Genomic DNA, 55,862 nt, shown 5'->3' with positions numbered 1-55,862 from the left:
CGCACTTAAACAACTTCATTGGCATGGTTGATTGCTCCTTGTGCAATTGCTGATAAGAAGAAGGATTCTTCTATATCTTTATTTTTGTCAGAAACTTCTTTGAGTTCCTTGATTTCAAAATCCTATCAACCTTTTTAATTAATAATAGTAAAGTTGATAACAATTAGCTGAATTAGTATTGCAATTTTAGAATAAAATCAGTTTATAATAGACAGTTCTGTCTAGATTAAAGCAGCCGCAATTCTTTTATATATAAGACTTTTAGCAACGAGAATAGACAGACTATTCTAACTATATATAACAGTGTAAATGATTTAATTGCTATTTAGACTCTAGATACTTCAGTTGGATAAATCGGCGATATTTGCTCCATTCAAAACAATAGGAAAAACGCAATTGTTTGCTTTTAAGCTTTCTAGCTGATGAGTAATTGTAACCACGAATACTGTTTGTAAATTAATTTATCGGCGCAAGTAAATTGGCCAGATGTATGATATTCTTTATTTATAGGGAATCTAATACCAAAACAAAAACTCCTTAGATTCCTTTGAAGTGAGTATCAGACCAGCCTCATCAGTTATTGGTGACGGCATAACGTTAATCGAAGTGGAGCAAAACCGTCCAAAAATCGGTTTTTCGTTTGGCGAACTGTTGCCATAGCGTAGGCTGGACTGATTTTTCTATGTATCTTCTTTGCAGCCAAAATAATGCTTGTCTTGCTGTGATGAAGTAAAAATTTCTCATGCACCTGCCGTATGTTTGGAAGTTTTTTGAATTTTTGGTGACAGGATTGGAACTAATTTTTAGCACCTTGTTGTATTTCGCATCCCACTAATATTTACTGCCATATCTGTAAGAAGCTATTTAACTTTTAACAGATAACTGCAATATTTATAATGCTGAATAGACGGCTAATCTCCACTATCTAACAGCATCAACGCAGTCACAAACTGGGTAGTAAATACTTTCAATAATTACAACCCCAATTTGATTCAATACTCTGCTTGATTACACCATAATCTTGGAGCCGAATCAATAAGTCTGCGCCATTATTGAGGTTTTTATGCGGAAAATCGCTATTTATGGAAGAGGGGGAGTTGGCAAATCCACAACGACTCAAAACGTCGTGGCTGGACTGACTGATATGAGTCGTAAAGTAATGGTTGTAGGGTGTGACTCGAAAGCAGACTCTACCCGGCTCCTCTTGGGGGGATTCCACCAGAAGATTGTACTTGATACGTTACGTAAAGAAGAAGATGATGTGAATTTAGAAGACTTCCGCCAGGAGGGATGGGGGAAGACGCTGTGTGTGGAATCGGGTGGGCCGGAACCTGGTGTGGGATGTGCAGGTAGAGGCATTCTGACATCAATTGGGTTACTGGAACAACTTGGTGCTTATGATGATGCAGTTAGACTAGATTATACATTTTATGATGGTCTGGGTGATGTGGTATGCGGTGGATTTGTCATGCCCATTCGTGAACGTAAAGCTCAAGAGGTTTACATTATCACTTCTGGGGAAATTATGGCAATGTATACCGTCAACAACATCTGCCGAAGCATTCAAAAGTATGCTCCGATAGGCGGTATACGTCTGGGAGGATTGATTTGCAACTCTCGCAAAGTCGATGAGGAAGATGATTTGATCAAAGCTCTGGCAGAGAAACTGGGGACTCAAATGATCTACTCCATACCCAGAGACAATATGGTGCAACGGGCAGAGTTCCACCGCAAGACGGTGATTGAGTATGCTCCTGAGTCTGAACAGGCACAGCACTATCACAACCTGGCAATGGCAATTGACCAAAATACAGATTTTGTTACTCCGAAATCTATGTCTAACGATCAGCTAGAGGAACTGCTAGTAAAGTTTGGGTTGTTTGACTAGAACAATGCAGTAGGGGTTATCCCTCATACAAAGTGTCTGGAGCAATTGGCAATCTCTTACTCGAAAAAGCAGAAAAAACTGCGTAAACTTCTTACCACCATTTGAGAAATCGGCGTTCTGAACCACGCCAAAATTCGTCTACCTCATTGAAGGAGGAGAACTCATTATGTTGACTGAAGAGGTTTTAGTCCAAAAATTTACTACCGTAGTCAAGGGACGCTGTGCCAAAGTCGGCGAGTTGCTCCAGTACTGCCACGTCGAACTTGTAAACTCTTACTGGGGCTGCCCTCCAAAACTTATACAACATTTTGTTGTTTTTTATCCTAATATGCTGTTTGCCTCAGTTAATGCCTACAAAAACATTTTCAGAGGCGTTGCCCAAGATTTGGGGATATCTGAGGCTGTTTGCATAAATGCCACACGCATTATTCGCGATCCCGCCTCAAGGTTGAAGGAAAAGAACCCGATCTTATGGTTGGAACTCCAGTGGGTAGCAGTACCAACTAAAAAAGGCAATTGGCATTTAGATCAGGATTTACCGCACTCGGACTAAGTTTTCTTTTGGTGACGTAAGCCAACTTAGGCATCGCTTTGGTTAGCAGATGATGAAAAGGCGATGCCTACGGCGGCAAGCTACGCTAAATCACTAAAATAGTATCCAAAAATGCAAGTATTTTAGCAGAATGTATGTTACGCTTGCAGCAAACAAGCGAAATTGTTAAAACATCAACATGTCTGACAACAAAAACGGCAAATACTAGAAAACCTTGCTATTGACCCAACAAATTTAAGTTTGTGCGCCGCGGCTTTTTCTAACGGAGAGATACAGCCTCATGAAACTGGATGTGAATCTTTGCAATAACCTGAAGTCAATAAGAACTCGCTTGGGCATGAGTCAGCAAGAATTGGCTAATATAGCTGGCGTAACTCGTCAGAGTATTGGTGGTGTGGAATTGGGACAATATGCTCCTTCTGTTGCTATGTCACTACGTTTAGCTAAGGCGCTTGGTTGCCAAGTCGAGGACTTATTCTGGTTTGAGGAAGATTTACCAGAAGTTGAGGCAATTCTTGCGGGATCAGCCCCTAAGCAAGAGCAATCACGAGTTAGTCTAGCGCGGGTTGGGGATCAATGGATAGCTTATCCCCTTGTGGGGAATGATGCTTTTCGGATCGAAATGATTCCAGCTGATGGTGAGACAGTTGCGGTAGATGGGTTCCCCGGCATTAGCAAATTGCCATTAGCGTCAAAGGTAGCTAGTAAAGAGCCTGACTCTGAGGGTGAAGCCCAGAGCGAGATCGGTACAAATAAAGTCCAGGTTCGGCTTCTGGATGATATAGATAAACTGCATAATACAGTTGTGATTGCTGGTTGTACACCTGTGCTTTCCCTGTTGGCAAGAGCAACTGAACGTTGGCATCCGCAACTGCGAGTTCATTATCGTTTTGCCCATAGCACGGCTGCATTGCGTAGTTTGTGCCGAGGTGAAGTTCACATTGCAGGAATGCACTTATACGATGCTGATACTGGGGAACATAACATTCCCTTTGTGCGGGAAGCCTTAACAGGTAAGAGTGCCGTTTTGATTACCCTTGGAGTTTGGGAAGAAGGTTTGTTAGTCCCACCAGGAAACCCGATGGGAGTTAAAACAGTTTCCGACTTAGTAGAATTTGGAGCAACTATTGTCACCCATGAAGTGGGTTCTGGCAGTCGGATGCTTTTAGAACGGAAACTCCAAGAAGAAGGAGTGCCATTACACAAAGTTAAAGGATCTGATCATATCGTTCACAGCCATCAAGATGTTGCTTTGTCTGTAGTCTCAGGAATCGCTGATGCAGGTATCAGTACAGCATCTATAGCTGCTGCCTTTGGGTTGGGATTTATCCCCCTTCATCGTGCGCGATATGACTTGGTGATTATTAAAGAATACTTGGAAGAAGAACCAGTAAAGCAGTTTCTCAGTATCTTGGGACATCAGCTAGTGCGATCGCAATTAGAGATTCTCGGCGGCTATGACACTAGCAATATTGGGGAAGTTGTAGCAAATATTTAATACTTCTTAATTCGTAATTCGTAATTCGTAATTATTACCCTACGGCTAAGAAATATGTCTTTTAGTTTTTACAACTCAAGTTAGCTGCTCTGTCTTTCAATTATTAATTAACGCGATGTGCAACTTATCCTTAGAATCCCACTTCCATTCCTCTCTCCCACTCCTAAGAGGCTTTGATTCTTGCTCCCCAACGCGCTAGTAGGGAAGGTGTAGGGGTTAGGTTGCACACTGCGTCAATTCCTCAAGCAAATCAAAATTACCCAACAAGTTAGCTGCAAAATGAATCATCACTTCACTATGAACAAACATCCCGTTCAGATTAACGATACAACCTTGCGAGATGGCGAACAAGCCGCAGGTGTAGCCTTTAACGTTGAAGAAAAAATTGCGATCGCTACTTTTCTTGATGCCATTGGTGTTCCAGAATTGGAAATTGGTGTTCCGGCAATGGGACAAGAAGAAGCAGAGTCGATCCGAGCGATCGCTAATCTGGGATTAAATGCCCAATTACTTGGCTGGAACCGTGCTAATTTGTCCGATATCCAGGCATCTATAGATTGTGGTTTGGAACGGGTGCATATTTCCGTTCCCGTCTCAGAAATTCAGATTGCCGCCAAGTTTGGGGGTAAGCAGCAGGTAATGCTGGATCGTCTGCGGGATGCGATTAATTTCGCTTGCGATCACGGTTTATCTGTATCTGTTGGCGGAGAAGATTCTTCCAGAGCCGATCCATCTTTTCTATTGGATGTGGCTTATTATGCTCAAGAGTTGGGAGCTTTCCGGTTTCGCTTTTGTGACACTGTAGGAATTCTCGACCCTCTGAACACTTACAGCAAAGTTCGCTCCCTTGTGCATCATCTATTCATTCCCATAGAAATGCACACACATAATGATTTTGGACTGGCAATGGCGAACTCGCTAGCTGGTATTGAAGCAGGGGCGCGATCAGTCAACACTACGGTAAATGGGATTGGCGAACGCGCAGGTAATGCGGCGCTGGAAGAAATGGTAATGGCACTGAAACACCTCTACGGCATTCCAACGGGTATTAATACAAAACGGCTATTGGAACTATCGCGGTTAGTTGCGAAAGCTGCCAACTGGCCGGTTCCTCCCTGGAAAGCGATCGTGGGTGAAAATACTTTTGCACACGAATCGGGCATTCATGCTCACGGTGTGTTGCAAAATCCCGGTACTTACGAACCGTTTGCGCCGGAAGATGTTGGCTGGGAACGTCGCTTGGTAGTAGGCAAACATTCCGGTCGGCATCTGATATTTAGTGTGCTGCAAGAACATGGAATCACGCTCAGTCAGCCAGAAATTCAATCAGTGCTGGATGCTGTAAAACATCAGTCAGTAAAAGTTAAGCGCAGTCTCACAGTTGAAGAACTCCTGAGTTTTGTTCCCCAAAGGTAAATGCACAACACCTATCAAAACATTACAGGGGAATAGAGAGTAGGGAGTGGGGAGTAGTGTAGTTAAATTTGTAAGCTTTCATTTGACCACAAATCAAAAGTGAACTTGGTTAAGAAAGCATCACAATTCTGTCTCAGGTTATTGCAATCATTGTACCAGCTGCTAAGATATTACCAACATAATTGGTAATATCTATGCCGAGAAAAGAGCAAGGATGGATCACTTTTCAATTGTCTCCAGAAGAACGGCAACTTCTAGAGCAGTACTGCAAGCAGTTCCAACGCACTAAGACTGATGTTTTGCGTTCCCTGTTGCGTAATCTCCAACGACAATCACTCAAACAAGAGGGAAAGCAGTTTGATTCTGAGGAGGTTGATCTTGACCTACTTTGAGCAGTGTTGAAGAATCGCTATCGATAAAGCCAGTTTTCTTGTAGCCAAACAAATTTGTAATGAGGTTGGTAATCCCTCTGAAATTGTAAAAAAGCGTTCAAGTTCAAAAGTTGACTATGACAAATCCTACAAAATTATTGCGATCGCTATTCAGTGAAATTCCTTTCAATTACGAAATTGATTGGAATGACTCTCTAAAACACCAATTCAGTAATCCTGAAAGAACCTCTCCCCCAACCCCTCTTTGAAGCGAAGAGGGGAGTTTACCTCCCAGGGCCCTTCCCTACCAGGGAAGGGCCCTGGGAGGTTAGGTTTTTGATTACTGAATCGATGCTCTAAGTGTTCCGGCGATGAAACTTCTACGGCTTGAGCAAAGCTTTTTGGTGCAGAGGTAAATCGATTGTTGATGCTCCAATACCACTTGATGTCCAGGGTAATCATGATTGGTTAATTCTACTAAAGCGTTTTTTCTACCATGCTTAATTTTGATTCCATTCGTGCCACAGCAATGCAAAAAGTCCCATACAATTGGGCTTTGATCAAAAACCTGCTTTCACCAGAAGCAAGCTTAGAACTGACTGCGAGTTTTCCCCATGAAGAGTTTCGCCTGTCGGAGGGAGAGGGATACGGATACTCTTGGGGAAAGATGCTTGCAAAGAGCGAGGATATTTCCTTGATGCTCAAATCTAGCGATAATCGCTGGCGAGAGCGGATGGCACAAGGCAGACTTACTTATGACTTGAGACACCTCAGTAAAGTCTGGCGACAGTTGATAGAAGGACTGTGGACAGATTCTTACCGCAAAGCTTTAGCTGAAATGTCTGGGTTGGAACTAAAAGACTGTGTAATGGATATTGGATTTCGCCGATATCAATTAGGACAGTTGCATCACCCTCATACAGACGAGCCGAACAAACTTTTAACTCATCTGCTATTTTTCAATCAACAATGGTCTGTAGACTGGGGAGGCTGTTTGCGAATTCTCAAAGACTCCCAACCGGAATCTGCCTTCCAAGATATTCTACCCCTTAGTGATTCCTCTGTTGCGATCGCACGTTCTGATAATTCTTGGCACATGGTTACTCCGTTGACTTGTCCTGCATCTGAGTCTCGGCTAGCTTTACGAGTTGCTTTTTTTCAGAATAGTCGCCTAACTTCAGATTTTGGAGAAACCCAGCTAGCTGCGTAGCAGTCAGCCCCTTCGGGGAAGTCAAAAGTCAAAAGTCAAAAGTCAAAATTAATAATCCCCATAAATAAATTTAGGGGCTTGTCAGCCCCTTCTCTGCGAGACGCTACGCGAACGGGGAAGTCAAAAGTCAAAAGTCAAGTATTCTTCTATAGAGGCTTAATATGAATAAAGGGCGTTGCAGAACAGCGGGATGAATTGGGGTAAACAGGGGGAAAAATTTTATCAGTTGCTAAATCATCCTGCTTTCTCTGCAACACCGAATAAATGATTCTATGATTTCACGAACATTCTGTCCGAATAGTTATAAGTTAAACTGTATAGTAACCTGTGTAAGGGTTGCTTCAAGGACGGAGGGGCAAAGGGGCTTTAGCTTCAAATGATAGAGTATCATCCTCCTTTTGTTACTTCCGTCAGAGAAAATTCCGAAGTTCATATTTCAAAAGGCTTTTATCCATCAGATATCGATGGGCTTAACGAGTGAAACTTAACCAAGCTGAAATCCTTGATTAACACTGTCTTGCTTTTCTAAATTGACAGAATAAGGATCGTATCGATTTTTGTTAGTTAATCAAACTCCTTGTTTTTCGTCGTTGAGAGTCTTTTTGAAAACGTAAAAAAGTGTTGGAGTTCAAAAGTTGACTATGACAAATCCTACAGAACTATTGCGATCGCGCTACGGTGAGATTCCCTTCAAGTACGAAATTGACTGGAACGACTCTCTACAAACGCTACTATCTCACCGTTCAGTTCGGTCTTATCTATCTGACCCTTTACCACCAGGAACCCTAGAATGGCTAGTTGCAGCGGCTCAATCTGCTGCTAGTTCAGCTAATTTGCAAACCTGGAGTGTGGTAGCGGTTGAAGATCCAGAGCGCAAAGCAGAATTATGCAAGCTGTCTAATAACCAAGCATGGGTTAACCAGGCTCCTGTATTTTTGGTTTGGTTAGCAGATTTAGGTCGTATGGCTCATATTGCTGATAGTCGCGGACTACCTCATGTGGCTCTGGATTACATAGAACTGTTGTTTAAAGCAGTAATCGATGCCTCGGTAGCAGCGCAAAATGCGACTCTAGCGGCTGAATCTATTGGTTTGGGAACGGTATATATTGGCGCAATCCGCAATAACACCCAAGAGGTGGCAACACTATTAAATTTGCCACCTTTTGTGTTTCCTATATTTGGATTGTGTGTAGGTTATCCCAATCCTGAAGTACAACCTGCTATTAAGCCGCGTTTACCCCAGTCAGCTATACTGCACCGGGAAATCTATAAATTGGCAGAGCAAGATGAAGCGATCGCTCACTACAATGATATCATGAAAGAATTCTACACTCAACAACAGATGAATGCTGCTGTTGATTGGTCGCAAAACTCAGCTGAGCGAATCGCCACTTTAGACTATTTAAAAGGGTGCAAGTATTTGCGGGAAACTCTCAACAACTTCGGCTTCAAGTTGCTATAAAAGTCTCCACCCTTCGCCTTTGGTATCTTTGCTTAGGAGAAGACTTGTTATTGCTTCATAAAGACCCAAAACCCTTACCATACCCAAAATTACACACTCCACACCCAGTCTCAAAAGATAATTTTGGTGCGTAAGTCCTAAAGAATAAATAGACCTACTAACTCGCCACCCCTAGCAATTTTCCTGCTTGAAACCTTTGTACTAATTTGGGGAATCTCAAGGCATTTAAGCAGTCAACAGGTAAACCAATTAAATGGGTATTCCAGCAGGCTTTATCTTTCAAAAAAAGGTTGACCTGTAAGAATCGCTCTTTGACTGAGAATTGCTGACCAAAAATGTAGAATTTACCCTGTGAAACTAAAGGAGCTTCAAACAATGAATATGACTGAATTGTCTACCAAAGACCTCAACAAACTACGCTCTCAAGCCAAAATAATTGTTAACCGAGTGGAGATTTTCGTAGAAACTTACTTATTAGAAACCTCTCTTGATGAGAAAGTGATAAACGAAACCTTACAAGAGATTATTAAGGCTGCGAATAACTTAACAACCGCAGTATCCAAAATTAAAACCGTAGAAACCGTACAAGGTGACTTGAACGGTTCAAAATAGTTTAATCGGGCTGAGTGGAACCCCATAGCTAAATAATGGGGATTGAATACAGTACTGAGTGCTGAGTAATCGATGCTAGATACTCAGCACTGTTTCAGTTATGGAGATCAATGAATCTAATTGTCAGGAAATACCATGCTCAAGGGGCTAATTTCAAACTTCAATAACTGGTTACAAAGAAATAAAATTGTCCGGAACCTGGAATTTTTTCAAGACTTTATTATCATTTCTCTCTGCCTTGGTCTATTCTGTGTGATGCTGATCCGACTGGGAGATATGTTCTTCTCCTTTTTGCATCCCTTGGATTTGCGGCAAGTAACATCTGATATCCTGTTCATTTTGATTTTAGTAGAGTTGTTCCGCCTGTTAATTGATCATCTACAACAACAGAGGACATCCGTGACCGCAGCAGTGGAAATTACTATTGTTTCTGCTTTAAGAGAGGTAATTTTACGCGGTGTTCTCGAAATTCCCCGTGACCAAATTTTTGGAATAGCTGTATTTCTAGTAGTGTTAACAGGAATTATGGTGGCTTTACCTTGGATATCTCGTTTTCTTGAACAGGTCAAAATTCCTCACCCTGAAACAACAGAAAAAACGCAACTGTTGGATAAAAGCTCTCTAGCTTCTGATTAATTGTAACTACAAATACTGTTTGAAAATTAGTTGGCGATCGCAAGTATTTTTAACAGATGTATGATATTCTTTATATATGGAGAATCAAAAGTACAAAATTCTTCAAAAAAATAAAGTACACTCCAAGACCAGCAATTCTCATTATGAGCTTTGGATATTATTATGTCCAAAGCCTATTTAGTCAAATGTATCAGATTCCAAGCGATATTGCGGAGATTTAATATCCTTGTGTTTATATTTCATACATTGTTTTACTTCACAGATGGAAAGTAGTAACTCGTTCATCAGCATTTACCAACGAGTAAAACCTTTTTCAATAACTTGCTATTCTATATTCATTCCAGCGAGCTTTTGCGTATCAGAATCAAGCTACTCTGTGAAAGAATTCTCCTTATAAGAATTGCTGTTGTTATTTAGAAGGATTTTAAGTGCAATCTAAATTGTTGTAGAAATCAAAAGATTGTGAAGTATTGATTGTTAAGCACTAAACACTAACTAACACATGAGTAGAATACCATGCTTGAGAAGCTTCTGAATAACCATAATTTACCGTATCCCGATACGATACATCCGATCGTTGTCCATTTTGTGATTGCGATGGTGTTGTTTGCCTTCTTGTGTGATGTCATTGGATACTTTACTAGTAATTACCGTCTTTTCGAGGTGAGTTGGTGGAATATGTTTTTCGCTACAATCTCCATCTTTGTCGCCGTTATTTTTGGTCAATTTGAAGCAGGTTTGGCAGAACCTTATAACGCAGCTGAACGAGTACTTAATTTACATATGATTCTTGGTTGGGCACTTGCAGGAATTCTGGCAGCCATTACAGCTTGGCGTTACGTGATTCATTGCCGCACTCCAGAAAAGATATCAGTTTATTACCTAGCAGCAAGTCTACTTTTGACTGTTTTGGTAGGCGTACAAGTATATTTTGGAGATGAATTGGTTTGGGTATATGGGCTGCACACTGTACCAGTTGTTGAAGCCATAAAGGAGGGCTTACTGTAATGAACCCTGAAGTTATTGAGCAATTAAAAACTCAGATGGGAGCAAATGGGTTGCCCTACACTATACCCATTCACCCAAATTTAGTTCATCTCACTCTAGCTTTGTTCATCCTTGGCATTACCTTTGATTTTATTGGTGTGTTCTTTCCCCTACAACAACCAATCTTCAAGTTTTTAGCAGTTCCTGCCACTCGTTCCAGCTTTTTTGATGCCGGCTGGTACAATATGCTAGGTTCGGCACTCATCACAATTTTTACGGTAGCAGCAGGTTTTTATGAAATCATGTTGGCAGAACCACTCACTGGGGTAAAGAGTGCCTGGGGATTTGAAGCTATGGAAACAATGCTTTGGCATGGTATGGGTGGTGTTTTTCTACTAGCGCTAATTCTTGGGATGGCTATTTGGAGAGGATTTCAGCGCTATATTTGGCGTCAGGATGACAGTCAACAAGTGCAGTGGACTTATTTAGTTTCTGGACTGTTCATCATGTTCATCATGTTCATCCACGGTACGCTAGGAGCGCAGTTAGCTACTGAGTTTGGAGTTCACAATACTGCTGATATGTTGTTGCGCTTGGGCAAAAACCCCAACTTACTGCTGAGGTAATCAATGAAAATCCGAAATATTTTGATATTGAGTGCGATCGCGATCGCCTTAACTGCTGTTAGTCTTTGGATAGGGCAGTCGACGTATTCTTGGATGCCTCCTCAAGCCGCAGCAGAATCGCAGCTCGTCGATAAGTTGTTTAGTTTTTTAATCACGCTGGGAGCATTTATCTTCCTTGGAGTCACAGGAACACTCATCTACTCGGCGATTTTCCATCGAGCAGAACAGTATGATACCAGCGATGGCCCCCCGATTGAAGGAAATATCCCACTAGAAATTGTCTGGACTGCAATTCCTGTATTGTTAGTGTTTTGGATTGCCACTTACAGCTACCAAATCTACGAGCAAATGGGGATTCAAGGGCCTATGGAAGCTATGCATATGCATATTCCAGTCTTGATGAAATCGGCATCTGCTGCACCAATAAATGAGGACACGGAGAGACGGGGACGCGGGGACGTGGGGAATCTTAATGTCCTGCCATTTGAAGACATTGAAGTTAATGCCAAACAGTGGGCTTGGGTTTTCCGCTATCCAAAAACAGGAATTACCAGCACCGAACTACATTTACCCGTCAATCATCGCATTCGTCTAGCTATGCAGTCCGAGGATGTTCTCCACGGCTTTTATATTCCTGCTTTCCGAGTCAAGCAAGACATTATTCCCAACCGCAACATTGACTTTGAATTCACTCCCATCCGTATTGGCAAATATCAATTGACCGATTCCGAATTTAGCGGTACTTACTTTGCAACCATGCGGGCAAATGTTGTTGTCGAGTCCCCTGAGGATTATAAGAAGTGGCTTGCAGAAGCAGCAAATCGCAAACCATGCACTGCAAATAATCAAGCAGCTTCCGAATATGCCCAAGAATCAAAAGAATTAATCAAAGGCTGGGTTACAGTAGCACCCGCACAAGCCCCCGTAGTCAACTACAGCAATTAATCATTAGTCATTAGTCATTGGTCATTGGTCATTGGTTTTGGACAAATGACAAATGACAAAGGACAAATGACAAATGACAAATGACAAAGGACAAATGACAAATGACAAATATTTCCGTTGAAGACATTACAGGTGACGCACCTCAACAGGAACCGAGAGCAGACTGGAGGCAATACTTTAGCTTCAGCACAGACCACAAAGTTATCGGTATTCAGTATATTGTTACCGCTTTCATCCTCTTTTTAGTAGGCGGTCTATTTGCAATGATCATTCGTGGGGAATTGATTACCCCAGAATCAGACCTAGTTGACCGTAGTGTTTATAATGCAATGTTCACCATGCACGGCACTGTGATGCTATTTGGATGGACATTCCCCATACTTACAGGTTTTGCTAACTATCTTGTACCTCTGATGATTGGGGCGCGAGATATGGCGTTTCCCAGACTCAATGCTGTCGCCTTCTGGATGATACCGATCGCTGCTATCCTACTGATGGCCAGCTTCTTTGTACCCGGTGGGCCAGCGCAAGCCGGTTGGTGGTCATATCCTCCCGTTAGCTTGCAAAACCCGACAGGCAACTTAATCAATGGTGAAGTAATCTGGCTTCTAGCAGTGGCAATATCAGGTGTTTCCTCAATTATGGGGGCGATTAACTTTGTCACCACGATTGTCAAGATGCGCGCACCTGGGATGACAGCCTTCCGTACGCCCATCTTTGTTTGGAATGTATTTAGTGCCCAGATTATCCAACTGTTTGGACTACCTGTCTTAACAGCAGGTGCAGTCATGCTTTTACTCGATTTAACAGTTGGAACTAGCTTTTTTGACCCAGCCAAGGGAGGCGACCCAGTTCTATTTCAGCACTTTTTCTGGTTCTACTCCCACCCTGCTGTTTACGTAATCATTCTGCCGGTCTTTGGAGTCTTTTCAGAGATATTCCCTGTTTTTGCTCGTAAACCTTTGTTTGGCTATAAGATTGTCGCTATTTCATCACTCCTGATCGCTGGAGTTAGCGGTATAGTCTGGGTACACCATCTTTACGTTAGTGGTACTCCAGGCTGGATGCGGCTGTTTTTCATGCTCACAACAATGTTCGTTTCTGTCCCCACTGGCATTAAGGTGTTTGCCTGGACTGCAACGATTTGGGGTGGCAAGCTACGATTTGATACACCAATGCTGTTTGCGTTTGGCGCATTAATATTGTTTGTATTTGCAGGTATCACTGGCATCACCCTTTCCTCTGTTCCCATTGATGTCCATGTCAACAACACTTATTATGTGGTGGGTCACTTCCACTATGTTCTATATGGCACGGTAACAATGGGGATGTTTGCTGCTATTTACTTCTGGTTCCCCAAGATGACTGGACGTATGTATTACGAAGGCTTGGGCAAGTTGCACTTCTGGCTGGCGTTCATTGGCACTAACCTCAACTTCTTCCCAATGCACCCATTAGGATTGCAAGGAATGTTGCGTCGAGTTTCTTCTTATGCCCCAGAGTATGAATTTTGGAATATTATCGCCAGTATCGGCGGATTTTTACTAGGTGTATCCACTTTGCCCTTCATTCTGAATATTATTGGTTCTTGGATACATGACAAGCAAGCACCGAAGAATCCTTGGCGAGCAATTGGACTTGAGTGGTTAGTTTCTTCACCACCTCCTGTCGAGAACTTTGAGGAAATTCCAGTTGTTGTGGGTGAACCCTACGGCTACGGGAAATCTGAACCATTAGTGGCCGAGCATTAGAGAGCAGGTCAAATGTTTGATTTTTAAACGCATAGGCGCTTCGCCTTCCCGTAGGGTAGGTACGCAGAGGTTCACGCAGAGGGACGCAGAGAGTTTGAGATGAGGCGCGATCGCAATTTTGCTTTGTTTCTTTTCTCTGTGCCTCTGCGTGAGATAAATATATAGGAGTTTCAAGCAATGGACAGTTCCATCATTTCAGAAGAATCACACGAGCATACCCATGATGAAGAAGGCAGCAAGATGTTCGGCTTCATTGTGTTCTTGCTTTCAGAGACTTTCATTTTTCTTGGTTTTTTTACGGCATATATTGTCTATAAAACAGCAAATCCTGACTGGCTACCGGCTGGTGTTTCTGGACTGGAAGTCAGAGATCCGGCAATTAATACGGTAATTCTTGTTTCTAGTAGCTTTGTCATCTATTTGGCAGAACGCGCCCTTGCACGCCACGACTTGTTGAAATTTCGCCAGTTTCTAATGCTTTCGATCGCAATGGGAAGTTACTTTTTAGTCGGACAAGCGATCGAGTGGAGCCATCTTTCTTTTGGCTTTACCACAGGTGTTTTTGGTGGAATGTTCTACTTACTGACAGGCTTCCACGGTTTACACGTTCTTACTGGCATTTTGTTGCAAATACTTGTTTTTGGTCGCTCTTTCATTCCTGATAACTACGACACAGGTCATTTTGGTGTCAATGCCACTTCTATATTTTGGCACTTTGTTGATGTCATCTGGATTGTTTTGTTTGTCCTGATTTATATCTGGCAATAACCAAAAATAATTCGTAATTCGTAGTGACGCTCTCTACGAGACGCTAAAAGCGTAGCTTGCAACTCTTACAGAGTACGCGGACTCGCTAACGTAATTCGTAATTAATTCATTCAGGTTTGAGTTCAAGCTGGCTGTTATGCCGCGTTTTTACCGTTCCGATCAAACCTACAAAATCTCGTCAATTACGACTGAACCGCTTTCATAGAAGTCTACGCTGAGGTGATAATCCTCAATCAGTGCAGTCCCAATCAGTGGACGACGAGCCATCGCCAGCACCACAACCTCACGCTCCATTCCATGCCAAATTATTGTTGCAAGGTGAAGCCGTGTCATGACATTGGAATCATCAGCGAGATTAGCTCTGATGCGAGTAACATATGGTAAATCGAGAGCAGCAACAATATCAGGGGGCAAGGTTAAAGTCCCTTCAAAACCAGTATCGACAACGCACTCTATTTCTACATCAGATTGCCCCAGAGGACAGAGAATAATATTGACTCTGGCTTGAAGCCCAACGACAGAACCATGTATCACGATGCAGTCCTTGTCAATGTGCCCCCGACTGCATAAACTGCGTTAAATCCAATTCTTTCTGTCCAGAGAACCGGATGATCGTGTCGCGCCTGCAAACGACGACAGGTTGTCAGCAAATCATCATCAATGTCATAATCACCCGACTCAATATCAATCGAAATAATTTTTCCGATGTTTTCTGCGGTTTCCACTTGGGTACGAATTTGTTTGTCGTAAAGCTCTTTGCCACGTTGAGCGACTTCTTCATCGCTGAAATTAGTGTGGGACATATGATAGACGCGATCTTCCTATTCAAAAATTGCTAGCTCTGATATTTCCATTCTATAGGGGAACACAGAGATGAGCCGTTTCCCCTCTGTCTAGCTCAGATAAATAGGTTATGTTGCGATCGCTCCTCTAAGTTCCTAAAATTGACGAGTTGTGTAATGTATCAAATTGTTCGACAGTTCCCCGCCTCGAACTCAGCGATCGCTTCCTGTGCAAAAGCTTCCAGTTTGCCATCACCAATTAAAAACCTTTGTTTGAAAGCTAATTTTGATGTGCTATACCCCAGTGGCTGCTGCGATCCAGCTGAGTTAGCCCACCTGTTCTACACCGTCTAATCCTCCGTCACTAAACCTGGAACCTTGCAGAAGTCACTAACGTTTCGGGTCAACAATACTAAATTACCAGATATGGCGATTGCTGCAATTCTTAAATCCATTGTGGAGACACGAACTTGTTGCGATCGCAGTCTTTGATCAACTGCGATCGCTCGTAAGCATTCCAATTGATTTTGAATAGGGCTGCTGGAAACGCTTATTTGAATGCTGTTCTGCTTCACTTTAAAATTTCCTACTGTTGGCTATTTCCTGTTGCGATCGCCCTTGGTGACTCCCTTCAGAGCATCGCAGCCTACTAGGTTCACAATAAACTCGCTCATCAAGCCGCTCTTTGCTACCAATAGTCACAATGGGCAATGATGTAGCTGTATTCTCCTCACGAATCATTTGCTCTAGCGAGTCTGTACCTTTCATGTTTCGATTAGCAGTGATCAAAATCATTTGCTTGGTTTGACAAAACTGCCAGACAATATAATCGCTGCTGTCATCGGATAAACCTACCTGATCAAATGTAACAAAACGAATGGGCACAACTTCAAGCCAACCCTCTGCTGCGATCGTTCCCCACAAAAGAGCGGCTTGCCCTTTCAAATTATGATCGATCAGGAAATTCATACTGTGAACTCAAGTCTGTCTTTCCAAGCTTGAAGTTTAGCGCACAGAGTTTCTTTTGACCTGGTTTCGGTGACATTGCTGCAAGTCGGGCAAAATGTTCGCAATTGTGTTCTTCCCAGTATTGCCAATTATCTTCTGCAATTTGCAAAACTTCCTGATACTCTGCTTCCACTTCGGCGCGATGTGCATCAATGTAAGATAAAGCAACCGTTTGGGAACGTCAAAGGCTCTTAGTTCCGTTAGGTGGTAATTTGGCTAGGTTCGAGGCGCGAGCATTAGTTTTAACGGCAACTGTTGAGCAATTTCCGACTGTAGAGCTAGCTTTTGCTTGGACACAGGATAGGAATGCTCCTGTGATTTTAGGACACATGAATTTCTTCTTAGCGTTTGATGTATGCTTTTACCGTTCTGAATCAGCGTTTGAAATCAGCCCTAAAAGAGCGTGACTAGAAAACACAGACAAAGCATCCGTTTTTTTATAACGGTTGTTTGAGGATATGAGACATTTTGAAGCGTGCTTTAGTTGCCTTGATTAGTTCCAACTTGCCTAATTGAGAACGATCTCAGGACATCCCAGAAGGGTTGTATTTTGCAACTAAACCAACAGACTGGGAGCAACTATACGATTTATGCTCGACAATGTACTCTTGTACCTTAAAAACCAATGCCAATCGTATTTAATGTAGTAGACGTTGAGGACAAAGAGCATTACCTGAACTATGAAGACATAGAGGAAACAAAGGTAGCTGATGAAGGATTACGCAACGATGATTACCTCGACGCTCAATGCTTTTTCGTCCTCCTCAAAAATGGAGATATACTCCTTCTGGAAATGGCTAGACAAAACCAAGTAAGTAAAAACTTCCTTTACCGCTTACTGATGCCAGGAGAATAGCGTCCTTTAATATCTAGGGCTGCCTAGATGCCTCCAGTTGCTATTCTTAAATCCATCGTGGACACACGAACCTGTTGCGATCGCAGTTGATTAAAAACTGCGATCGCTCCAACGTGTTATTAGACCGTGCTTGTGTCACAGCCATTTTACTACCATCAATGTCTTGCTCACTTGCTTGAGTAAAGTCCTTGATTCTTGATTTTTTGTTTGATCTGCTCAAACAACACATTAATGTCGCTAATTGGTTTGAAGTCTGAACGAATATATTCCAGAAGAGCTTCGCCAACGATTTGAACTCGAAGAACATTGTTATCCCACTCTGAAAAAGTTCCCCAGACGGCAAGCGGAGGCAGTAAAAATGCTGCGGCTGACCAAGCCATTTCAGCACCTGCCGATCGAACGATTGCTTCCTCAACTAAGGTAGAGATATTACTTGCTTGCAGTGTTTGCTCTTCATTCACTCCCATAACCTTACAAATTGCACGATTCATACTGCTCAGAAAATATGGAGTGGTCGTCACTGAGGAAAACGGAATTATTGAACTCCAAGCGCATTTCGTTGCATAGCCACTAATGATTCTTCGTGCGGCAGTTTCACGGATTTCGTAAAGTCGGGAGTTAATCTTACTGCTCATTTTTTCAGCAGGATTGATAATGTTAACAACCAAGCCTAAATCGCCAGCCGTGCCGTACATTCGATCAATCAGCTTTGGATTATCTTGGCGAACGAATGTGTCGAGTTGTGGATCATAAGTTTGGGCTGAACCGAATAGAATGTCACTTTCCGGGTCTTCAACATACCGAGACATCTTCTGAATCACGAGTTGCCGAACTTTCTCGCGATCCTTGGTAGGCATATTTCTCTCCACAGAGTCCCATTTGTTGAAGAAAACAATTGTTGGAGCGTCGAAAAAACTTGCTACACTGTCAAACATCTCTAGTTCAGGTTCAAACGGCTCAGAATCAACAACAAAAATTCGTCCATGACTGCGTTTAATCTCTTGCAAGGCTTGATTGTTGTCAGAACTGGAATACATGAAGCCTGGGCTATCAATAATTCTCCACTTACCGTAGTCGATAATTCCATCAGCCTTTACTTCCGCTCCCATGCCTACATCGACGTTGTAAACATCAGCACCAAGAATGGAGTTTGCTACAGACGATTTACCTGCATTAGTCTTACCAAATAAGACGATTTTGATCTTTCCATCTTTGAGAGTTTCAAATAGATCGATGAGTGCTTTATACTCAGCCTTGACAACCTCTAGTTCTTCTGGCTTAAGCTTATCCTCCAACTCTTTTGTAATTGTTTTCAAAGCATCTCTCAATTGGTCTTGAATCTCAAGAAGTTCCTGAATATTAGCTTCTTGCGGATGAGTCTTTTCCGATGGGGAAATTATTTTTTTGCTATTACTTAGCATAAAGCTTACTCTATGAGGTTAAATGGTAGCGATCCAGCTTTGAGTTACAAACGACAATTCAAGAATTTACCTAATAATATGTAACCCTTGCTACCGTCTCTAATAATTCATAGCCTGTATCTGCTATTTATATTGCCCAAATCTACTCTTATATATCTCCTTTGCAATAAACTGCAATTCTTCTTCTAACTGCGATCGCATTCCAGCAAGCATCTCTAAACTACGTCACAACCACTCAAACCAAGCGGTCTAAAGCTATATCAGAACATTTGTTCTATTACGTTAAGTTCCTCTAAAGTAACGCCACGCTGGGTAAAAACTCAGATGTCAGCATCTTGTTAAGAATCTTTCTTATCATGATAATTATCTGGAAAACAACATAAATGCTTGATTTCCTATTCAATCTTGCTTATACTTCGCAATGTAAGTTTTACTTGCGATGGTAAAGAATATTGGCACAAAGATTGGTAGGAAAGTGGAATGATCAATTATCGGGGTGTGTGCAATGGGTGTTTGCTAAGTTTGGTAGCGAGTGTTTGCGTCGGTTTGGGTTGTAACCTAGTCAAGCAAGAGCTAACTCTTGCACAGTCCCCAGTCAATAAAGAAGCGATGCCTGCGGCGGGCTACGCCTACGCATCGCTAGTCAGAAAAACCTCTGTTCAATCTGCTTTAGTCACCAAGTGGAAAGCGAAGCGGGAGCAAACACCCATATCAGAAGTTCGCCAACTCAATTCTATAGAAGGTCCCCTCAGCGATACATCAGATGTATTGGGGATCAACAAAGTAAAGAACTTTATCGCTCAACTAAGTCAACCCAGAACCGATGTAGTATCAATTACAGATGTGAAGGTGAATACCACTGATAAGGGGATAGAGTTAATTTTAGTTACGGCTAACTCCCAGAAATTGCAGGTTTCACCGAAGACTAAGGGTAACTCCTATATTGTAGATATTGCCAATGCTAAGTTACAGCTTGCTGGTGGGGAGAGTTTCCGACAAGCAAAGCTAGTAGCAGGTATTACTGAGGTAACAGTTGTAAATATCGGTAATAACACCCTGCGATTGACAATTGTGGGAAACCAGGGTGCGCCACAGGTGGAGTTGTTTGATAGTGATACTGAGGGTTTAGTATTTAAGGTAAATACGACAACTTCTCTACGAGAGGCTACGCCAACTACTACACAGCAGCCAACAACTACGCCTGAGGACAACCAAGAGCCAATAGAACTAGTAGTAACTGGTACTCCAGACACTAGGTATCAGGTTCCCGATGCGACTGTGGGGACTCGGACTAATAGGCGGATACAGGACATTCCTCAGTCGATTCAGGTGGTTCCCCGGCAGAGTTGGGAGGATCAAGGAGCCGTTAACACCATTGATGCCTTAAGAAGCGTCGGTGTTAACCAGGCTTTTAATTCGCCGACCAATGGTGATGTTTTTACAATTAGAGGTTTTCAGACGAGCAACATCCTTCGCAACGGTCTTAAGGATTATACTGCAGGAGCTATATCAGGACAAACTCAACTCGCCAACATTGAAAGGTTAGAGGTTCTCAGAGGGCCAGCCTCTGTCCTTTACGGTCAAGGCAATCCGGGTGGCACGATTAACTTTGTCACCAAGCAGCCGCTGAGTGAGCCTTACTTCGCCGCCAGTATGACTTTTGGCAGTTATAGTTTCTATCAACCAACTTTAGATATTTCTGGTCCTCTCAATTCTGACAAAACGCTCCTTTATCGTTTAAATACTTCTTACATCAGCACAGAAAGTTTTATTGACTTTTTTTACAATCAGCGTTGTCTAATTGCACCCGTTCTGAGTTGGCAAATAAGTAAGAATACAAAGCTGACTTTTGAAAGCGAGTTCCGAGATCAGCAACAGTACCCCAGAACGGGGCTACCTGCTTTCGGAACTGTCTTGCCTAACCCAAATGGAGAGATTCCGCTTAGTCTTAACACATTAGATGAAGATGCCAGAAACAACCGTCGTTCCATTCTATTGGGCTATAACTTTGAACATCGCTTTAGTGATAATTGGTCTTTGGTGAATGCTTTTCATGTTAGGTCTATAAGATATAGAACAGATAGTGCCAATTCTGGCTCTCTAAGACTTGATGGTCGGACTCTGAACCGCACACAACAAAACTATATAGGAGCGCCTGGTGTCGATGAAGAGTATGCTCTAGACAACCATGTGGTAGGCAAATTTAAAACTGGTAGTCTTCAGCATGAATTAGTTGCTGGCTTTGATTTGTACAGAGACATTAGTCAGTTCGATCAGACAATGCGGGCTATTGGTACTATAGATGTGTTCAACCCAGTCTATGGTCAGCCGGTCGGTGGTATTGTTTCTAGAATTAATCAAAAAACTAAAAATGATCAGCTCGGCTTTTATGTTCAAGATATAATCACACTTACTAATAACCTTAATTTGGTTCTTGGCGGACGCGGAGATTTTGTCGATAATAAAGTTACCAACTTTTTAAATACAAGTCCCAATCAAAGTCAATCAGACTTTGCATTTAGTCCTCGTGTAGGTCTTATCTATAAACCTATCCAACCCGTCTCACTCTATGCCAGCTACAGTCAATCCTTCTCCCAAAATGTTGGAACCACATTTGGAGGTAGTTTATTTCAACCCAGTACTGGCACTCAATACGAAGTGGGAGTTAAAGCTGATTTCCTTAGCGGCAGGCTATCTTCAACCCTGGCTTTGTATCAACTGACTTTATCCAATGTTTTGACGCCTGATCCTAATCGTCCCACTACAACATTTCAGATCCAAACGGGAGAACAACGCAACCGAGGCATTGAACTCAATGTCACCGGGGAGATATTACCAGGCTGGAATGTGATAGCCTCTTATGCTTACACAGATGGACAGGTGACAAAGGACGAGCGATACATTGGCAATCGACTGGTGAACGTCCCTGAGAATAGCGCGAGTTTGTGGACGACTTACACCTTTGCCAAGGGGAGTTTGCAAGGGTTAGGGTTTGGACTGGGTTTGTTTTATGTCGGCGAACGGCAGGGGGATCTGATCAACTCGTTCAGTGTACCCAGTTATTTACGCCTTGATGCTGCTGTTTACTATCGACTAGATCGCCTTCGCTTCGTGCTTAACCTCAAGAATTTGTCCGATGTTCGGTACTTCACCCCCCGAACTATTAACCTTGTTTATCCTGAAGACCCATTTATTGTGGAGGGAACAGTAAGTTGGGAGTTGTGACAGAGCAATAGTGAAATGACAAGCTTAAAAATTTGATTATTTCCAAATTTTGATGTTTGAGAGTATTTATGTCTAATGATACCGATGTTGTTTGGATCAGTTCTAGTCATGTATTGCAGCGTTTTGATCGACCATTACTACAATACATATCGCAGTATATGAATGTGAATCAGTGGGAATATCACCACGATAAAGATGAAGGTAGTTCCATAGATGAAGCTGTAGATTTGATGTATGAATTCTTAGCACAGTATTCTCATCCTATACATTTAGCAGGTCATGGTGCAGGTGGTGCGATTGCCTTAACTTTTGCTCGTCGCTATCCCCAAAAAGTGTGCTCGCTGGTCTTATTGGCTGTAGCTTCTCAACCTGCTAATACTTGGCATGTCCACTATATATTTGCAAAGGAAATTATTTACTATGAGTTGTGAGCAAGTTTTAACAAGCTGTGTTCGTCATCTCTTTGGTGAGCAACCCCATAATACTAGTAAAATGTTAATGGCTGTGTTATGTAGAGATTTAGAACAATCCTCTCTTTTCAAGTTAATTGAGTTACCTAAAGGCGGGGTTTCTATGCCCCTGATGGTATGTGGGAGCAAAAACGATCCCATTGTTGATTCACCTGCATTAAAAGGCTGGTTAAAAGGGTTTAAGCCTGAAGATAATCTGTGGTAATATCCCAAAGGTTATTATTTTTTTCACTATTTTTATCCTCAAAAAATAGGCGAAAAAATGTTAAGCTTTTGGCAACCATATCATCTACAATCAATGCTAACATCTCAACTAGTTTTTCAAAATTTGACAAATTAACAAGTATTCTTTAAAGACATATATACCCCTTGTTCTTCTTACACAACTAAGACGCGATCGCTCTACCAAAACCTGTGTTTTCTTCACTGTTGTATATGCCTAAGTTCTGGTTTGTTGTGCTGCTTACGCTTCTAATGGTTTCTGTTTACAGTTCCTTTGGTCATCAATTACCGACCCGCAACATAGGCGTTGTTTCCTCAAGTCGAACATCACCTGTAGCTTTCCATGCAGTCCAACATTTAATGGGTCAAACTCTAATTCCTACCCATCCTCAACGAGTCGTTGTTTTAGACCCGTGGATTGTAGAAATACCTCTAGCGTGGTGGGTGTTCCAGATGCGGCTAAAACTCTCCAAGGGATAGGATTAGCCAATAAACACCCTGGTATTGAAGACATTGGTGCGCTTCTTACACCCAACATGGAGAAAATCGTGGCTGTTAACCCAGACTTGATCTTAGGCACGATGCGAAACCGGGAAGCTTACAATTTATTTAAAACTTAGGAAAAACAGAGGTATGAAGTTAACTCTTGTTATAAATCTATGAACACAAATATTTCTCACTCTGAAAAATACTATATCCGCATTTTCAGCTTAGGCATAGGTATCTTAGTGGTATTGTTAGGTATTTTCGCCAGCATTTCTTACGGTGCAGCTGACATTCCCATTGCCAAAATACTTACTGCATTCACTAACTATGATGACTCTAACGAACACATAATTATCCGGTCGATGCGCCTACCGCGAACACTGATTGCAAGTATGGTCGGTGCTAGTTTGGCTATAGCTGGAGCGTTAATGCAAGGACTGACTCAAAATCCCTTAGCCGCACCAGGAATCTTGGGGATCAATGCAGGTGCAGCCTTAGCAGTGGTAACAGTGGTTTTTGGCTTGGGTACATCTTCACCAGCCCTGATTACCCTTGTAGCATTTATCGGAGCCTTAATAGCAGCCTTAACAGTTTACTCCCTTGGTTCTCTTGGACAAGGAGGCTCAACACCATTGAATCTGACTATTGCTGGTGCAGTTATAACTGCATTGCTATCTTCAATTACTACAGGTGTACTGATTTTGAGTGAGCGAACTCTTGAAGAAGTCCGCTTCTGGTTAGCAGGTTCTCTGGCTGGACGAGACTTCAATCTATTCCTGACTGTGCTGCCCTGGATGGTAGTAGGATTATTAACAGCTTTTGCCTTAAGTAGACAAATTAACGCCCTCAGTTTAGGAGAATCGGTAGCCACAGGCTTAGGTCAGCAAACAGGTTGGATCAAGTTGGCAACAGCATCGAGCGTTGTAATATTGGCAGGGAGCGCTGTCGCACTAGCAGGGCCTATAGGCTTTATCGGTCTGGTAGTTCCCCATCTGGCGCGGGGAGTCATGGGTGTTGATTATCGTTGGGTATTGCCTGGTGCAGCTGTGTTTGGTGCAGGTTTACTAGTATGGGCAGATTTAGCAGCCCGTTGGTTAATTAGACCCCAAGAATTTCCTGTTGGCGTGATGACAGCCCTTTTGGGTGCGCCCTTTTTGTTGTATTTAGTGCGTTGGCGGGTGAAGAGAGGATGATAACAATTCAAAATTCAAAATTCAAAATTCAAAATTTAATACTCGGCAACCAGTCTGTAACTAGAGTATTGTTACTACTGCTATTATTCACCCTCGCTGTCTTGGGGATGAGCCTCAGTTTGGGAAATTACCCCGTGCCACCTGTAGATATAGTGAAAGCTGTTCTTGGTTTACCAACTCAAGACCCAGAATCTGGCTTTGTTGTTGTTACCCTGCGTTTACCGAGAGTGTTAATCTCCTGGTTGGTAGGAGTCGGCTTGGCAACTGCGGGTGCAATTTTACAAGGATTGACACGTAATCCTTTAGCTGACCCTGGCATCGTTGGGGTAAATGCAGGTGCAGCCTTAGCGGCGGTGACTTTGATTGTATTATTTCCGACAGTACCCACTATGTATTTGCCCTTTGCTGCCTTTGGTGGTGCTTTTATTGTGGGTTGTCTAATCTACTTGCTAGCTGGCACGGGAGAAAAATCACCTCTGCGTTTAGTTTTAGTGGGAGTTGCACTCGCAGCAATTATGGGAGCTTTCACGACTTTAATGTTGACTTTCGGTCAAATTACCGACGTTACTAGAGCATTAGTCTGGTTGGCGGGTAGTGTTGCTGGTAAAAGTTGGGAGCAAGTCTGGCAACTGCTACCTTGGATAGTTATCTTCGTTCCCTTTGCTTTACTGCTGACGCGAGAACTTGATACTTTGCAACTGGGTGACTTGGTAGCTAAAGGACTCGGTAGCCGAGTCACATGGCAAAGAAGCAAATTATTGTTAGTGAGTGTGGCGCTGGCTGGTTCAAGTGTGGCGATCGCAGGTACAATTGGCTTCGTGGGATTAATGGCTCCCCATTTGGCACGTAGACTTGTGGGGTCAATACATAAAATTTTACTGCCAGTTGCTGCCTTGATCGGAGGATTATTGGTAGCAGCAGCAGATTTTTTGGGTAGGACTTTATTTTCTCCGACAGAATTACCCTGTGGTTTGCTGACTGCTGCCTTGGGAGCGCCTTATTTTATCTATTTACTGTATCAAAGGCGGCAAAGATAAGTAGAAAAGGAGAATCTGATGTCAGAGTATTTTTACCAAGCGCCGGACTAAGTACCCAATATTATTGGTAATATCATCGTAATACGATCTAAATATTTATCCTCAAAGGCGATCGCTAACTTTAAAGAATGACCCATAAGATGCTCTGCTCCGGGATTTTGACTAGCTTGAAAAATCGGATTTTGGTCATTCCCCTGCCAACAATTATTAATTGGATTCAAAAGCGTTCGCAACAAGGCACTAGGCGGCAATGCAATCTGCCAGCATCAGCCGCTTTGCAGCTACGTACTTTCAGACCACTTATTCTTGCAATCAAAAAGTCTTATGGACAACACAGTCCTTGAAACCCAACATCTGAGCCTAGCTTACGATGGCAAACCGATCATATCCGGTCTTAACCTGTTAATTCCCACTGCACAAATTACTGCTCTAGTTGGCCCGAATGGCTGCGGGAAATCTACTCTACTGCGAGGTTTAGCCAGACTACTCAAACCTCATATTGGTACTGTATATCTCAATGGTGCTGATATTTTTCGACAGTCAACGACCAAAGTTGCACAACAACTCGGTATGCTTCCTCAAGGGCCAGTTGCACCAGAAGGATTGACTGTGCGAGATTTGGTAGCACAAGGTCGTTATCCATATCAAAAAAGTTGGCTGCAATCTTGGACAACTGAAGATGAATGTCAAGTCCGCAAAGCACTAACAACTACAGACCTCAACGACTTAGCCCATAGAGCCGTAGATACCCTTTCTGGTGGACAGAAGCAACGTGCTTGGATAGCCATGACTTTAGCGCAAGATACACAAATTTTACTATTAGATGAGCCGACAACTTTCTTAGACTTAGCTCATCAAGTGGAAGTGCTGGAGTTGCTGTGGGATTTGAATCAACTTGAGGGGCGAACAATTGTCATGGTGTTGCATGACCTGAATCAGGCGTGTCGTTATGCTCATAACCTAGTAGCCTTACGCGATGGCGCTGTTATGGCTTATGGAACTCCAGCAGATGTCATGACAGAAGAAATGGTGCAGGAGGTGTTTGGATTAGCTTGTCGAATTGTACCAGACCCAGTAACAGGGACACCTTTGTGTTTACCTTTAGGAAAGAAGTAAACTACCCACCACTGACCTTAGTACAGGTTGAGTGGAGGTTAGAGAAAATCTTGAAACAAACTAAAAGACCATTGGCTGATGCAGCCGCAGTTAACACAACTAGATTTGCATTGTTAACGGCTTTAAAAGAAGCATTCTAATTTATACAAATTTTTGGACTTTGCAAGTTTTTGCAACACAACCTCTTGCACAGCCAATATGCGATCGCTCTAGTATAACCTCTATATTTTTCACTTTGTTAATATGCCTAAGTTCTGCTTTTTTATGCTGCTCACGCTCTTGGTGATTTCTGCTTGCAGTTCCTTTAGTCGTCAATTATCGACCCGTGATCTAGCCATCGCTCCCTCAAGCCAAACATCACCGCCCGTCCACGTAGTTCAACACGCAATGGGTCAGACTCTAGTTCCCGTCCATCCTCAACGAGTTGTCGTCATAGATCCGTGGCTAGTGGAAATACCTCTAGCTCTGGGAGCCAATCTGGTAGGTGCTCCAGGTCTGGCTTCAACTCTCCAGGGGCTAGGGTTAGAGGATAAGCACCCCGGCATTGAAGACATTGGCGCACTTCTGACACCACCGAACATGGAGAAGGTTATAACTCTCAAGCCGGACTTGATCTTGGGCACGACTCGGAACCGGGATACTTACAGTTTATGGTCTCACATTGCACCCACTGTTCTGCTTAAGGTGCAAAGCAATGGAGACTGGAAACAACCGTTTATGCCAGCAGCAAAAGCTCTAGGGAAAACCGAGACAGCAAAACGTTTAATGGACGGTTACAACATACGTTTAGCCGAATTCAAACAAAAGATGGGTTCCCGACTCAAAAAAACTTTAGTTTCCGTCGTGCGCCTGATCCCAGAGACAATTAACCCGTTAACCAAGGGTGCATTCTCTGGAGTGATCATAGAGGATGCTGGTCTAATCCGTCCTCCTTCGCAAAATCTGGATGCTAAAGCAACTCAAAAGAAAGCGGGCAACCTCGTTGGCTACAATATCTCTCCAGAAGTCCTCACCCAGATAGATGGTGATATTCTATTTATAGTACGCTACGGTTTCAAAGACCCTGCACAGTCAACGATAGCTGTCAATAAACTCATGGCTGAACCTCTGTGGTCAAAGCTTAATGTTGTCAGGCAGCGTAAAGTTTATGTAGTTGATGATTTTTATTGGCTTACTGGTAGCTATCTATCAGCTAATCGAGTTATTGATGATTTATTTACTTATATGTTGCACCCACTGAAAGAAACTAACAGTAAGTCAACAACCCCACCGACAAGCGGATGGGGCTTGTGATTCAAGTTCCCATTTCTGGGCAGACCATAATAAGCTGATTGACCGCAGCCCTAAGCTTAAGAAAATCCTCACGAATATTCACCGCCGCGTTGTAATCCGCATGGCACTCGTACCCACACTTCTTACACCGAAATTCAGCCTGAGACGGGCGATTCCCTCGCTCAATATGTCCGCATTGGCTGCATTTGGTCGAAGTGTAACGGGGGTCAACAAACCCTACATTTACGCCTCTGGCTTCGGCTTTGTAGGTGACAAATGCCTGGAACTGAGCAAAGCTCCATCCATGCAATCTGCGACGTTGAGCCTTTCTCATCTTGGCTCTACCACGAATATTGGTGAGGTCTTCAAAAACCAATGTTGCACCACTGCGAATAGACTGAGCCAAACGCTTACTCAGCACATGGTCACAGTCTTTTCTGAAACGTCTCTGTCTGCCCGACAACTTTTTCAAATGTCGTTTGGCAGATTTCGTGCCTTTAGATTGCAGTCTCCGGCGCAACTCAAATGTTCTATCTTCTATCTCCTTCCAATGGTCGGAACCGTACTTACTCCCTCTGCTATCGACGGCAGGAGAAACGATACCCAAATCAACGCCAACAACTTGATTGGTTGCGCCTGTTTCAGGAGCTTCAGCCTCGATCACAATATGCAACCACCATCGCCCTTTGCGGTCTTTGAGCAAGTCTGCACTGGTGTTTTTCCAGTTCAGGTATTGCCGATAGTATTCAGCAATTTCAAAAGGCAGTTTCACCCTTCCATTAACGCCAAGAATCGACATTTCGCAACGGTCAAATCAAATCGTGTAAGACCGCGCATCGTACCGAATCGGACAACGTTTCGAGGTTGGGCAGCTAACGGTTTTACCCTTCTTTTTCAGGCTATACACCGATTTCAAAGCTTCAGTTGCTTTGACACGGGCAGCACAAACCAATTGAGAGGGCAAGCCAGTGATAGCGCGATGGTCATAGTAGGTTGCCTTATGCAGTTCTACGCCATTGGCCAAGTTGTTTTCCCATCCATACTTGCACACGGCATTAAACGACCAAGTGTACTGCTCAATCGTTTGAGACACATATTATTATTCATACTGCATTAAAATAACCTACTTACAAAAATTGCCAGAAATCAACTAGTGCAAGATATAAGATTAGCAACTAAAAACAAGTCAATTACCTCTATTAAATGATATTCAATCTAACTCTCAACAAGCAAACTCTGATTGAGCGGATTAGCCAACTTGCACGTGATAAGTTCGCCTCTCGCGCCGCTGGTTATGACCACAATGCTAGCTTCCCAAGAGAAGATTTTGAAGACCTTTTTCAAGCAGGTCTGAATGCGCCTGTTGTGCCAACTGAATACGGTGGTCTAGGGTTAGGACATGATAGCGATATCTTTACCCTGTGGATGATGACTAAGGAACTGGCAAAAGTGGATTTATCCTTAGCTCGTTGCTGGGAAGGACACGCAAATGCCCAAGTTTTACTAGCGGCTATGGCTAATGAGTCTCAGAAAAAGCGCTGGTTTGAGGGTATTGTCCAGCGTGGCGAGAAATGGGCGGCTTGGAGTGGAGAACCTCAGTCTCAGATTCCAGGTCAAAAAGCCAGCCTTGGCACAAGTGTTCAAGTGGTAGATGAGGGATACATCATTGATGGCACAAAAGTATTCGCCACCAGTGCCCCAGAAGCACAGTGGGCAATTCTCTTGGTCAACACAGCAGGGCCTGGGGGAGCGCGTCATAGCAATGGCTCACCGACATCAGTGTTGTTACTAGCCTGTAACTTATCCGACCCCAGTATTAGCTTTGATGATAGTTGGTGGCAGCCAATTGGGATGAGAGGTACAGTGAGTTACTTAGTTCGCTTTGAACGTACTTTCATCCCTAAAGAAAACTTGATTGGCTATCCAGGACAGTACATTCAACAGGAGTGGCAGACGCGGTTTACACCTCTGTATGGCGCTGCTTTTCTAGGAGCTGCTGAAGGAGCCTATGATTATGCTTTAGCATACATCAACAAACAGGAAAAAGGACATGACCCCTACGTACAACACCGAATTGCTAAGGCAGCAATTAATATAGATACTATGCATTTATGGCTGCGGCAGGTAGCCACTCTTTGGGAAACAGGCCAGGTGTTAGGGGCAAAACAAGCAGGCAATCGCGCCCGTTACATAACTGAACAACTGGCTTGGGAAACGGTAAATGACTGCATACACGCTTGTGGAGCTCGCTCGTTGATTAAACCGAGTCCTGTGGAGCGAATATTGCGAGATTTATCCTTTTATGTATTACACGATAATTGCGATCGCGTTTTGTCTTCAATTGGTCAGGAGATTCTGGGGCAATCCTTCGATCGTGCCTATTTCAACACCCACCCAACTCGCCAAGAAGACTTTACGGAGTAAAAATATTGTAGTATAAAAAGACCTCAAAAAGATTCAGGCAACTTGTGGTAAAAAAGATCGGTCGTGCGATTCTGTCGCTTGACAAATAATTTCTCAAGCGACATCATGGTTGATTTTTTCATCCCAAGGAGCAGGTTTGCTGACTTGCTCCCACACAGGACTATACAAGGCTTTATACAATTCTCGTGCCAGTTCCACCAGTCCCATATAACCAGCGTAGGCATGATGGCGTTCATGGTTAACATCCAAAAAAGGAATTTGTGCTTTGAGTGCTGTATATTTATTGCCAGTCCCAGTAATCAGCACATCAGCTTTTGTATTCTTTAGAACTTGTAGTAATCCTTGCGGTGTTGCTTCGTGTAAAAGAATGCCATCTTGACCAAGATATTGTTTAATTTTGGCTTTTTCCTCTTCTGTAGTCTTTGCATTAGTGGTAGCAATCACTTCCATTCCCAAATCTTTGGCAGCTAAAATAATCGACCAAATTTTTACACCACCAGTAGAAAGAATAATCCGCTTGCCTTTCAACTGGGCACGGTAGGGAGCTAGGGCAATATCTAGGGCTGCGTTTTCTTCTCTTATCAACCATTCTGTACGTTCTTGAAGATATTTATCCCCTAATGTTGCTGCAATATTTCGCAAGCAATGGTTTAAGTTTTCCACACCGAAGAAAGATTCTTCAATATAAGGAATTCCATAAACTTCTTTCATTGTTTGTGCCATTGGCAGCACTACATTTGAGCAAATGACTACATTCAACTTGGCACGATGAGCATAGCAAACTTCTTTATAGCGAGCATCACCCGTAATTTTGGAGAGAACGCGTATACCCAATCTCTTGAATAGTGGTAAAACATTCCACAAATCACCAGCAACGTTGTATTCACCAACAATATTGATATCGAAAGGGGTGGTAAATTCTGGTTCTGCCGTTCCGATTACATATTTCAATAAAGTCTCATTGCCGATGCGATTACCTAAATTTTTACTACCAAGAAATCCAGGCGAATTTACATAGACAACTGGAATATCAATTTGCTGTGCAGCCAGTTTACAGATACTATCGATATCATCACCAATCAAAGCGGTAATACAAGTAGCGTAGACAAAAACAGCCGCAGGATTATAGCGTTGAGCAACATCGAGAATAGCTTTGTACAATTTCTTTTCACCACCAAAAATGATATTATTCTCGCCAAAATCAGTAGTAAAAGCAGTTTGGTATAATTGAGAGCCTGATGAGAGGCTACCATGAGTCGCCCAAGGGTTATGAGTACAAGCAACAGCACCATGTACTAAATGAACAACATCAGTAATAGCTCCGACAGAAACCATCGCTCCATCTAAAGGACAATTTCCTTGATTTGCACCTGGTTGTGGTGATTTTGTGCAAGTTAGTTTTTTCTTGTCACCCAATTTTTTTGGGTTATGTTTGCAAGCTGTTTCGTTGAGTGGTTCGTTGATTGTTAGTTGAGTATTTTTCATGCCTTTCCTCGTACTGAAGATTAATACAAAAGAGTCAAGATTTAGGAGTTAGAAGGCGCGGTGTCGCTTACCAAATTATTTGTTAGCTCTATTTATTAGCCTAAAATCTGCTCTAGGTAAGCAATAGCCGAAATCTTTAATCCGAGTAGCGCGGATCTCAAGAAGTATAGTTTTTGCTACTAACAGCACGAACGCAAAGATGAATAAAAATCATTTTTTGCCTCTATATCGACACTAATTTGGCAAATAAATGGTCATTTAATTTGTCAAGCGACACAATAAAGATTATTCGAGGCTTTGTATTCTTAGAAGAAAAATTCTTTGAGTCTCTTGATTTTAAAATCCTAACAATAACTGTAATTAATAATAGTAAAATTGATAACATTAGCGTGAATCGGCATTGAAATATCAGACATATAACAAGTTATAAATAGACAGTTTTGTCTAGATTAAAACATATGATATATTCTGAGATAAAGAAGATATTTATTAATGAAAACATACAGACTATTCTAACTATAGATGAGTTGAGTATGGATATTTTTAATAGCTTGGTTTCCAGACATCGCTTTTAGAGACTTTGGATACTTCAGTGACTGGTATCAGATGAGTGGAATACTGATTACTTCGTGGAAAGCAGTGCTGTAATAAATGTTTATGAAATTCGGAAACGTCTAGATGTTCCAATTTCAATTTTGGATGCGAGAGAAAAGAATTTTCATCCAGGAGGAGTCGAATTTTAATAAGGGATCGCCCCAAAAAAAGTTCACAGTCCCACCGACGATTTCTCTGGGCCATTCATTTTGTAATGTGAGTAGAAAATCATGACGTTGCTGGGCGGGAATTTTTGTTGGATTCCGCCAATTTTTCATCAGCAGCTCTCTCAGTTCTGGAAAAACTACTCCAACTCTCCTAGTTCTGAAAACAATCGGGAGATGCCCTTCTGGTGCATAAAAGTATCAAAAATTACATCTAAGTACCTGTACCAATTTCCAAAAAACCTCCCTCCGTATCTCCATCTGACGTGATCGCCAAACTTGTATTTGTCTTGACCAAAGCTTTCCCAGATGCGCTTTTGCACACTAAAGCCAAAGTGTTCGTTACTGGATGTTACCCAAAATTGGTCAATAGTGTGTAAGTCTTTGTAGGGAAAGTTTGCTATAGATTTATAATCTAGCCAGCCATCTTTTTCTCTACCAGTTAATTTAAGCATGACAGCTAAAGTTTCTTGATCTGCTTCTTTCCACTTCTGGTCTGCTAGCAAGTCGCGGAGTTTGGAGTAATCTACATTGCGATCGGGAAAATTATTAGAGTCATCTACCTGCCACGGCTGTCCTGTTATAGCTACAATTAGTTTTCTCATTGAAAAGTCAGATTTACGCAAATCAACCGTTTGATAATCAAATAACCACCCTTGCGGTGAATAATAGTACGCACTCTGAATCTCTTGCAATGTTTGTTGGCAGTTTTGTAGTATTACCAATCCTACGCGAAGCTGGGATAGTCCCTTCTCTTTACGCCGAGAGATTTCGTCGTAAATGGTTCTTATTTCATCTTTTTGCCACTCTCCAAATCCTGACGAACCAAGGAATACAGCAATAGCATCCATCTGAATAATATTGTTTGTTATATTTTTCTTCCAATCCTCAAACCCCAGGATATGCTTCTCATCCATCCAAGTTTCAAGTCCTTGTTGGCGTAGATTCTGTTCAATATCTCTTACCTCTAGCTTGTCGTCACTGTTATGACAAATAAACACCTTATATTGGGACATAATTATACCTCAGCTTTTCTTTACTACTAGTTTACACCAGCAATAATTGCCAATGCATTGGCATACTGTTCCAAGTCTTTCCTTAAAGATTCCAACTCAGCACGCAACTTCGGTTCTTCAGACCAATCTTGTTCATGCTGCTTAGGACTTTTATGAGGAGGTTTCTGAGCTTCCCACGTCTGTAATAATGGATGCCACTTAGCAAGGAAGGGACGCAAACCATTATTTAGAACTGCGATCGCAATACCTCCTACTGACTCACGAGATGCACCAACATTTGGACCGGCTTCTTTCAGCACTTGGCGTGTGATCCCAAACAAGTTATACAAAGAGTTCAAAGCCTCACGTATAAGCCCAGTATCAACCACTAAAGGTTGCACAGCAATGCGTGTCACCAGTTCAACATAAAGTGACCATGCTGCTTTGCGTTCTGCGGGGTCTGCTTCCCACTCAGCAGAACCAATTCCAAAAGGAAGACTCACGGATACTTTCTTTAAGAAAGCAGAATCTTCTCTCAATCCTAAAAACTTTTTTAACCAAGACCACATAATAATTTACTAAAATTTTGGTAGTACTAACTTATCTTGTTCTGGAGCTAGAAATACCCTTAAACGGCTGCCGATATCTCTGTTACCTCGGTAGACACATTATACGTATTTACTTATCTTTACACACTTTGGTTTTTTCACCTCGTTCTACTTAATCCTCAATCTGCTACTTGTTTTGCCAACTACTACGGAATGCTTAAAAGCAGTGGACAGCAAAGCGCCCCAAATGTACTGAAGTGGGCAAAGCTGAATCCACCCCCAAAGCGGTTGCTAAATGTAGCAGGTAGATCTGCCGAATATAGTATTGCGTTTTGCCAGAAATATAATAGATGATTTGTCATACCACAAAGTTGACCGCACTAGTGCCGCAAGGCGGAAGTCAAAAGTCAAAAGTCAAAAGTCAAAAAGCTCTTACTTTCGCGGCTTTGAGCGATTTGGAATGGGTGGTTTATTTCCGTCCTGCTGTACTAGTCTTTTTCGACTGCCCGAATTCAATCAACGACTGTCCAAATTCAATCAACGACTGCCCGAATTCAATTAACGACTGTCCAAATTCAATCAACGACTGTCCAAATTCAATCAACGACTGCCCGAATTCAATCAACGACTGTCCGAATTCAATATAGGAACAATTTAAAAATAACTAAAACGAACTGAGTATTGCCAGTGTCTGAAAAATGGTGGTAGTCAGTAGTTGAGTAGTCCCTTGGCGCTAGCCTCTGGCTTTGGGAGAAGGGGAGACGCTCTTGCTAGCTTGCTTAAGAGCAGAGGTACAAGTCGGGAAACCGCAAGGGCAGAGTGGCTCCACAACCTACGCTGGTTTTGGTTTTATTTATATCCAAGCTCTCTTGCCTAAAACATACACCATCATAGTTTAACTACGTTTCATACCCCATTTTTGCACTGTTTTGATTTCAATTAATCGAAAAATATAATCGACAGCTAAACCCAAAATTGCAATCACCACTAATCCGGCAAATACGCGATCGGTTTGCAGGAAGTAGCGACTGTTATTAATCTGCCATCCCAAACCGCTGGTAGCACCCCCTGAACCAAACACTAACTCAGATGCAATCACGGTGCGCCAACCAAAAGCCCAAGCAGTTCTCAAGCCTGTTAAGATGTGAGGCAATGCAGCAGGGAGCATAATTTCTCGAATCAGTCTGAAACCATCTAGACCGAGGTTTTTCCCCACCATCAGAACCGTTGGGTTGATGGTACTGAGTCCCATTTCTGTATTCAGGGCAATAGGCCAAGTTGTAGCATGGGCAGTAACTACGATCATAGAAACAGAAGTGAACCCAAACCAAATCATCACTAGGGGTAAAATAGCGATCGCAGGTAAGGGATAGAGCATCGAACTCATCACAATTAGCAAATCTTGACCAAAACGAGAAACTTTGGCGAAAGCTGCTAAAGCCGTACCTAGAATCACACCCAAGACCATACCAATACATAACACGGACAAAGTACTGAGTGTTGCTTGCAGCAGTTTTTGACTCAATAAGTCGCGCCACAGTACTTCTAAGACTGCTATTGGCCCAGGAATCAGTAAGGCGGGAACTTGGGAAACCCATACATACAATTGCCAAAAAATCAATAGACCGCAAAAAATTGCTCCGCGCCTGAAAGTACTACTGGCTTTGAGTGAAGTATATAAGTTCTCAAATTTATTGGGATTTGCTGTTGTTCGAGTCACAAATTTCATACTCGAAAAGCCTCACGACGGGAATCATTACTGAGTAAACTTTCTAAATAGGCAGCAACTTCGACGAACTTTTTAGTGTTGATGTCATTAATCTGTGCAGTATCAACAATTTCTTTAACAGTTCCAGGTACTGCTGTCATCACTAAAACTCGATGTCCCAGGTAAACAGCTTCTTGTATGGAATGGGTGATTAAAATAATTGTTAACCCTGTATTTTGCCAAATAGTATTGAGTTCGTATTGCAGTTGAGTCCGCGTCAGCGCGTCCAAAGCGCCAAAAGGCTCATCCATCAGCAGAACTTGAGGTTTTACAGCCAAAGCACGAGCGATCGCTACCCGTTGTTTCATCCCTCCTGATAACTGATGGGGATACTTATTGACAGCTGCTGAGACTCCCACCAAGTCGAGATATCTTACAGCTTCAGCAATAGCAACTTTACCAACAGCTTTGCCTGTAGTCTCAAGGGCATAAACAACATTTTGGATCACAGTCTGCCAAGGTAGGAGTTGTTCAAAATCCTGAAAAACAACAATCCGATCTGGGCCAGGAACAGAAACGCGTTTACCTGCCATCAGTAATTCTCCGCTACTGATAGACACAAAACCAGCGATCGCCTTTAACAGCGTACTCTTTCCACAACCCGATGGCCCAATAATTACAAACTTTTCTCCTGGTTTGACAGCAAAGCTAACATCTTCCACAGCCGGAAATTTTTTCTTACCTTCGCTGTAGCTAATGTGTACATTTTTTGCTACTATTAACGATTCTAAATTAACCATCAATTTAATCTCCCCCAACACCTTTAAGCGGTGGTAAAATCAATTCATCAATTGATTTAGGCTGCTTGTTTAACATCCCGATTTCATGCATAAATGCTCCACATTTGAGAAAGGCTCTTGGCTCAATTCCGTATGCCACTGCCTTATTCGTGAGCCACTTTTTATATTGCTCCTGTGATACTTTTCCATTATCCATTTGTGAGAGGATTTTGGCCGCTTCATCAGGTTTTTCATTCACGAGTTTAGTAGCATCCACAATTGCAGTATACAAAGCTTTACCAAATTCAGGATATTGATTGTAAAACTTTTCAGTAGCAAATAGACTTGCTATGCTAGTTTTACCAAAAATATCAGAGCTTTTAAGAATTACCCTACCACCTTTTTCAATTTCCTGAAATTCAAAAGGAGGCGTTGTAAAATGTGCATCAATTTGACCAGTTAATAGAGACTGCACCCCTAAAGGGTGAGCAATCACTTGCAGGTTTTGATCGAGTGCTGTGGGATTTCCTAAGTCTTTTTGTGCCACCTTCCGCAATCCAATTGCCTGTACCCCATCTAAAGATGGTAAACCAATTTTCATTCCTGGCTTAAAATCTTTGATACTTTTTATATTCGGGTTTTTCGTTATTAGCCAAAACTCACTATAGTTAAGTGAAACTAATATTTTCCAGCCCACGCCTTTATCCCAACCTACGAGAAACGCTCCAGGCCCACTTGCACCAACTTGTATTTGATTAGCGATAATTCCATCCCTAATAGCAGCACCATTCGATAATTCTTTCCACTCAAATTGTGTCTTGGGAAATTGTTTTTCTAAAATTTGCTGCTGCTTGACGATAAGTAGATTAGCGTAATTAATTCCAGGTTGATAAGCAATTGTTATTTTTCCTGGTGTTTGTGAAGCAGTTTGATTACCAGAAGCACAAGCTACAAATACAAATGTCAATAGTGCTAATCCAATCAAGAAACCCCACGTTCTAAATCTCTTGAATATCATCATTTTTCCTTTTGTAAGAGATTTATATCATTTTTTAAGTTCAACGAAAGTATCACACAGCTAGCAACAAAAAACAAGGTCTTTGTTGTTCTTTATGATGTTGAATTTTGAATATAGAACACGCTATTATTTAACAGCCATACTGACTTCAGCCTTTTTTAATTCGAGCCACATTGTCAAAGCTTCCGGCTTTTGAAACTGTTAAGTCGAGTGCTAGAAAATACAGTTTAATTTAGCGAAACATTATTTAAATAGCCAAAAACTCGAACTATACTAGAACTTACGCACTCACATCCCTTAAAAAGGGGGCTTTAGAAGTTCTACCCAATTTATTGGGGGACTAGCGGAAATTTAGGTTTCAGGCTTCAGTGCGTAAGTCCTGTATACATTGTTGAACTTATTACAAAAAAAGAGTCAGGACTGCGGTCAACAGCTCTAACTCCCCATACTCTACAATTATTATCATTCCTCTTGACTGAGGATTTTATTTTTTGGAAATCCTTGATCACCCAGTCCCTTGAAAATATAGATAGTGATAAGGCTTTTAGTTCCAGCGTTTAGATGGGTACACGTTGTCTTGGGTGTTAAACTCTAGACTTTTTGTACAGCAAGGCTTGTGAAGCTTTTTTAGTCCACCTGATAGTAAAACTCTCGACAGAGAAAATTGGGTTGGCTGCCATCCTTGAACCTGTGAAACGCAGCAATGACCCACAAGCCTTTGTTCATGTTCGCTGCTAACAAGGATTCTACTGAATCGCGATCAAATTTTGCACTGAAAGCTTTCTCATTGATATTATCTACAAATGGTATCACCTCAGTCTCACCCCAATCTTTAAGAGACTCAGCGCCATAAGCGTGCATAAGAATTTGCTCATTATGCTTGGTTAAGATAAATTTCTCGATCCATTTAGTCTTTGTGTTCGAGTTTATCCAGGTTCCTAAAAAAGGCGTGAAATCGATCGCATTGTCCTGGGGCTGGTTTCCGTAAATTTCATTTCGTTCCATCTTGAAATCTTCCTCTTGTGACTAACGATGATAAAACTCACGGGCAAAATGATCGGTTCGACCACTACCATCTACATAACGGGTATAAGACTGGATGACTAAGATTCCTAATTTTTGGTTTGCCACCAGATGTGTCTCAACCCCGTCTAATTTATAAAAAGCGTGGAATCCTGCTGCTATAAGTGAGGTTCCCCCAGCGTAAGGCACTGCTTCAACCTTACCCCAGTCAATTGGATTGGGTTCGTTAGCTCCATAACCTTGAAACGTCAGGCGACCGTCTTGCTCAGTCAGAACTACCCGCACCAAATACTTAGTATCCGATTTAGTATTGATCCAGTCACCGACTAAAGGTGAAAGTTCTATCGGCTCCTTGGTACTAGGGCGTTGGTCAGCCTGCATATAGTGTGCGTATTGAGTTGTTTGTGTCACTAGCTAACTCTCTAATGAATAATTTTCAGCATTTTAATAATAAATATAAACTAATTTTTAGCGTACATATAGCCGAAATAATATTTTATTAATAAATTAAGTTGATAGTTACCGAACTAAATAGCGATTAGCAGAGAAATAATTTATTTTATAAGTACAACATTTTATAATTTCGTAGCTATGTTTCATTAATATTATTCCTGTATTAATTACTACTCAAGAGCTGTTTCAAAATGTCACAACCAAATTATTTAAGTAATTATTCTTTCACTTTTTTGTTAAAAAAGATATGACTAAGCCATAGCTCTCTTTTTGGCGAAGGTATTGAGCTGTGAAAAGTTTATGATTTTATGAAGTTAGAAGGCGACTTAGCTAACTGGAGTCTAGACTAAATACGAAGGATAAAAAGATAATACCCTGGAATTATTGGTAGAAAGATTTTGGATTTGTTGCCGATTTTTGGAGAATTGGTATAAATAGGACTACTTTCATTATTTTTCAATTGTTCTAAATAAACAGCAACGAAGATCGTAACTCTGCTACAACTTTGTTAAGAAAAGTTACAAGTCTCTTAACATAAGGGAATATTTTTATGGTAGTTTCACTTGAGAAGAATGTACCACATCAGGTTGTAATCATTGGTGGAGGCTTTGGTGGACTGTATACAGCAAAGACTCTCAAGAAAGCGAATGTCAATGTTACTCTTATCGATAAACGTAACTTTCACCTATTTCAGCCGCTTTTATATCAAGTTGCCACAGGTACGCTATCACCTGCTGATATTTCCTCACCATTGCGATCTATATTCCGCAAAAGCAAGAATACACATGTGTTCTTGGGAGAAGTAAATGATATCGATCCAGAAACCCAAGAAGTTATTTTAGGTGATAGAACAATACCCTACGATACATTAGTTGTTGCCACAGGTGCTAACCATTCCTATTTTGGTAAGGATAACTGGAGACCATTGGCTCCTGGCTTAAAAACTGTTGAAGATGCGGTAGAAATGCGTCGCCGGATATTTTCGGCATTTGAAGCAGCAGAAAAAGAAGCCGATCCGGAACTACGCCGTGCTTGGTTGACCTTTGTAATTGTCGGTGGTGGCCCTACAGGTGTAGAATTAGCGGGTGCGATCGCAGAGTTGGCACATAAAACTCTCAAAGAAGATTTCCGCAACATCGATACCTCAGAAACTAAGATTTTGTTATTGCAAGGAGGCGAGTACATCCTCCCTCATATGGCATCACAGTTATCAGAAGTAGGAAAAGCATCCTTGCAAAAGTTGGGTGTGGTAGTCAACACAAAAACCAGGGTGACGAATATTGAAAATGATATCGTTACTTTCAAGCAAGGCGAGGAAGTTGAAGAAATTGCCTCAAAAACTATATTATGGGCAGCAGGTGTGAAAGGTTCCGCTATGGGGCAAGTTTTAGCAAACCGCACAGGTGTAGAGTGCGATCGCTCTGGACGTGTGATTGTAGAACCAGACTTGACAATTAAGGGTTATAAAAACATCTTTGTCATCGGAGATTTAGGCAACTTCTCTCATCAAGATGGCAAACCCTTACCTGGTGTTGCACCCGTAGCCAAACAACAAGGAGAATATGTAGCAAAACTCGTTCAAAAACGCCTTAAAGGTCAAATACTACCACAATTTCGTTACAATGACGTAGGTAGTTTGGCGATGATTGGCAAAAATTTAGCTGTTGTGGATTTAAGCTTCATCAAACTCCAAGGTTTCCTTGCTTGGATATTTTGGTTAGTCGTTCATATCTACTTCTTAATCGAGTTTGACACTAAATTAGTAGTAGTATTTCAGTGGGCATGGAGTTATATCACTCGTAATCGTCGCTCTAGATTGATTACAGGTCGAGAAGCTTTGGAAGAAGCGAAAACTGTTACCAACAGCACTAATTTGGCGACTAAAATCGCTAACCCTCCCACTCAACCAACACCTCATTCACAATTGCAATCTTACACTGCGGATATCGAGGCAGCAACTTACTGATTAACATCACCAAAACAGGGTCATCATTAAGATAACCTTTGCTCTCAATAACTGTAAATTGGTTTTCTCTTGACACGTTACGCGTGTTTATTCAATTGTTCCACTTGACTTGAAGATTTTTCATTTTCAGCGACAGGTGCGGCGGAATAATTGCCTTTTCTGCGAACAAGACAGTTTTATGCACTCATTGAAAGAAACAAATAGTCAATAAATAAAGCCTCCAAAAGTGTAACCGTGTTTTGTATAACGGGAGCAAAACCAACACAACTAAAGGAGTAACCCCCAATGACTGAATACCAAGACTTCATTGCTGTCGTTTCTAAACTTATTGACTACGATCCTGACGCTAACTGGATATTTCGCTACATTGTCGATGGACTCACCAACCAAGGGTTCAGCACTAAAATGTCTGAAACTTATACCACACTTGTCATCGGGCAAGAGTTCTTTAATCCCAGTGAAAGCGACTTTACCTCTTATATCAGTAGCACAGTATCAGAGTTCCCACAGCTAAGTCCTGAAGGTCACGCCGCACTGTTAGAAGTCACTACTAAACACGTTCACGACTACTATCACCCACAAGTAGATCCACAATAACTGTAGCCAGTACAAACCCGCTGTTATGTTATGTATAGCGGGTTCTATACACCAGACACAATAATAATTTCACATTTTGCAGGTGCGTAGGCGTAGCCCGCCGCAGGCATCGTAAAATTAAGCTAGCTACTCGTTTTTTCATTATTAATACTACTTAGTTATTAACCGAAAATTATTGCTAAGTAATACTTATGGCAAATGCTAATTGCTAAGATTTTATTAACTTTACACAAACCCGAAATCAACCCAATTAATATCATTAATTGGCAAGTTAATATATTCTTTTCGTACTAAAAAAAGCGAGATAATTTCTGATGAGTAATCTATTGAGAGACAATAATATAAATATTTTAGTAATTGGGGCGGGAGTAAGTGGTTTGACAACCGCTATATGTTTGAGAGAAGCAGGTTTTAGTGTTGTAATTGTTGCAGATCGTTTTGCCCCAAATTTAACCTCTGTTGTAGCAGGTGCATTATGGGAATGGCCACCGGCAGTCTGTGGTAGTCATGGTGCTCCCAGATCCCTGGAACGCTCTAAAGACTGGTGTATGACTACCTATAATAAATTCAAGGAAATACACACAGAGTTCGGTTCAGAAGAAACAGGACTTTATTTGAGGGATGCGTATTTCTATTTCAAGGATGTTTTGGAAAATAGACCTGATGACCTTCGCAAAATGAATGAGTTGAAGGATAAGGTTGATGGATTTGAAAGAGGTTTACATATTGTCAAAAAAACGATTGATTTGAATTTTAAAGGAGGTATAAAAGATGCTTATAAACACATGGCTCCAATGACAAACACCGATGTTTACATGAATTGGTTACTTCAATACGTAAAGGATATTGGATGTGAGATTATCCAGGAAAAAATCACTGTCAATGTGGTTCAAAATGAACAGGAACTACTTCGTCGTTTTAATGCAAGGGCAATTGTTAATTGTGCTGGACTAGGTTCGATCGCAACTACAGGAGATACTTCCATGTATCCTTTGAGGGGCGCACTTGTCAGGGTTAAGAATTTAGGGAAAGTTGTCACAGAGGCTCATTGTATTTCCCACGAAGAATCTTCTTCAAGTGAGCAAGACATCGTTTACATAGTTCCTAAAGGGGATGATTTGGTGGTCTTGGGAGGATTAACGCAGCAAGACCAATGGGATACAAACTTATCTTTTGAGGTTCCAATTATCCGACAGATGTATGATGGCTGTTTGGAGTTTCTACAAGAATTAAGAGAACTTCCACTAGATGAGAAGGAGCCTGTTAGGACTGGTTTACGGCCATTAACAGAGGAAAATGTTTGTGTGGAAAGGGTTTTGAATACACACGTATTTTATAATTACGGACATGGAGGGTCAGGAGTAACTCTGTCATGGGGATGTTCGCAGGAAATTGTCCAGTTGATACAAGAAATGCTCCATGAGGAGGCAAATCCAGTTACCTTGGATAATAGTAAGATAGATAGCCATAAGCAGACTGTTTTTGCGCTGCATGATATGCTTCCCTACGAAACTGATTTTAAGCATATCCAATCGGATAATAGAAATCTGGTTTTACTCTGTAGTAGACGAGGACTTAGTAAGATTGTACCCTCCCAGTATCAGTACTTGGATCTTGTGCGAATTGTAGAACCTTATAATTTGCAAAATCTGCTCCAAACCTATCAACAGATTCAGACTGATTATAAACTTTTGGATAACAATCGGATTGTTACCAATGATGAGTATTCGGTGTTGTTAGCTGCACAGTTGCGTGAAGCTTTAAATTTAGAAGGCGATCGCCCAACGATGATCCGCCAGTTTACCGATAAGAGTTACCTCAAATCTGCTCTCAAAAATTCCTTCATTCGGGTGCCAAAGTATCTGATTTTTGCTCAAGACCAATACCGTAAAGACCCAGTTTCCTACTTAAATTTTGTTCTAGAAGAACTAGGTAATCACATCTTTATCAAACCAGTTACTGGAGCCGGAAGTGAAAAAACTAGAAGAATTCATACTGTTGATGATTTGAAAGCTTGGTGTGACAGCAATGTAGATTCAGATGAAGAATTTGAATTTGATGAATTCATTAAAGGTCAATTATACAATACAAGTGTTGTCATTAAAAATGGTCAAGCTTGTTATTTTGCTGCTTGCAAGCACTATCGACCTAATGATGAGTTTATTTATGGTCATCAAATCGGCAATATTGTTGTTAGAGAAGAAGATCCAGAATTTCAGAAACTTTGGCAATTTTCAAGTGATACGTTACAAAGTTTAGAACACGGTTATCCCAAAAATGGTGTAATCAATATTGATTTCTTCTTACAAGAAGGTAGCGAAAAACCGATTTTAATGGAAGTAGCTGCACGCAGCCCTGGAGAGCTTGTATCGAGAATGTTTGACATATATCAGGGGGTACGTCTAAACGAGTTACATCTCCAATTACAGATTGGTGATTCCCCTGACATTATTCTCAAGGATAGATTCGAGTGGAAGTACAGTGCTTACTCGATTCATCCTCAGCAGGACGGTGTTGTTACAGCAATTGAGAAGCCAATTCTCGAAAGTGATGTGAAAGTTTATTGGCAGATTGATTTGGGAGAGAGACTTAAAGGATCGCAAAGTATGATGGATGTTGCCATTGCCATTCTTTTGAGTCATCATGACTTTTCAACCCTTAAACGGGATTATGAGGTAGCCAATTCTACCAATTTATACAATACTAAGAAAGATTTTTTCTAGCAGGCTGAAGCTGTTTTTACAACAGTGCTTGAGTTGGTAAGGCACAAGATATGAATAAAATGCCCAGCCGTCGATGAAAGCCCTTCAGGCGAAAGCGCCTAAATCCTTGGGTTGAGCCAAAATATATTTAATACAGTTGGGCATTTTATTTTTTGAATCTCCCTAATCGAAAAATTACCGCCTGAATGAGTAAATTTCAGTGCGTTCTGTGCTTCTCTACGAGACGCTTTGCGTAGCTTGCGTACCCCTTTGGGGTACGCTATTGCTATGATAATTGTCCTTTTTATTTTTTAATCACCTGATTTTTTTGCCTGAGACGCTTGTAAATCAACGCCTTTTAGGGAATAAAATAGCCCTATCAAAGATGGTAATATACTAAAGTTATTGACTGAGCTGATGCCGATCTAATTCCAGAAACTCAGCATTCCACTCTAGAGGTATGTCAAGGAACTTATTTCCGATTGTGATGCAACTGTCCAGAAATGGTGTTTCTACTCCTGCTAGGCGAGCTAAAACTTGTAGGGGAAAACAGCCATAAGGCAGATCCTCAACCAAATAGCGGTGATGAGGGTTACACAGCGTTGTACTGGAGTAGGCTCCAACCTGCTGTATATGTTCATAAAGGGATGATCCGCTGGTTCCGTATGCGATTTGATAGTGGCTTTTGATATCAATTAAGTTGAGGACTCCCAGTGCTTCACCCACTGCTATGCGATCGCAATCCAGGTGGTCAATGAGTCCAACAGTACGCGAACTAAGATTATCATAGGGGTTGTAATCCTCACCAGATTTCCATCTAGCTAATGAAACTAGAATCAGGGGAAGGTGAATAATGTCATTAACTTTATTCAGATTAATTTCTAAAACTGAAGCAGCAGCCCATAAATTACTAAATACAGCTTGGTAAGCGCTCACAATCCGACTTGTCATGATTCGGTTCTGAGCCGCCACAAAGAACTTGTTGGTAAGCGTGCTAATCCTGATTTGATCCTCCATATTACCGCGGCTGACGAACGGAATATTGTTGACATCAGCCACAGCAGGCAATTGTTCCTTAGCTATTCCCAGTCTCTGGAGTACCTTACAAAAAACCCGACCTGCAAAGCGGCTAGAACAGAAAACCAGAATGTTCATTTGAGGATTGACATATTCAGCTAAAATTCTGGCGTAGGGTTCGATGTCTTGACCACGACAACAGATCAGCACGTTGAGTGGTAGTTTCCCACCATTGAGTGCCGCCAACTCATGAATGTTATTGGAACAAGCTGCAACTAGATAACTTCCGGGAGAAACTGATCCAATTGAGTGAATGGTTCTTGTCTGGGCAACAATGGAAGAACGGCGAGAGAAAAGGTAAACAGTATGTTCTTGATTACTCAAATAGGCAGCTGTTGCTAAACCAATGTGTCCTTTACCTACAACCAGGTACTTAGTCTGTAGCATGTGCCAATTAGTTTATCCAAAAACTATAAACAAGGTATCTTAAATTCACCATTCGCATAATAATTTGTCTGGGCATTGCTGAATCCAAGTGTGAATTATGCACTCGCTTAAAATCGTTCATGTTTCTTACAAAATCAGGAAAAATTCTGTAGCTATAAATACACTTTTCATAAAAAAATCCCAGAGGAAACTTTTTATTAGTTTAGCAATTATTTTGGACATGTGTATGATATGCTTGCTACAAAGGGATAAAAAACAGTAATAAACTAACAAAAAGTCTAGAAATTACTTGACTTCCCGCAAAAACAAAAATCTGGCAAGTATTTTGACAAGATGTATGCAAAATTACAAAAGCATTAACAGAACTTCCAGCACAAAAGGCACACGCTATAGCAATCCGATTTGATTCGGTGAATCACTCATAGAGATAGGGAAGGGGGAAGAAAGAATAAAGGTGTACTGAGTTTTTTCAAAAATCAAATACAACAAATACAAATAGGAGTCCTATAGAAGACCTTGCTATTACTTAGGCACTCAATCATGAAAAATTTCACAGTCAGTCATGAAAATCGACTTTCCTCTACACACGCCAGTTGCTACAAGTCGGGAAATCGCAAGGGCGCACTGGCCTTTTTCAAGTCAGATTAAATATGTCCGCTACAGCTTTTTGTAACGGAGAGATACAGCCTCATAAAGCAGGATATGAATATTTACAATAACCTGAAGGCAATTAGGAATCGTCTGGGCATGAGTCAGCAAGAATTAGCTAATATAGCTGGCGTAACCCGTCAGAGTATTGGTGCTGTGGAAACAGGACAATGTGCGCCTTCTGTTACTATTTCCTTGCGTTTAGCTAAGGCACTTGGTTGCAAAGTTGAGGACTTATTCTGGCTAAAAGAGGAAGATTTACCCAAAATTGAGGCGATTCTTGCCGGTTCGATCCCTAACCTACAGCGATCGCAAGTTAGCCTAGCGCGGATTGGGGATCGATGGATAGCTTATCCTTTATTAGGCAGAGATGCTTTTCGCATTGAAATGATTCCATCTGATGGTGAGGTAGTTGCAGTGAGCCATCCCATTGTAGGGAGTGGCGTTAGTGCAAGCGGTAGTGATAGCGCCAGCGTTAGCGACGGAGGAGCGTCGGAACGAGCGTCATCCGTAAGGGTGAACGAATTCCCCAGCATCAGCAAACTGCCATTAGCGTTAGCGTACCCCTCCAGGGAAGCAAGCTACGCGCAGCATCTCGTAGAGAGGAACGAGCCTTACCTGGAGGATGAAGCACAGAGCCAGACGGGTACAAACAAAGTCTTGGTTAGACTTCTAGATGATATAGACAAATTGCACAATACAGTTGTGATTGCTGGTTGTACACCTGTGCTTTCACTCTTAGCAAGAGCAACTGAACGCTGGCATCCGCAACTGCGAGTTCATTATCGTTTCGCCCATAGCAAGGCTGCATTGCGTAGTCTATGCCGAGGTGAAGTTCACATTGCAGGGATGCACTTATATGATCCCCAAACTGGGGAACATAACATTCCCTTTGTGCGAGAAGCCTTAACAGATAAGAGTGCTGTCTTGATTACTCTTGGGGTTTGGGAAGAAGGATTGTTAGTCCCACCAGGAAACCCAATGGGAGTTAAAACAGTTTCCGACTTAGTAGAATTTGGAGCAACTGTTGTCACCCATAAAGTGGGTTCTGGCAATCGGATGCTTTTAGAACGGAAACTCCAAGAAGAAGGAGTGCCATTTGAAACTGTGAAAAGATTTGACCATATCGTTCACAACCATCAAGATGTTGCCTTATCTATAGTCTCAGGAATCGCTGATGCAGGTATCAGTACGGCATCTATAGCTGCTACCTTTGGCTTGGGATTTATTCCCCTTCATAGTGCGCGATACGACTTGGTGATTCTCAAGGAATACTTGCAAGAAGCACCAGTACAGCAGTTTATCAATATCTTGGGACATCAGCTAGTGCGATCGCAATTACAAATTCTCGGCGGTTATGACATCAGCAAGACTGGGGAAGTTGTAGCAAATATTTAAAGTCATGAATCATCACTTCACTATAAACAACCATACCATTCAGATTAACGATACGACCTTACCTCGACTTTATCCATTTTTTTCGCAACGCGATTGCTTAAGCTGAAACCTTTGTAGGACAGTAGTTTTACTTTTTTAACTTCATCTATAATCTGTGACGTGGAAAAAGTATTTGCCAAAAAGCTAGGGTTTTTGCCGGATAAAGAAAGCGAGTTTTTAATTTTGGATAAAGTCGAGCTTACAAGATGGCGAACAAGTCGCAGGTAAAGCTTTCAACGTTGAGGAAAAAATTGCCATCGCTCCTGTGCTGTCTTAATGTGCTTTTGTGTAACAACTTATTTCTCTGTCAATGCGTAAATCATATATTTCTAGAGGTTCTATGATTCGGAGAATTTTCATTGGATTTTTGGCATGTTGCTTGGCGATTCTGAGTGCTGAAGCTAGTGATATGTTGGTCAAGCAAAAGCCAGCTATTGCACAATCCCCAACGAATAAAAATGTGATTGTGGCGATGACAACCAGCATTGAGGATAGTGGACTACTAGATGATTTAGTTCCAGCAATTGAAAAGAAAACAGGATATAAGCTCAAAAAGGTTGCAGTCGGCACTGGACAAGCTTTGGCTCTGGCTGAAAAAGGTGAAGTTGACGCGCTATTCGTCAATTCACCTAAAGCCGAACGCAAAGTTTTGTCAGGTGGTGCGGTAATTAATCGGCACTTGGTAATGCACAATGACTTTGTGATTGTCGGCCCAGATGCGGACAAGGCAAAAATCCGAGGGAAAAAGAATGCTGTCGAAGCATTCTCCCTGATTGCTAAAAATCAAGCATTGTTTGTATCGCGGGGTGATGACTCAGGGACTAATAAACTAGAAAAAGATTTATGGCAACAGGCAAATATCACACCATCTGGCACTTGGTATCAGCAAACAGGTTCAGGGATGGCGCAAACTTTGCAAATTGCTAATCAAAAACTAGGATATACCTTAGCAGATCGAGCAACCTATATATTTCAGAAGAAAAACCTGTCTTTACCAGTACTGGTGCAAGGAGACAAGAAACTCTTAAATCTGTACCATGTTCTGGAGGTCAACCCAAAGAAATTCCCCAGAGTGAATAGCGTAGGAGCTAAAGCGTTTATTAATTTTGTCTTATCTCCTGAAGGACAGACAATAATTGCAGCCCACGGGAAAAAAGAGTTCAAACAAACGCTATTTTATGTTGATGCTGGTAAAACGGAGAAAGATTACGGCTTTTAGAAAAACTTGAGCATCAAATCATTAAGGGTTGCTTGACTGCATATTTAAGTATTCTTTTCCAGTTTTTTAAGAGATTTGTATTTGTGAATACAATCATCGAAGGAGCTTTCAAAGCTTTTGAGCTATTAACCAGTGGCGATCGCGACGTTTTTCAAGTCATGACGATGACATTGTTCGTCTCTGGAACAGCTACAGCCATTAGCGTTTTACTGGGACTACCATTAGGACTGTGGCTAGCATTAGTGGATTTCGTTGGCAAGCAGACTCTGACTAGTTTGATTAACTTCGGTATGGGATTGCCACCTGTGGTAGTCGGTTTATTTGTCAGTCTGTTTTTGTGGCGGTCTGGCCCGTTAGGAAATCTTGATTTGATGTACACGCCCACAGCTATGATCATAGCCGAAGCGATCATTGCTTTTCCCATTGTAGCTGGCTTCAGTTTTACGGCAATTATCAGTATTAATCCGAAACTACGCTGGCGACTGTTATCAATGGGGGCGACACAGTGGCAAGTCAACTGGTTGCTAATCAAGGAAGCACGGTTAGGGTTAATGGCTGCAATCATGGCTGGTTTTGGTCGCGTCATCTCGGAAGTTGGTGCATCCATGATGGTGGGCGGCAATATCAAGGGGCAGACAAGAGTCCTAACTACAGCGATTGTTTTGGAAGTAGGGAAAGGAAATTACGATGTTGCGATCGCGATCGCATATATTCTCCTGATCATTACATACACCGTTATCGTGTTCCTGACTATCCTACAGCATGACAAGAAAATTCTATGAGTACTAACGAGTATGTCCTGAATATGCGACAGGTTAGCGTCGATAGCAAAACACGTAAAAATATCCTGTCAATTGACAATTTTGCAGTCCGTCCTGGGGAACTGGTCGCTGTGCTTGGCCCAAATGGCGCTGGTAAAAGCACTTTGTTAAGAACAATCAATCTCTTGCAACCTTACCGTGGTGAGATGCAATTATTTGGAGAGGATGTCCGCAATACCAATAAAACATTGTTGCGTCGTCGTTCGGCTTTGGTATTTCAGGAAACCTTACTACTGAATGACACTGTTTTTAATAATGTTGCCAAAGTATTAAAGTTTCGCAAAACACCAACACACAAGATTAAGCAAACGGTACATACTGCACTTGCAACTTTTGGCTGTGAACACCTGGCAAATCAGTCAGCTCGTTCTTTGTCTGGTGGTGAAGCCAAGCGGGTTTGTATTGCCTGCGGTTTAGTTGCTGATTCCGAATTGCTGCTTTTAGATGAGCCTTCTGCCTCTTTAGATGTGGGAATACGTCCCCAGATGATCGAGAAAATTAGACAATGGGCCCAAGCCAGAGGATCAGCAGTCATATTAGTCAGTCATAATTTTACAGATATACTGCATTTTGCTGATCGAGCGATCGCTTTATTTGACGGTTGTATTGTCCAGGATGATAACTTGGAAACTATCATCCGCCGACCAGCTAACGAGCAGCTTGCCAGACTCGTAGGAATAGATAATATTATTCCGTGCCATGTAGAACGGAGTAGCCGTGGGAGTTTTATCAAACTTGCAAACGGTATAGAGTTTTTATATCCTGGGGAAATCACAAAGCCAATTACTGTATGTTGTTTATCTGGCGATACTTTCAATCTTTACGATGCAAGTTCTTCAATTCGACACAAACTGTGTTCGGTAATTATTGAAGGGCTAGTAGAACGGGTTTTAAATGGGATTGGGATTTGTAGTATTTGGGTTAAGGTGGGAGAACAAACTTTAATCGCCAGAGTGCCTCGAAATCATATATTCGATAATGTATATCCCCATGAAATAATTAAGCTGGCATTCAATCCTAAAGATGCACATTTTGTTTAGAAAAAATGGCGTTACTGATCCGGCGATAACCTCTCAATGGTCGGGTGCATGGGCGTTGTTGTGCTGCATGACTACGGAAACAACCCCAATCGAATCCATAATTGCCGTGCTGCTACCTGAGCAGAACTGTTCATCGCCAAAGACTCTACTGTAACTTCTCCAACTGGAGTCATTCCACTAATTTTGCCAGATTCAACATCAACCTGAAAATGTTCACTCCACTGATTTTCTCTTGGATGAAATAGCCGAACTTCAGTATTGGAATCAGGCAAAGTGCCACTGATCCGAGTTCCTTTACGGAGATTACAGGAGCGACACGCAAGGGCTAGATTTGCTTTATTATTTGCACCTTGCCGATAAATTGGAATAATATGCTCCACCTCAAACGGAAAATTGAAAACGACTTCAGGAGCTTGGCAGTACTCACAACGATGGTTGGCTCGTCCCGCGATCACAGTATAATAAGGATTCATGAATTCTCTGGCTGCATCAACGCAGCAGTACGGGCTGTCGCCGCTCTCAATTCAGCCTCAACCAAGTAATCCAGCTGTGCCTGTTGTTCTGGTAGCAATTCTTGTCCCCGATCCCGTGCCGATCGCCATAATCTCATCAACTCTGATAACCGTTCTTGTTGCTGGGCACTAAAGAATGTGTCGGGATGAAAGCTTTGAATGACCAGTAGCGCACTAAACTCAGTCTCACCCAACTGGGCAGTTAACGCATCTAAAGCTTGCCCCGCAGTTTTGCCAACCGAATGTTTCTCTCCTGCGATCGCACGATAGGATTTCTCACCGCTAGCGTCTCTTGTTGATAAAATTGCTACTATAGTCATGCTTTTAGCCTATTGAATTTTTTATTGCCCTCTTCCTGGTTTGCAATCTGCAAAACCCAATGCCTCTGTATCAAGGAAACTGGCGATTCTCTTTCAGAGACACTACGTGAACGCCATTTCAATTACCGCTTCGACTGGATACTCAATTTCGGTAGCACGAGCAATCAAAGCTTCTCAAATTCGCTCAGGTAAACGCCCTAAGATGACTTCAGCATCAGCACTCGTAAGTTGCTCTTGAAGTTTAGCTTGCATAGGTTCACCTCTCGGATGGAATTTGGACGTTGTAAGGAGGTTCGGTAGCTCTTAGAATAATTGCTTCTAACTCCAATAGTAGCGCAGGGTTTTCCCAGTAAGAAATTGGCTGCATCGCAATACGAACGTCTTCATCGCTATATTTGTCAAGCTATGCCCATAAAAAAGCCTTGTGTCCACCACTGAAGCGACCTCGCAAACTCTTAGTTTTACCGATGTAAAGCAACCCATCAGTTTTGTGTCTGATTGCATAGATACCAGGACGAGCAGGAATGTTGGCAAATTCGCGGCTCAAAGGCTGGCATTGCTCAAAGGGTGTGAAGGCAATTGCATCCTGGATTCTCTGAGCTTGGATTTGCAATTCAGAGTCGTTTGTCGGTATGAAAGTAAGAAAACTGATTGCACAGAAATCATGCTCTCACAAATTTTGTTATGGTTTACTATTGAACTACTGAGATTTGGCGGTCTAACGACACAGCTGAGCGGCGACAGACCAAGAGCTTTGAAGCAAATTTAAGACACACTTTAGCTAATATCAAATAAATTGCGATCGCGAAGTGAGTCCTACGGAGTATCACTATCACAAATGCCTCTGGGCAACCTACGCTGAACTCCGATAAGTAACTTTCCGACTACTGTCTTCACTGAGCACTAAGCAGCATAACAGCTTGCGGCTCACCGGACGGCGACGCACTTCGCATCATACCATAGCATAAGTTTCCGTTCCGCGTGCAACCGCTTGTTAGAACATTGAGCGCATCGACTATCTTTCGCTAGTCTTCGTAAACAGTGAGTCTACTCGTAGCGATTGTCTTGATTCTCAAGACAATCGCTACGGATTTCCTGCTATTTATTTTGATTAACCCATGATGTGCCCCCACTCCCTGTCCGAAGGATCACCTCACCATTACCTACTGCTGTGCCAACATTTTCACTTGTGAAGTTAACTGCATTTAGATTTGTCGATACTCTATTGGAGTCAACTATGATCATGACACAATCAAAAAAGTTCGCCAAATCACAACAAAAGCAGTATTTACCTACTCAAGGTAACAACGCACCCCCTCTGAATTTATCTGACTAAAAGCCATCGCCAAAAAGAGAACCGATTAAACATTTATTAATTGGTTCACCAAAAGCCGTTACCAGCACAATTCACTTGTTGCAAGTTCTCGGCTATGCCAACGTTGGTGATTGGAGTGTCGTACTACCAACAGGTAATCCAGATGAAGTCATGAGTATTTTAAGCCGTCAGATTTTGATGCAATAACTCAGCTTTATTGCGTGATAAATATTAGATTATTTTGTAAAAGTTGCAAAATAATCTAATATTTTGTGCATAACAGTGTTTATATTACTAAAATCATCATCCCGTGCCAGCATTTCTTCAGGTTTCTGAATATATTTATCTGCAACTAATTCCGAAGCGCAATTTTCAATAATTTGGCGAACACTGTCTTGAGTTGATTCTAGGTGAAATTGCAAACCTAATACTCTATCTTCATAAATAAAAGCTTGATTTACACATACTTCACTATAGGCTAGTCGTACAGCACCCAGTGGTAAGTCAAAAGTATCACTATGCCAATGAAACACAGTGATAGATGCAGGGAATGAAGCAAAAACAGCAGATTTTTGTACTTCTGTGGTCACTTGAATCGGATACCAACCTATTTCTTTCTCCTGACCTTTGTAAACCTTAGAACCTAAAACATCAGCGATTAGCTGCGAACCAAGACAAATGCCAATAACTATTTTATTCTTTTTGATTGCTTCTTCAATAAAATGTTTTTCTAAAGTCAACCAAGGATATTTATCATCCTCATAAATATTCATCGACCCACCCATTACTATCACCCAATTTAGGTCATCAACAGATGGTAAACTGTCACCATTGTAAAACTTAGTTACGGAGAGAATATAATCTTTCTTTGTTAACCAGTGTTCAATACTAGCAAGTCCTTCAAATGGCACATGTTGTAAGTAATGAATTCTCATCCCTGACTGCTCCGAACTTAGTTGCAGTGTGATTTTTTACATTAAATTATATAATAGTATAATAGACTTTTTTACTCAACACTCAGCACTGTTTCGGTAACGCCAGATTTTGATGCAGTCTGGATTAAGGTTGCCGCCACTTTTTTCGCCTGTGAAGCGGTTGACCAACTTCCTTCCATCATCGCAACCACGATCGCACCTTGCACCAACAGAAGCAGTTGCCTAGCTAACTGTTCCGGCGATGAAACTTCTGCGGCTTGAGCAAGGTTCTTGATGTAGCGGTAAATCGATTGTTGATGCTCCAATGCCACTCGATGTCCAGGATGGTCAGCATTGGCTAGTTCAACTGTTGCATTAATGAATGCACAACCTCGAAAATCTGGTCCCTCAAACCATTCCCGCAGAGCATCAAATATTACCAATAGTTGTTGGGATGGGTCAGAAGCTCGTTGCTCAATCGTGGTTTTGAGCCATTCACACCATTGTTCATCCTGTTGTCGCAGCCACGCTTCAATCAATGCATCCTTTGACTTGAAATGATTGTAGAGCGACATTTTAGCAACGCCAGATTCCGCAACGATTCTGTCAATACCGACATTGCGAATTCCCTCTCGATAAAACAAGCCTGATGCTGTACTTAGGATGCGATCGTGAACAGATTTACGGGTTGTTTTCGGTTTAATCATTTAGATCACATCCTTGAATAATGTGTAATTTTTCAATACTTCGTTAATAATACTGACAAAGATTTTCCCAACTTCAGGATTGTTTAAACCTGAAGCTTGAGTAAGTTTTTGAAGTTAGGCTGTAAACGTGTCAAATATTTCACATTTCTGTTAGGTTTTTACGTTATAGCCTGTAATTATCAGAAATAACTACACCGTTATACCTTAATTTCCAACGTAGTTTTCAACTCTATGCAATAACGTGTCTCAGCAGGATAAATTAACAATAATTGGAAATGGGAAAACACCCTTAACCATTCTTTGATTCCTTTTAAAGACCAGGGTGTTTCATCCAGATGGATGTTGAATTAAGTTTGTTTGATCCAGTTGCTTAAATCGTAAACACTGTTATCGATTGCTTATTCTATTCTTTCATTCCCCAAAGCTTCGATTTTTTCTAATGACTTAAGAAAAAACTATCTATTAAAGAATAAAGGGTTCATCCCAAAAGTGATTGATGAACTGCAAGCAGACCAAAGTCCCCCCGAACTTCAGAACTGCTACCGATCAAGTACTTCCACAATCCTCCAGAGACTTGCAAAGCAAGACCATCAGTTCATCAAACAATTGGTTAACTTATGGGATTTGGCTTCATCACTACAGCGCAAGTGCTTGGAGATCCTTTGTGCGTGAAGTGGTTTAGATTCCCTATAAATCAAGAATATCATACATCTGGCCAATTTACTTGCGCTGAGGAATTAATTTACAAACAGTATTCGTGGTTACAATTAGTCATCATCTAGAGAGCCGGAAAGCTAATAATTGCGTTATTATGTTGTTTTAATTTGAAAAAATATCGCCGATTCATCCAAGTGAAACATCCAGAATCAAGATAGAAAATCAATCATTTATCTCTTCATTTATAGTTAGAATAGTCTGTCTATTTACATTATTTAACATTTTATAGATTTAGGAGCAGTAATGTTTTAAAATCTAGACAGAATTGTCTATTTATAATTAGACTTGTTCCTGCTATTGCAACATTAATTTTGCCTATTGTTATCAGTATTACTATTAATATTTTCATCTGTTGATAGGATTTTTAAATCAAGGAAGTCAAAGAAGTTTTCTGATGAGCATAGAAATATCAAAATCTTCCTTGATATCAGCAATTGCACAAGGAGCAATCAACCATGCCAATGAAGTTGTTTAAGTGCG

Annotated in this window: 53 protein-coding genes and 3 pseudogenes; 32 read left to right on the top strand and 24 right to left on the bottom strand. The window is 41.7% G+C overall.

Going from position 1 to position 55,862, the window contains the following annotated elements:
- The first annotated feature begins 1,063 nt into the window (after positions 1–1,063).
- From nifH to HWQ58_RS31225, 14 genes and pseudogenes are all read left to right on the top strand, one after another.
- Complete coding sequence (nifH, locus tag HWQ58_RS31290; RefSeq protein ID WP_292871630.1) at positions 1,064–1,888, top strand: nitrogenase iron protein; 825 nt, start codon at positions 1,064–1,066, stop codon at positions 1,886–1,888.
- Positions 1,889–2,054: 166 nt separating this feature from the next.
- Complete coding sequence (locus tag HWQ58_RS31285) at positions 2,055–2,441, top strand: hypothetical protein (protein WP_292871628.1); 387 nt, start codon at positions 2,055–2,057, stop codon at positions 2,439–2,441.
- Positions 2,442–2,721: 280 nt separating this feature from the next.
- The gene (locus HWQ58_RS31280; protein WP_292871626.1) at positions 2,722–3,939 is read left to right on the top strand and encodes a substrate-binding domain-containing protein; all 1,218 of its coding nucleotides are present in this window, start codon (positions 2,722–2,724) and stop codon (positions 3,937–3,939) included.
- 297 nt (positions 3,940–4,236) lie between these two features.
- Entirely contained in the window at positions 4,237–5,355 is a 1,119-nt protein-coding gene (nifV, locus tag HWQ58_RS31275) for a homocitrate synthase (RefSeq protein WP_292871624.1), read from the top strand.
- A 194-nt stretch (positions 5,356–5,549) separates the two neighbouring features.
- Positions 5,550–5,690 (top strand): annotated as a pseudogene (locus tag HWQ58_RS31270) (transporter); the annotation flags it as partial.
- A gap of 532 nt (positions 5,691–6,222) precedes the next feature.
- Positions 6,223–6,936, top strand: a complete 714-nt coding sequence (locus HWQ58_RS31265) for a 2OG-Fe(II) oxygenase (protein WP_292871622.1) — start codon at positions 6,223–6,225, stop codon at positions 6,934–6,936.
- A 641-nt stretch (positions 6,937–7,577) separates the two neighbouring features.
- Entirely contained in the window at positions 7,578–8,399 is an 822-nt protein-coding gene (locus HWQ58_RS31260) for an NADPH-dependent oxidoreductase (RefSeq protein WP_292871620.1), read from the top strand.
- A gap of 375 nt (positions 8,400–8,774) precedes the next feature.
- Positions 8,775–9,011, top strand: coding sequence for a hypothetical protein (locus tag HWQ58_RS31255; protein ID WP_292871618.1), 237 nt, complete (start codon positions 8,775–8,777; stop codon positions 9,009–9,011).
- Between the two features lie 135 nt (positions 9,012–9,146).
- Positions 9,147–9,647 (top strand): phosphate-starvation-inducible PsiE family protein, encoded by a 501-nt coding sequence (locus tag HWQ58_RS31250; RefSeq protein ID WP_292871616.1) that lies wholly within the window; start codon positions 9,147–9,149, stop codon positions 9,645–9,647.
- Positions 9,648–10,163: 516 nt separating this feature from the next.
- Entirely contained in the window at positions 10,164–10,655 is a 492-nt protein-coding gene (locus tag HWQ58_RS31245; RefSeq protein ID WP_292871614.1) for a DUF2231 domain-containing protein, read from the top strand.
- Entirely contained in the window at positions 10,655–11,260 is a 606-nt protein-coding gene (locus HWQ58_RS31240; RefSeq protein ID WP_292871612.1) for a DUF2231 domain-containing protein, read from the top strand. The genes HWQ58_RS31245 and HWQ58_RS31240 overlap by 1 nt, the downstream gene beginning before the upstream one ends.
- Positions 11,261–11,263: 3 nt before the next feature.
- Positions 11,264–12,205: a cytochrome c oxidase subunit II gene (locus HWQ58_RS31235; protein ID WP_292871610.1), complete on the top strand. Its 942-nt coding sequence runs from the start codon at positions 11,264–11,266 to the stop codon at positions 12,203–12,205.
- Between the two features lie 101 nt (positions 12,206–12,306).
- On the top strand, positions 12,307–13,956 hold the full coding sequence (ctaD, locus tag HWQ58_RS31230; protein ID WP_292871608.1) for a cytochrome c oxidase subunit I: 1,650 nt from the start codon (positions 12,307–12,309) through the stop codon (positions 13,954–13,956).
- A 177-nt stretch (positions 13,957–14,133) separates the two neighbouring features.
- On the top strand, positions 14,134–14,724 hold the full coding sequence (locus HWQ58_RS31225) for a heme-copper oxidase subunit III (protein WP_292871606.1): 591 nt from the start codon (positions 14,134–14,136) through the stop codon (positions 14,722–14,724).
- Positions 14,725–14,889: 165 nt separating this feature from the next.
- On the opposite strand, the gene HWQ58_RS31220 is transcribed toward HWQ58_RS31225, so the two are convergent.
- Positions 14,890–15,258, bottom strand: coding sequence for a clan AA aspartic protease (locus HWQ58_RS31220; RefSeq protein ID WP_292871604.1), 369 nt, complete (start codon positions 15,256–15,258; stop codon positions 14,890–14,892).
- Positions 15,255–15,527, bottom strand: a complete 273-nt coding sequence (locus HWQ58_RS31215) for a hypothetical protein (RefSeq protein ID WP_292871602.1) — start codon at positions 15,525–15,527, stop codon at positions 15,255–15,257. Before HWQ58_RS31215 ends, HWQ58_RS31220 begins: the two co-directional genes overlap by 4 nt.
- A 156-nt stretch (positions 15,528–15,683) precedes the next feature.
- Here HWQ58_RS31215 and HWQ58_RS31210 point away from each other — a divergent pair, with 156 nt between their 5' ends.
- A complete protein-coding gene (locus HWQ58_RS31210; protein WP_292871600.1) occupies positions 15,684–15,860 on the top strand; it encodes a hypothetical protein in 177 nt (58 codons plus the stop codon).
- On the opposite strand, the gene HWQ58_RS31205 is transcribed toward HWQ58_RS31210, so the two are convergent.
- Positions 15,857–16,081 (bottom strand): type II toxin-antitoxin system VapC family toxin, encoded by a 225-nt coding sequence (locus HWQ58_RS31205; protein ID WP_292871598.1) that lies wholly within the window; start codon positions 16,079–16,081, stop codon positions 15,857–15,859. The genes HWQ58_RS31210 and HWQ58_RS31205 overlap by 4 nt on opposite strands.
- Position 16,082: 1 nt before the next feature.
- Positions 16,083–16,475, bottom strand: a complete 393-nt coding sequence (locus HWQ58_RS31200; RefSeq protein WP_292871596.1) for an ACP S-malonyltransferase — start codon at positions 16,473–16,475, stop codon at positions 16,083–16,085.
- Between the two features lie 251 nt (positions 16,476–16,726).
- On the opposite strand from HWQ58_RS31200, the gene HWQ58_RS31195 reads away from it, so the two are divergent.
- Positions 16,727–16,921 carry a hypothetical protein gene (locus tag HWQ58_RS31195; protein WP_292871594.1) on the top strand — a complete coding sequence of 65 codons (195 nt, stop codon included), beginning with the start codon at positions 16,727–16,729 and terminating at the stop codon, positions 16,919–16,921.
- A 218-nt stretch (positions 16,922–17,139) separates the two neighbouring features.
- The gene (locus HWQ58_RS31190; RefSeq protein WP_174709866.1) at positions 17,140–17,370 is read left to right on the top strand and encodes a hypothetical protein; all 231 of its coding nucleotides are present in this window, start codon (positions 17,140–17,142) and stop codon (positions 17,368–17,370) included.
- Positions 17,371–17,537: 167 nt separating this feature from the next.
- On the opposite strand, the gene HWQ58_RS31185 is transcribed toward HWQ58_RS31190, so the two are convergent.
- Positions 17,538–18,791 carry a GTPase gene (locus HWQ58_RS31185; RefSeq protein ID WP_292871591.1) on the bottom strand — a complete coding sequence of 418 codons (1,254 nt, stop codon included), beginning with the start codon at positions 18,789–18,791 and terminating at the stop codon, positions 17,538–17,540.
- 480 nt (positions 18,792–19,271) lie between these two features.
- Here HWQ58_RS31185 and HWQ58_RS31180 point away from each other — a divergent pair, with 480 nt between their 5' ends.
- The 5 genes and pseudogenes from HWQ58_RS31180 to HWQ58_RS31160 all read left to right on the top strand — a co-directional run bounded on the left by HWQ58_RS31180 (position 19,272) and on the right by HWQ58_RS31160 (position 25,424).
- Complete coding sequence (locus HWQ58_RS31180; protein ID WP_292871589.1) at positions 19,272–22,016, top strand: TonB-dependent siderophore receptor; 2,745 nt, start codon at positions 19,272–19,274, stop codon at positions 22,014–22,016.
- Between the two features lie 68 nt (positions 22,017–22,084).
- A pseudogene (locus HWQ58_RS31175) lies at positions 22,085–22,826 on the top strand (alpha/beta hydrolase).
- Between the two features lie 295 nt (positions 22,827–23,121).
- Entirely contained in the window at positions 23,122–23,328 is a 207-nt protein-coding gene (locus HWQ58_RS31170; protein WP_292871587.1) for a hypothetical protein, read from the top strand.
- A gap of 39 nt (positions 23,329–23,367) precedes the next feature.
- The gene (locus HWQ58_RS31165; RefSeq protein WP_292871585.1) at positions 23,368–24,387 is read left to right on the top strand and encodes an iron ABC transporter permease; all 1,020 of its coding nucleotides are present in this window, start codon (positions 23,368–23,370) and stop codon (positions 24,385–24,387) included.
- Positions 24,384–25,424 carry an iron ABC transporter permease gene (locus HWQ58_RS31160; protein ID WP_292871583.1) on the top strand — a complete coding sequence of 347 codons (1,041 nt, stop codon included), beginning with the start codon at positions 24,384–24,386 and terminating at the stop codon, positions 25,422–25,424. Before HWQ58_RS31165 ends, HWQ58_RS31160 begins: the two co-directional genes overlap by 4 nt.
- Before the next feature lie 47 nt (positions 25,425–25,471).
- On the opposite strand, the gene HWQ58_RS31155 is transcribed toward HWQ58_RS31160, so the two are convergent.
- Positions 25,472–25,675, bottom strand: a complete 204-nt coding sequence (locus HWQ58_RS31155; protein WP_292871581.1) for a hypothetical protein — start codon at positions 25,673–25,675, stop codon at positions 25,472–25,474.
- 73 nt (positions 25,676–25,748) lie between these two features.
- Between HWQ58_RS31155 and HWQ58_RS31150 the strand changes: the two genes are divergently transcribed.
- Entirely contained in the window at positions 25,749–26,540 is a 792-nt protein-coding gene (locus tag HWQ58_RS31150) for an ABC transporter ATP-binding protein (RefSeq protein WP_292871579.1), read from the top strand.
- Positions 26,541–26,927: 387 nt separating this feature from the next.
- Entirely contained in the window at positions 26,928–27,833 is a 906-nt protein-coding gene (locus HWQ58_RS31145) for an iron-siderophore ABC transporter substrate-binding protein (protein WP_292871577.1), read from the top strand.
- Between the two features lies 1 nt (position 27,834).
- Here HWQ58_RS31145 and HWQ58_RS31140 read toward each other — a convergent pair whose 3' ends face one another.
- Both HWQ58_RS31140 and HWQ58_RS31135 read right to left on the bottom strand, forming a co-directional pair.
- Positions 27,835–28,611: a transposase gene (locus HWQ58_RS31140; protein WP_292871575.1), complete on the bottom strand. Its 777-nt coding sequence runs from the start codon at positions 28,609–28,611 to the stop codon at positions 27,835–27,837.
- 15 nt (positions 28,612–28,626) lie between these two features.
- The gene (locus tag HWQ58_RS31135; protein WP_292871573.1) at positions 28,627–28,905 is read right to left on the bottom strand and encodes a hypothetical protein; all 279 of its coding nucleotides are present in this window, start codon (positions 28,903–28,905) and stop codon (positions 28,627–28,629) included.
- A 110-nt stretch (positions 28,906–29,015) separates the two neighbouring features.
- Between HWQ58_RS31135 and HWQ58_RS31130 the strand changes: the two genes are divergently transcribed.
- Positions 29,016–30,236, top strand: coding sequence for an acyl-CoA dehydrogenase family protein (locus HWQ58_RS31130; RefSeq protein ID WP_292871571.1), 1,221 nt, complete (start codon positions 29,016–29,018; stop codon positions 30,234–30,236).
- A gap of 93 nt (positions 30,237–30,329) precedes the next feature.
- Here the strand turns inward: HWQ58_RS31130 and nifE are convergent, their stop codons facing one another.
- From nifE to HWQ58_RS31085, 9 genes are all read right to left on the bottom strand, one after another.
- Positions 30,330–31,721, bottom strand: a complete 1,392-nt coding sequence (gene nifE / locus HWQ58_RS31125) for a nitrogenase iron-molybdenum cofactor biosynthesis protein NifE (RefSeq protein WP_292871569.1) — start codon at positions 31,719–31,721, stop codon at positions 30,330–30,332.
- 689 nt (positions 31,722–32,410) lie between these two features.
- Positions 32,411–32,593, bottom strand: a complete 183-nt coding sequence (locus HWQ58_RS31120; RefSeq protein ID WP_292871567.1) for a hypothetical protein — start codon at positions 32,591–32,593, stop codon at positions 32,411–32,413.
- 26 nt (positions 32,594–32,619) lie between these two features.
- Positions 32,620–33,495 (bottom strand): GUN4 domain-containing protein, encoded by an 876-nt coding sequence (locus HWQ58_RS31115; RefSeq protein ID WP_292871565.1) that lies wholly within the window; start codon positions 33,493–33,495, stop codon positions 32,620–32,622.
- Positions 33,496–33,521: 26 nt separating this feature from the next.
- Positions 33,522–34,043 (bottom strand): hypothetical protein, encoded by a 522-nt coding sequence (locus tag HWQ58_RS31110; protein ID WP_292871563.1) that lies wholly within the window; start codon positions 34,041–34,043, stop codon positions 33,522–33,524.
- Positions 34,044–34,917: 874 nt separating this feature from the next.
- The gene (locus HWQ58_RS31105) at positions 34,918–35,751 is read right to left on the bottom strand and encodes an ABC transporter permease (RefSeq protein ID WP_292871561.1); all 834 of its coding nucleotides are present in this window, start codon (positions 35,749–35,751) and stop codon (positions 34,918–34,920) included.
- Positions 35,748–36,530: an ABC transporter ATP-binding protein gene (locus HWQ58_RS31100; protein WP_292871559.1), complete on the bottom strand. Its 783-nt coding sequence runs from the start codon at positions 36,528–36,530 to the stop codon at positions 35,748–35,750. Before HWQ58_RS31100 ends, HWQ58_RS31105 begins: the two co-directional genes overlap by 4 nt.
- Positions 36,531–36,534: 4 nt before the next feature.
- Positions 36,535–37,476, bottom strand: coding sequence for an ABC transporter substrate-binding protein (locus tag HWQ58_RS31095; protein WP_292871557.1), 942 nt, complete (start codon positions 37,474–37,476; stop codon positions 36,535–36,537).
- Positions 37,477–38,154: 678 nt separating this feature from the next.
- Positions 38,155–38,532, bottom strand: a complete 378-nt coding sequence (locus tag HWQ58_RS31090) for a hypothetical protein (RefSeq protein ID WP_292871555.1) — start codon at positions 38,530–38,532, stop codon at positions 38,155–38,157.
- 21 nt (positions 38,533–38,553) lie between these two features.
- Positions 38,554–38,961, bottom strand: coding sequence for a hypothetical protein (locus HWQ58_RS31085; RefSeq protein WP_292871553.1), 408 nt, complete (start codon positions 38,959–38,961; stop codon positions 38,554–38,556).
- 592 nt (positions 38,962–39,553) lie between these two features.
- Between HWQ58_RS31085 and HWQ58_RS31080 the strand changes: the two genes are divergently transcribed.
- The 3 genes from HWQ58_RS31080 to HWQ58_RS31070 all read left to right on the top strand — a co-directional run bounded on the left by HWQ58_RS31080 (position 39,554) and on the right by HWQ58_RS31070 (position 44,289).
- On the top strand, positions 39,554–40,969 hold the full coding sequence (locus tag HWQ58_RS31080; protein WP_292871551.1) for an NAD(P)/FAD-dependent oxidoreductase: 1,416 nt from the start codon (positions 39,554–39,556) through the stop codon (positions 40,967–40,969).
- Positions 40,970–41,254: 285 nt separating this feature from the next.
- Positions 41,255–41,566 (top strand): hypothetical protein, encoded by a 312-nt coding sequence (locus tag HWQ58_RS31075; protein WP_292871549.1) that lies wholly within the window; start codon positions 41,255–41,257, stop codon positions 41,564–41,566.
- A 314-nt stretch (positions 41,567–41,880) separates the two neighbouring features.
- Positions 41,881–44,289 carry an FAD-dependent oxidoreductase gene (locus HWQ58_RS31070; RefSeq protein ID WP_292871547.1) on the top strand — a complete coding sequence of 803 codons (2,409 nt, stop codon included), beginning with the start codon at positions 41,881–41,883 and terminating at the stop codon, positions 44,287–44,289.
- 381 nt (positions 44,290–44,670) lie between these two features.
- Here HWQ58_RS31070 and HWQ58_RS31065 read toward each other — a convergent pair whose 3' ends face one another.
- Positions 44,671–45,732: an NAD/NADP octopine/nopaline dehydrogenase family protein gene (locus HWQ58_RS31065; protein ID WP_292871545.1), complete on the bottom strand. Its 1,062-nt coding sequence runs from the start codon at positions 45,730–45,732 to the stop codon at positions 44,671–44,673.
- Between the two features lie 702 nt (positions 45,733–46,434).
- Here HWQ58_RS31065 and HWQ58_RS31060 point away from each other — a divergent pair.
- The 4 genes from HWQ58_RS31060 to HWQ58_RS31045 all read left to right on the top strand — a co-directional run bounded on the left by HWQ58_RS31060 (position 46,435) and on the right by HWQ58_RS31045 (position 50,897).
- Positions 46,435–47,778 carry a substrate-binding domain-containing protein gene (locus tag HWQ58_RS31060; protein WP_366838948.1) on the top strand — a complete coding sequence of 448 codons (1,344 nt, stop codon included), beginning with the start codon at positions 46,435–46,437 and terminating at the stop codon, positions 47,776–47,778.
- A 379-nt stretch (positions 47,779–48,157) separates the two neighbouring features.
- Positions 48,158–49,036 (top strand): substrate-binding domain-containing protein, encoded by an 879-nt coding sequence (locus HWQ58_RS31055; protein WP_292871543.1) that lies wholly within the window; start codon positions 48,158–48,160, stop codon positions 49,034–49,036.
- Positions 49,037–49,119: 83 nt separating this feature from the next.
- Positions 49,120–49,818, top strand: a complete 699-nt coding sequence (locus tag HWQ58_RS31050) for an ABC transporter permease (RefSeq protein ID WP_292871541.1) — start codon at positions 49,120–49,122, stop codon at positions 49,816–49,818.
- A complete protein-coding gene (locus tag HWQ58_RS31045) occupies positions 49,815–50,897 on the top strand; it encodes an ABC transporter ATP-binding protein (protein ID WP_292871539.1) in 1,083 nt (360 codons plus the stop codon). Before HWQ58_RS31050 ends, HWQ58_RS31045 begins: the two co-directional genes overlap by 4 nt.
- 71 nt (positions 50,898–50,968) lie before the next feature.
- Here the strand turns inward: HWQ58_RS31045 and HWQ58_RS31040 are convergent, their stop codons facing one another.
- The 6 genes and pseudogenes from HWQ58_RS31040 to HWQ58_RS31020 all read right to left on the bottom strand — a co-directional run bounded on the left by HWQ58_RS31040 (position 50,969) and on the right by HWQ58_RS31020 (position 54,665).
- Positions 50,969–51,370: an HNH endonuclease signature motif containing protein gene (locus tag HWQ58_RS31040; RefSeq protein ID WP_292871537.1), complete on the bottom strand. Its 402-nt coding sequence runs from the start codon at positions 51,368–51,370 to the stop codon at positions 50,969–50,971.
- On the bottom strand, positions 51,367–51,729 hold the full coding sequence (locus tag HWQ58_RS31035; protein ID WP_292871535.1) for a hypothetical protein: 363 nt from the start codon (positions 51,727–51,729) through the stop codon (positions 51,367–51,369). Before HWQ58_RS31035 ends, HWQ58_RS31040 begins: the two co-directional genes overlap by 4 nt.
- 21 nt (positions 51,730–51,750) lie before the next feature.
- A pseudogene (locus HWQ58_RS38635) lies at positions 51,751–51,981 on the bottom strand (hypothetical protein).
- A gap of 151 nt (positions 51,982–52,132) precedes the next feature.
- A complete protein-coding gene (locus tag HWQ58_RS31030; protein WP_292871533.1) occupies positions 52,133–52,342 on the bottom strand; it encodes a GIY-YIG nuclease family protein in 210 nt (69 codons plus the stop codon).
- 938 nt (positions 52,343–53,280) lie between these two features.
- Positions 53,281–53,979, bottom strand: a complete 699-nt coding sequence (locus HWQ58_RS31025) for a type 1 glutamine amidotransferase (protein ID WP_292871531.1) — start codon at positions 53,977–53,979, stop codon at positions 53,281–53,283.
- A 71-nt stretch (positions 53,980–54,050) separates the two neighbouring features.
- A complete protein-coding gene (locus tag HWQ58_RS31020; protein ID WP_292871529.1) occupies positions 54,051–54,665 on the bottom strand; it encodes a TetR/AcrR family transcriptional regulator in 615 nt (204 codons plus the stop codon).
- Positions 54,666–55,862 lie beyond the last annotated feature (1,197 nt).

Origin of the sequence: Nostoc sp. LPT (assembly GCF_017115165.1) — a bacterium.
Lineage (GTDB): Bacteria > Cyanobacteriota > Cyanobacteriia > Cyanobacteriales > Nostocaceae > Nostoc.
This window is presented reverse-complemented; position numbering and strand designations above follow the sequence as displayed.

Coding starts and splice junctions, on each gene's coding strand:
- HWQ58_RS31065 (WP_292871545.1), bottom strand. CDS start 45,732: ATGCTACAGACTAAGTACCTGGTTGTAGGTAAAGGACACATTGGTTTA.
- HWQ58_RS31255 (WP_292871618.1), top strand. CDS start 8,775: ATGAATATGACTGAATTGTCTACCAAAGACCTCAACAAACTACGCTCT.
- HWQ58_RS31040 (WP_292871537.1), bottom strand. CDS start 51,370: ATGAATCCTTATTATACTGTGATCGCGGGACGAGCCAACCATCGTTGT.
- HWQ58_RS31130 (WP_292871571.1), top strand. CDS start 29,016: ATGATATTCAATCTAACTCTCAACAAGCAAACTCTGATTGAGCGGATT.
- HWQ58_RS31215 (WP_292871602.1), bottom strand. CDS start 15,527: ATGTCCCACACTAATTTCAGCGATGAAGAAGTCGCTCAACGTGGCAAA.
- HWQ58_RS31145 (WP_292871577.1), top strand. CDS start 26,928: ATGGGTCAGACTCTAGTTCCCGTCCATCCTCAACGAGTTGTCGTCATA.
- HWQ58_RS31120 (WP_292871567.1), bottom strand. CDS start 32,593: ATGAAAAATTGGCGGAATCCAACAAAAATTCCCGCCCAGCAACGTCAT.
- HWQ58_RS31075 (WP_292871549.1), top strand. CDS start 41,255: ATGACTGAATACCAAGACTTCATTGCTGTCGTTTCTAAACTTATTGAC.
- HWQ58_RS31045 (WP_292871539.1), top strand. CDS start 49,815: ATGAGTACTAACGAGTATGTCCTGAATATGCGACAGGTTAGCGTCGAT.
- HWQ58_RS31190 (WP_174709866.1), top strand. CDS start 17,140: ATGCCAATCGTATTTAATGTAGTAGACGTTGAGGACAAAGAGCATTAC.
- HWQ58_RS31100 (WP_292871559.1), bottom strand. CDS start 36,530: ATGGTTAATTTAGAATCGTTAATAGTAGCAAAAAATGTACACATTAGC.
- HWQ58_RS31260 (WP_292871620.1), top strand. CDS start 7,578: ATGACAAATCCTACAGAACTATTGCGATCGCGCTACGGTGAGATTCCC.
- HWQ58_RS31165 (WP_292871585.1), top strand. CDS start 23,368: ATGAACACAAATATTTCTCACTCTGAAAAATACTATATCCGCATTTTC.
- HWQ58_RS31090 (WP_292871555.1), bottom strand. CDS start 38,532: ATGGAACGAAATGAAATTTACGGAAACCAGCCCCAGGACAATGCGATC.
- HWQ58_RS31140 (WP_292871575.1), bottom strand. CDS start 28,611: ATGTCGATTCTTGGCGTTAATGGAAGGGTGAAACTGCCTTTTGAAATT.
- HWQ58_RS31225 (WP_292871606.1), top strand. CDS start 14,134: ATGGACAGTTCCATCATTTCAGAAGAATCACACGAGCATACCCATGAT.
- HWQ58_RS31250 (WP_292871616.1), top strand. CDS start 9,147: ATGCTCAAGGGGCTAATTTCAAACTTCAATAACTGGTTACAAAGAAAT.
- HWQ58_RS31060 (WP_366838948.1), top strand. CDS start 46,435: ATGAATATTTACAATAACCTGAAGGCAATTAGGAATCGTCTGGGCATG.
- HWQ58_RS31285 (WP_292871628.1), top strand. CDS start 2,055: ATGTTGACTGAAGAGGTTTTAGTCCAAAAATTTACTACCGTAGTCAAG.
- HWQ58_RS31110 (WP_292871563.1), bottom strand. CDS start 34,043: ATGTGGTCTTGGTTAAAAAAGTTTTTAGGATTGAGAGAAGATTCTGCT.
- HWQ58_RS31150 (WP_292871579.1), top strand. CDS start 25,749: ATGGACAACACAGTCCTTGAAACCCAACATCTGAGCCTAGCTTACGAT.
- nifE (WP_292871569.1), bottom strand. CDS start 31,721: ATGAAAAATACTCAACTAACAATCAACGAACCACTCAACGAAACAGCT.
- HWQ58_RS31080 (WP_292871551.1), top strand. CDS start 39,554: ATGGTAGTTTCACTTGAGAAGAATGTACCACATCAGGTTGTAATCATT.
- HWQ58_RS31210 (WP_292871600.1), top strand. CDS start 15,684: ATGTATCAAATTGTTCGACAGTTCCCCGCCTCGAACTCAGCGATCGCT.
- HWQ58_RS31105 (WP_292871561.1), bottom strand. CDS start 35,751: ATGAAATTTGTGACTCGAACAACAGCAAATCCCAATAAATTTGAGAAC.
- ctaD (WP_292871608.1), top strand. CDS start 12,307: ATGACAAATATTTCCGTTGAAGACATTACAGGTGACGCACCTCAACAG.
- HWQ58_RS31055 (WP_292871543.1), top strand. CDS start 48,158: ATGATTCGGAGAATTTTCATTGGATTTTTGGCATGTTGCTTGGCGATT.
- HWQ58_RS31180 (WP_292871589.1), top strand. CDS start 19,272: ATGATCAATTATCGGGGTGTGTGCAATGGGTGTTTGCTAAGTTTGGTA.
- HWQ58_RS31245 (WP_292871614.1), top strand. CDS start 10,164: ATGCTTGAGAAGCTTCTGAATAACCATAATTTACCGTATCCCGATACG.
- HWQ58_RS31200 (WP_292871596.1), bottom strand. CDS start 16,475: ATGAATTTCCTGATCGATCATAATTTGAAAGGGCAAGCCGCTCTTTTG.
- HWQ58_RS31185 (WP_292871591.1), bottom strand. CDS start 18,791: ATGCTAAGTAATAGCAAAAAAATAATTTCCCCATCGGAAAAGACTCAT.
- HWQ58_RS31265 (WP_292871622.1), top strand. CDS start 6,223: ATGCTTAATTTTGATTCCATTCGTGCCACAGCAATGCAAAAAGTCCCA.
- nifH (WP_292871630.1), top strand. CDS start 1,064: ATGCGGAAAATCGCTATTTATGGAAGAGGGGGAGTTGGCAAATCCACA.
- HWQ58_RS31160 (WP_292871583.1), top strand. CDS start 24,384: ATGATAACAATTCAAAATTCAAAATTCAAAATTCAAAATTTAATACTC.
- HWQ58_RS31235 (WP_292871610.1), top strand. CDS start 11,264: ATGAAAATCCGAAATATTTTGATATTGAGTGCGATCGCGATCGCCTTA.
- HWQ58_RS31025 (WP_292871531.1), bottom strand. CDS start 53,979: ATGAGAATTCATTACTTACAACATGTGCCATTTGAAGGACTTGCTAGT.
- HWQ58_RS31020 (WP_292871529.1), bottom strand. CDS start 54,665: ATGATTAAACCGAAAACAACCCGTAAATCTGTTCACGATCGCATCCTA.
- nifV (WP_292871624.1), top strand. CDS start 4,237: ATGAACAAACATCCCGTTCAGATTAACGATACAACCTTGCGAGATGGC.
- HWQ58_RS31115 (WP_292871565.1), bottom strand. CDS start 33,495: ATGTCCCAATATAAGGTGTTTATTTGTCATAACAGTGACGACAAGCTA.
- HWQ58_RS31035 (WP_292871535.1), bottom strand. CDS start 51,729: ATGACTATAGTAGCAATTTTATCAACAAGAGACGCTAGCGGTGAGAAA.
- HWQ58_RS31280 (WP_292871626.1), top strand. CDS start 2,722: ATGAAACTGGATGTGAATCTTTGCAATAACCTGAAGTCAATAAGAACT.
- HWQ58_RS31070 (WP_292871547.1), top strand. CDS start 41,881: ATGAGTAATCTATTGAGAGACAATAATATAAATATTTTAGTAATTGGG.
- HWQ58_RS31240 (WP_292871612.1), top strand. CDS start 10,655: ATGAACCCTGAAGTTATTGAGCAATTAAAAACTCAGATGGGAGCAAAT.